67 protein-coding genes and 1 pseudogene (2 of these 68 cut by a window edge) are annotated in these 55,875 nt (G+C 51.7%); 63 read left to right on the top strand and 5 right to left on the bottom strand.

Going from position 1 to position 55,875, the window contains the following annotated elements; genetic code table 11:
* Positions 1–67: the 3' portion of an RNA polymerase sigma factor gene (locus VN12_RS25190; protein ID WP_146679655.1), read on the top strand. It extends 695 nt beyond the left edge of the window; only the last 67 of its 762 coding nucleotides appear in the window; the start codon falls outside the window, past its left edge; it ends in the stop codon at positions 65–67.
* A gap of 189 nt (positions 68–256) precedes the next feature.
* Here the strand turns inward: VN12_RS25190 and VN12_RS25185 are convergent, their stop codons facing one another.
* Positions 257–2,317, bottom strand: coding sequence for an ATP-binding protein (locus tag VN12_RS25185; RefSeq protein ID WP_146679654.1), 2,061 nt, complete (start codon positions 2,315–2,317; stop codon positions 257–259).
* Between the two features lie 290 nt (positions 2,318–2,607).
* Here VN12_RS25185 and VN12_RS25180 point away from each other — a divergent pair, with 290 nt between their 5' ends.
* The 35 genes from VN12_RS25180 to VN12_RS25010 all read left to right on the top strand — a co-directional run bounded on the left by VN12_RS25180 (position 2,608) and on the right by VN12_RS25010 (position 27,170).
* Entirely contained in the window at positions 2,608–3,120 is a 513-nt protein-coding gene (locus tag VN12_RS25180) for a hypothetical protein (RefSeq protein ID WP_146679653.1), read from the top strand.
* Between the two features lie 80 nt (positions 3,121–3,200).
* Complete coding sequence (locus VN12_RS25175) at positions 3,201–3,503, top strand: hypothetical protein (RefSeq protein ID WP_146679652.1); 303 nt, start codon at positions 3,201–3,203, stop codon at positions 3,501–3,503.
* Positions 3,504–3,516: 13 nt separating this feature from the next.
* Positions 3,517–3,723: a hypothetical protein gene (locus tag VN12_RS25170; protein WP_146679651.1), complete on the top strand. Its 207-nt coding sequence runs from the start codon at positions 3,517–3,519 to the stop codon at positions 3,721–3,723.
* Between the two features lie 44 nt (positions 3,724–3,767).
* Positions 3,768–4,253 carry a hypothetical protein gene (locus VN12_RS25165; protein WP_146679650.1) on the top strand — a complete coding sequence of 162 codons (486 nt, stop codon included), beginning with the start codon at positions 3,768–3,770 and terminating at the stop codon, positions 4,251–4,253.
* Complete coding sequence (locus VN12_RS25160; protein ID WP_146679649.1) at positions 4,243–4,512, top strand: hypothetical protein; 270 nt, start codon at positions 4,243–4,245, stop codon at positions 4,510–4,512. The genes VN12_RS25165 and VN12_RS25160 overlap by 11 nt, the downstream gene beginning before the upstream one ends.
* A gap of 22 nt (positions 4,513–4,534) precedes the next feature.
* Positions 4,535–5,215 carry a hypothetical protein gene (locus VN12_RS25155; protein ID WP_146679648.1) on the top strand — a complete coding sequence of 227 codons (681 nt, stop codon included), beginning with the start codon at positions 4,535–4,537 and terminating at the stop codon, positions 5,213–5,215.
* 121 nt (positions 5,216–5,336) lie between these two features.
* Positions 5,337–5,609 carry a hypothetical protein gene (locus VN12_RS25150; protein WP_146679647.1) on the top strand — a complete coding sequence of 91 codons (273 nt, stop codon included), beginning with the start codon at positions 5,337–5,339 and terminating at the stop codon, positions 5,607–5,609.
* Position 5,610: 1 nt separating this feature from the next.
* Positions 5,611–5,976 (top strand): hypothetical protein, encoded by a 366-nt coding sequence (locus VN12_RS25145; RefSeq protein ID WP_146679646.1) that lies wholly within the window; start codon positions 5,611–5,613, stop codon positions 5,974–5,976.
* A gap of 300 nt (positions 5,977–6,276) precedes the next feature.
* Positions 6,277–6,828 (top strand): hypothetical protein, encoded by a 552-nt coding sequence (locus VN12_RS25140; protein WP_146679645.1) that lies wholly within the window; start codon positions 6,277–6,279, stop codon positions 6,826–6,828.
* A 45-nt stretch (positions 6,829–6,873) separates the two neighbouring features.
* The gene (locus VN12_RS25135) at positions 6,874–7,260 is read left to right on the top strand and encodes a hypothetical protein (RefSeq protein WP_146679644.1); all 387 of its coding nucleotides are present in this window, start codon (positions 6,874–6,876) and stop codon (positions 7,258–7,260) included.
* Entirely contained in the window at positions 7,250–8,197 is a 948-nt protein-coding gene (locus VN12_RS25130) for a hypothetical protein (RefSeq protein ID WP_146679643.1), read from the top strand. The genes VN12_RS25135 and VN12_RS25130 overlap by 11 nt, the downstream gene beginning before the upstream one ends.
* 38 nt (positions 8,198–8,235) lie before the next feature.
* Positions 8,236–8,637, top strand: coding sequence for a hypothetical protein (locus VN12_RS25125; RefSeq protein WP_146679642.1), 402 nt, complete (start codon positions 8,236–8,238; stop codon positions 8,635–8,637).
* Between the two features lie 35 nt (positions 8,638–8,672).
* Complete coding sequence (locus tag VN12_RS25120) at positions 8,673–8,963, top strand: hypothetical protein (RefSeq protein ID WP_146679641.1); 291 nt, start codon at positions 8,673–8,675, stop codon at positions 8,961–8,963.
* Between the two features lie 167 nt (positions 8,964–9,130).
* Positions 9,131–9,424 carry a hypothetical protein gene (locus VN12_RS25115; protein WP_146679640.1) on the top strand — a complete coding sequence of 98 codons (294 nt, stop codon included), beginning with the start codon at positions 9,131–9,133 and terminating at the stop codon, positions 9,422–9,424.
* A gap of 170 nt (positions 9,425–9,594) precedes the next feature.
* Complete coding sequence (locus tag VN12_RS25105; protein ID WP_146679638.1) at positions 9,595–9,789, top strand: hypothetical protein; 195 nt, start codon at positions 9,595–9,597, stop codon at positions 9,787–9,789.
* Positions 9,790–9,791: 2 nt separating this feature from the next.
* On the top strand, positions 9,792–10,307 hold the full coding sequence (locus VN12_RS25100; RefSeq protein ID WP_146679637.1) for a hypothetical protein: 516 nt from the start codon (positions 9,792–9,794) through the stop codon (positions 10,305–10,307).
* 69 nt (positions 10,308–10,376) lie between these two features.
* Complete coding sequence (locus VN12_RS25095) at positions 10,377–10,700, top strand: hypothetical protein (protein WP_146679636.1); 324 nt, start codon at positions 10,377–10,379, stop codon at positions 10,698–10,700.
* A gap of 32 nt (positions 10,701–10,732) precedes the next feature.
* Positions 10,733–11,398, top strand: coding sequence for a hypothetical protein (locus VN12_RS25090; RefSeq protein ID WP_146679635.1), 666 nt, complete (start codon positions 10,733–10,735; stop codon positions 11,396–11,398).
* 37 nt (positions 11,399–11,435) lie between these two features.
* On the top strand, positions 11,436–11,981 hold the full coding sequence (locus tag VN12_RS25085) for a DUF7007 domain-containing protein (protein WP_146679634.1): 546 nt from the start codon (positions 11,436–11,438) through the stop codon (positions 11,979–11,981).
* A 35-nt stretch (positions 11,982–12,016) separates the two neighbouring features.
* Entirely contained in the window at positions 12,017–12,397 is a 381-nt protein-coding gene (locus VN12_RS25080; protein ID WP_146679633.1) for a hypothetical protein, read from the top strand.
* A gap of 37 nt (positions 12,398–12,434) precedes the next feature.
* Entirely contained in the window at positions 12,435–12,740 is a 306-nt protein-coding gene (locus VN12_RS25075; protein WP_146679632.1) for a hypothetical protein, read from the top strand.
* Between the two features lie 42 nt (positions 12,741–12,782).
* Positions 12,783–13,133: a hypothetical protein gene (locus VN12_RS25070; RefSeq protein ID WP_146679631.1), complete on the top strand. Its 351-nt coding sequence runs from the start codon at positions 12,783–12,785 to the stop codon at positions 13,131–13,133.
* A complete protein-coding gene (locus VN12_RS25065; RefSeq protein ID WP_146679630.1) occupies positions 13,130–13,474 on the top strand; it encodes a hypothetical protein in 345 nt (114 codons plus the stop codon). The genes VN12_RS25070 and VN12_RS25065 overlap by 4 nt, the downstream gene beginning before the upstream one ends.
* An 85-nt stretch (positions 13,475–13,559) precedes the next feature.
* The gene (locus tag VN12_RS25060; protein ID WP_146679629.1) at positions 13,560–13,847 is read left to right on the top strand and encodes a hypothetical protein; all 288 of its coding nucleotides are present in this window, start codon (positions 13,560–13,562) and stop codon (positions 13,845–13,847) included.
* A gap of 46 nt (positions 13,848–13,893) precedes the next feature.
* A complete protein-coding gene (locus VN12_RS25055; RefSeq protein WP_146679628.1) occupies positions 13,894–14,460 on the top strand; it encodes a hypothetical protein in 567 nt (188 codons plus the stop codon).
* Positions 14,461–14,753: 293 nt separating this feature from the next.
* Positions 14,754–14,948 carry a helix-turn-helix domain-containing protein gene (locus VN12_RS25050; RefSeq protein ID WP_146679627.1) on the top strand — a complete coding sequence of 65 codons (195 nt, stop codon included), beginning with the start codon at positions 14,754–14,756 and terminating at the stop codon, positions 14,946–14,948.
* A 43-nt stretch (positions 14,949–14,991) separates the two neighbouring features.
* Positions 14,992–20,352 (top strand): DEAD/DEAH box helicase, encoded by a 5,361-nt coding sequence (locus VN12_RS25045; RefSeq protein ID WP_146679626.1) that lies wholly within the window; start codon positions 14,992–14,994, stop codon positions 20,350–20,352.
* Positions 20,349–21,029 (top strand): hypothetical protein, encoded by a 681-nt coding sequence (locus tag VN12_RS25040; protein WP_146679625.1) that lies wholly within the window; start codon positions 20,349–20,351, stop codon positions 21,027–21,029. Before VN12_RS25045 ends, VN12_RS25040 begins: the two co-directional genes overlap by 4 nt.
* A gap of 400 nt (positions 21,030–21,429) precedes the next feature.
* Positions 21,430–21,894: a hypothetical protein gene (locus VN12_RS25035; protein WP_146679624.1), complete on the top strand. Its 465-nt coding sequence runs from the start codon at positions 21,430–21,432 to the stop codon at positions 21,892–21,894.
* Entirely contained in the window at positions 21,875–22,447 is a 573-nt protein-coding gene (locus tag VN12_RS25030) for a DUF1643 domain-containing protein (protein ID WP_146679623.1), read from the top strand. The genes VN12_RS25035 and VN12_RS25030 overlap by 20 nt, the downstream gene beginning before the upstream one ends.
* Before the next feature lie 42 nt (positions 22,448–22,489).
* Positions 22,490–24,676 (top strand): phage portal protein, encoded by a 2,187-nt coding sequence (locus tag VN12_RS25025; protein WP_146679622.1) that lies wholly within the window; start codon positions 22,490–22,492, stop codon positions 24,674–24,676.
* Between the two features lie 179 nt (positions 24,677–24,855).
* Positions 24,856–25,197, top strand: a complete 342-nt coding sequence (locus VN12_RS26140) for a hypothetical protein (RefSeq protein WP_168164640.1) — start codon at positions 24,856–24,858, stop codon at positions 25,195–25,197.
* The gene (locus tag VN12_RS26965; RefSeq protein WP_409994265.1) at positions 25,082–25,357 is read left to right on the top strand and encodes a carbon storage regulator; all 276 of its coding nucleotides are present in this window, start codon (positions 25,082–25,084) and stop codon (positions 25,355–25,357) included. Before VN12_RS26140 ends, VN12_RS26965 begins: the two co-directional genes overlap by 116 nt.
* On the top strand, positions 25,347–26,432 hold the full coding sequence (dnaN, locus tag VN12_RS25015; RefSeq protein WP_146679620.1) for a DNA polymerase III subunit beta: 1,086 nt from the start codon (positions 25,347–25,349) through the stop codon (positions 26,430–26,432). Before VN12_RS26965 ends, dnaN begins: the two co-directional genes overlap by 11 nt.
* A gap of 135 nt (positions 26,433–26,567) precedes the next feature.
* Positions 26,568–27,170: an RNA polymerase sigma factor gene (locus tag VN12_RS25010; RefSeq protein WP_146679619.1), complete on the top strand. Its 603-nt coding sequence runs from the start codon at positions 26,568–26,570 to the stop codon at positions 27,168–27,170.
* A 530-nt stretch (positions 27,171–27,700) separates the two neighbouring features.
* On the opposite strand, the gene istB is transcribed toward VN12_RS25010, so the two are convergent.
* Together istB and istA are read right to left on the bottom strand one after the other, a co-directional pair.
* The gene (istB, locus tag VN12_RS25005) at positions 27,701–28,513 is read right to left on the bottom strand and encodes an IS21-like element helper ATPase IstB (protein ID WP_146679618.1); all 813 of its coding nucleotides are present in this window, start codon (positions 28,511–28,513) and stop codon (positions 27,701–27,703) included.
* Positions 28,514–28,518: 5 nt separating this feature from the next.
* Complete coding sequence (gene istA / locus VN12_RS25000; protein ID WP_168164638.1) at positions 28,519–30,111, bottom strand: IS21 family transposase; 1,593 nt, start codon at positions 30,109–30,111, stop codon at positions 28,519–28,521.
* 414 nt (positions 30,112–30,525) lie between these two features.
* Between istA and VN12_RS26960 the strand changes: the two are divergent.
* The 3 genes and pseudogenes from VN12_RS26960 to VN12_RS24985 all read left to right on the top strand — a co-directional run.
* Positions 30,526–30,774 (top strand): annotated as a pseudogene (locus VN12_RS26960) (transposase); the annotation flags it as partial.
* Between the two features lie 416 nt (positions 30,775–31,190).
* Positions 31,191–31,694: a hypothetical protein gene (locus tag VN12_RS26130; protein WP_205855152.1), complete on the top strand. Its 504-nt coding sequence runs from the start codon at positions 31,191–31,193 to the stop codon at positions 31,692–31,694.
* A complete protein-coding gene (locus VN12_RS24985; RefSeq protein WP_146679614.1) occupies positions 31,691–32,497 on the top strand; it encodes a glycosyltransferase family 2 protein in 807 nt (268 codons plus the stop codon). The genes VN12_RS26130 and VN12_RS24985 overlap by 4 nt, the downstream gene beginning before the upstream one ends.
* Positions 32,498–33,022: 525 nt before the next feature.
* On the opposite strand, the gene VN12_RS26125 is transcribed toward VN12_RS24985, so the two are convergent.
* Positions 33,023–33,178 carry a hypothetical protein gene (locus tag VN12_RS26125; RefSeq protein ID WP_168164636.1) on the bottom strand — a complete coding sequence of 52 codons (156 nt, stop codon included), beginning with the start codon at positions 33,176–33,178 and terminating at the stop codon, positions 33,023–33,025.
* A gap of 283 nt (positions 33,179–33,461) precedes the next feature.
* Here VN12_RS26125 and VN12_RS24980 point away from each other — a divergent pair, with 283 nt between their 5' ends.
* From VN12_RS24980 to VN12_RS24955, 6 genes are all read left to right on the top strand, one after another.
* Positions 33,462–34,418, top strand: coding sequence for a hypothetical protein (locus VN12_RS24980; RefSeq protein ID WP_205855151.1), 957 nt, complete (start codon positions 33,462–33,464; stop codon positions 34,416–34,418).
* Positions 34,419–34,520: 102 nt separating this feature from the next.
* Entirely contained in the window at positions 34,521–35,420 is a 900-nt protein-coding gene (locus tag VN12_RS24975; RefSeq protein ID WP_240491459.1) for a DUF1559 domain-containing protein, read from the top strand.
* A 15-nt stretch (positions 35,421–35,435) separates the two neighbouring features.
* Positions 35,436–36,485, top strand: coding sequence for a WD40 repeat domain-containing protein (locus VN12_RS24970; RefSeq protein ID WP_146679611.1), 1,050 nt, complete (start codon positions 35,436–35,438; stop codon positions 36,483–36,485).
* 13 nt (positions 36,486–36,498) lie between these two features.
* Positions 36,499–37,419, top strand: coding sequence for a sulfotransferase (locus VN12_RS24965; RefSeq protein ID WP_146679610.1), 921 nt, complete (start codon positions 36,499–36,501; stop codon positions 37,417–37,419).
* Between the two features lie 337 nt (positions 37,420–37,756).
* A complete protein-coding gene (locus VN12_RS24960; RefSeq protein ID WP_146679609.1) occupies positions 37,757–39,448 on the top strand; it encodes a hypothetical protein in 1,692 nt (563 codons plus the stop codon).
* A 384-nt stretch (positions 39,449–39,832) separates the two neighbouring features.
* A complete protein-coding gene (locus VN12_RS24955) occupies positions 39,833–40,924 on the top strand; it encodes an IS110 family transposase (RefSeq protein WP_146676346.1) in 1,092 nt (363 codons plus the stop codon).
* 534 nt (positions 40,925–41,458) lie between these two features.
* Here the strand turns inward: VN12_RS24955 and VN12_RS26310 are convergent.
* Entirely contained in the window at positions 41,459–41,596 is a 138-nt protein-coding gene (locus VN12_RS26310; protein WP_205855150.1) for a hypothetical protein, read from the bottom strand.
* 5 nt (positions 41,597–41,601) lie between these two features.
* On the opposite strand from VN12_RS26310, the gene tnpA reads away from it, so the two are divergent.
* The 18 genes from tnpA to VN12_RS24875 all read left to right on the top strand — a co-directional run.
* Positions 41,602–41,943 (top strand): IS66 family insertion sequence element accessory protein TnpA, encoded by a 342-nt coding sequence (tnpA, locus tag VN12_RS26120; RefSeq protein ID WP_168164634.1) that lies wholly within the window; start codon positions 41,602–41,604, stop codon positions 41,941–41,943.
* A 7-nt stretch (positions 41,944–41,950) separates the two neighbouring features.
* Complete coding sequence (gene tnpB, locus VN12_RS26115; protein WP_168164633.1) at positions 41,951–42,328, top strand: IS66 family insertion sequence element accessory protein TnpB; 378 nt, start codon at positions 41,951–41,953, stop codon at positions 42,326–42,328.
* Between the two features lie 85 nt (positions 42,329–42,413).
* Positions 42,414–44,141: a transposase gene (locus VN12_RS24945; protein WP_168164632.1), complete on the top strand. Its 1,728-nt coding sequence runs from the start codon at positions 42,414–42,416 to the stop codon at positions 44,139–44,141.
* Between the two features lie 80 nt (positions 44,142–44,221).
* Complete coding sequence (locus VN12_RS26110; protein ID WP_168164631.1) at positions 44,222–44,362, top strand: hypothetical protein; 141 nt, start codon at positions 44,222–44,224, stop codon at positions 44,360–44,362.
* 156 nt (positions 44,363–44,518) lie between these two features.
* The gene (locus tag VN12_RS24940; RefSeq protein ID WP_146679606.1) at positions 44,519–45,949 is read left to right on the top strand and encodes a hypothetical protein; all 1,431 of its coding nucleotides are present in this window, start codon (positions 44,519–44,521) and stop codon (positions 45,947–45,949) included.
* Between the two features lie 116 nt (positions 45,950–46,065).
* Positions 46,066–46,710 carry a hypothetical protein gene (locus VN12_RS24935; RefSeq protein WP_146679605.1) on the top strand — a complete coding sequence of 215 codons (645 nt, stop codon included), beginning with the start codon at positions 46,066–46,068 and terminating at the stop codon, positions 46,708–46,710.
* A gap of 30 nt (positions 46,711–46,740) precedes the next feature.
* Positions 46,741–47,457, top strand: coding sequence for a hypothetical protein (locus VN12_RS24930; RefSeq protein WP_146679604.1), 717 nt, complete (start codon positions 46,741–46,743; stop codon positions 47,455–47,457).
* 81 nt (positions 47,458–47,538) lie between these two features.
* Entirely contained in the window at positions 47,539–47,727 is a 189-nt protein-coding gene (locus VN12_RS26955; protein WP_146679603.1) for a helix-turn-helix domain-containing protein, read from the top strand.
* A gap of 48 nt (positions 47,728–47,775) precedes the next feature.
* Entirely contained in the window at positions 47,776–49,299 is a 1,524-nt protein-coding gene (locus tag VN12_RS24920; RefSeq protein ID WP_146679602.1) for a hypothetical protein, read from the top strand.
* Between the two features lie 66 nt (positions 49,300–49,365).
* The gene (locus VN12_RS24915) at positions 49,366–50,625 is read left to right on the top strand and encodes a phage major capsid protein (RefSeq protein ID WP_146679601.1); all 1,260 of its coding nucleotides are present in this window, start codon (positions 49,366–49,368) and stop codon (positions 50,623–50,625) included.
* A 107-nt stretch (positions 50,626–50,732) separates the two neighbouring features.
* Positions 50,733–51,257, top strand: a complete 525-nt coding sequence (locus VN12_RS24910; protein ID WP_146679600.1) for a hypothetical protein — start codon at positions 50,733–50,735, stop codon at positions 51,255–51,257.
* Between the two features lie 81 nt (positions 51,258–51,338).
* A complete protein-coding gene (locus tag VN12_RS24905) occupies positions 51,339–51,968 on the top strand; it encodes a hypothetical protein (protein WP_146679599.1) in 630 nt (209 codons plus the stop codon).
* 45 nt (positions 51,969–52,013) lie between these two features.
* Entirely contained in the window at positions 52,014–52,904 is an 891-nt protein-coding gene (locus VN12_RS24900) for a hypothetical protein (protein WP_146679598.1), read from the top strand.
* A gap of 2 nt (positions 52,905–52,906) precedes the next feature.
* Entirely contained in the window at positions 52,907–53,290 is a 384-nt protein-coding gene (locus tag VN12_RS24895; protein ID WP_146679597.1) for a hypothetical protein, read from the top strand.
* The gene (locus VN12_RS24890) at positions 53,287–53,754 is read left to right on the top strand and encodes a hypothetical protein (protein ID WP_146679596.1); all 468 of its coding nucleotides are present in this window, start codon (positions 53,287–53,289) and stop codon (positions 53,752–53,754) included. The genes VN12_RS24895 and VN12_RS24890 overlap by 4 nt, the downstream gene beginning before the upstream one ends.
* Positions 53,742–54,473 carry a hypothetical protein gene (locus VN12_RS24885; RefSeq protein WP_146679595.1) on the top strand — a complete coding sequence of 244 codons (732 nt, stop codon included), beginning with the start codon at positions 53,742–53,744 and terminating at the stop codon, positions 54,471–54,473. Before VN12_RS24890 ends, VN12_RS24885 begins: the two co-directional genes overlap by 13 nt.
* Positions 54,474–54,543: 70 nt before the next feature.
* On the top strand, positions 54,544–54,954 hold the full coding sequence (locus tag VN12_RS24880) for a DUF6011 domain-containing protein (RefSeq protein WP_146679594.1): 411 nt from the start codon (positions 54,544–54,546) through the stop codon (positions 54,952–54,954).
* 90 nt (positions 54,955–55,044) lie between these two features.
* Positions 55,045–55,875, top strand: partial view of a phage tail tube protein gene (locus VN12_RS24875; RefSeq protein ID WP_146679593.1) — the 5' portion only. Its footprint extends 99 nt past the window's final position; 831 of the gene's 930 nt are visible here — the first part of the coding sequence; it begins with the start codon at positions 55,045–55,047; its stop codon lies off the right edge, out of view.

Raw genomic sequence — 55,875 nt, 5'->3', positions numbered from 1 at the left:
TCGCTTGAGCTATGCTGAGGGAACTGAGATGCTCGCCTTCATCCAAGGTGAATCAGTAACCGTCTAGCGGTTGCAGATTGATGATGGAACTAACGATTACACGCCAGTAGTGCACAAGGACGAACTCGGCGGGTTGCTGGTCAACTATCGGTTGAAGTGGGGCTCGGTCGGGACAAGCGGGTGTGGTTACCTTTGGCATTGCGGTACCGCAAATTTGCTACATCGCCAAATACCTCTGCCATACGCCGACGGTGGCTTACTCCAGTCCCAACTTATCGAAGAAGGCGCGATTTCGCTTCCTTGCGTCAGCGATCAACTTTTCAAATGTGGCAAAGTAGATAATTGCATTTAGCTTTGGTAGGTGAACTACAAACCCTTGTCCATCGGCCGACTCAGTAAAGTCGACTGCGTTTAAGTGTTCTAGAAGTTTCTCGACAAGATGACAGACGACGTAAGCGTGAATTGGCTGGCTCTTGTCCATTCGAAACGTGTGACCGTCTTTCGTAATGGATCCTGCCTTTCGGATTTGATTGATATACCTCACAACCTGCGCGTAGGGGTTTTCGAGCTCGGTGTAAGACTCTCGTTCTGGTCTCTTGAATTCAACGAGTGTTGCGGAGGAATAGGGCTGCGACCCTTCAGTGAAGGCAAATGTATCATCAAAGACTCGATCGTAACTACTACATACGTCTGGTCGGTCGTTCGAGTCGACTCCATCGAGTCCGACCTTTTTCCAGTTCAAGTCAGATGCAGTGTATTGTTGAAAAAGCAATCTCTCGTCAATTATCCATAGATTCGACTCGTCCCATGCGATGTCATTCGAATCAGTGTTTCTCGGAAAGAAGATGTCATGTATCGCTGCTTCATCACGAAATTTTCCGTCTTCGGTTGCCTTCAGACGATCCCAAAGAAAGTCAAGAACAGCCCGACGATCAGTTACATACACGGCTAGATCGTGCATCGCCATTTGGCTAAGTTCATGGAGTGTCGACCGATACCTATCGCGGTACTCCATCCATTTGTTGTTGTTGTCGCGAACAGACTTAGTCATCGAAGAAAATCGCGTTCGGATCTCGTATTTCCATTGTGAATAGATTCTCCAAACAGACTTCTCTAATTCGGAATCAGACAAATCGTATGGAAGCTCGAATAGTTCTTTTTGTTTCTGCTTCAAGAGTGGTTTGAAATTCATATTGCTTCGGCAGAGCTCCTCGATTCGACGTTGGTGAATTACCTCTAGCGGCGCAACCTCCTTGCGTAGGAATTTTTTGCAGAGCTTTCCCACTTCGGTGAGAATGGAGCTGATTGAAGGTGTCGATGACTCAAGAAGGCTCGGTGAATTGACGTCGTCGTCCTCCTCATCAAGAAGGAAACGCGTTCTGTCGTTGCTACAATTGCTGTCGAGCAACTGAGACTCCACAAGTGCCACGTAGAAGAACTGATCATTGCCATCATCAAGCTTTGCTTTTGACTGGATGAAGCCGGCAGGTACGGCGTGCGTGGAAACTACTCTTCCGTTTGCACACAACATTATTTGATGGCGGTTCGCCGCCTTTGTCTTGCATTTAGTTTGAGTGACAACGAATTCTTCGTTGCGAAGTGTGAAACGGCTTCTTTTGTCTGAAAGCAGCATTTCTTCTCGGAAAAACGTGTGAAGGTCAATAATTTGACCATCGAATGCGTCGTGCAGTTCGCATCTAATGCCTCCTGAAATGGAAAGACGTTTGAAGAAATGAAGAGCGATCTGATTTGCAACGGCAGAAATGTTTTTTGGGCACTTCTCGCGTAGCATTGGCCTCATCTGGTTCAGACTCACAATAGTAAATTCGTCTGTTGACTCCACTTCTTTCAGCAAACTCTCCGTCGGCCCACTGCGCGTAGGTTCGATACTGAATGACCTAGCGTACTTTTTGTCTCCTTCGGCGAAGTAACTTTCAACGCTCGCTTCTTGAAATGCTAGAAGATACGTGAGTCTGCCGACGCCCTTGCCGCCAAAAGAGAGCTTGTGTGTCGTGTAGACTTCTTTGAATGCTCGCCAGTTTGCTTCCCGGAAGCCAATTCCGTTGTCTTTTATCTGGAAACCTATTATCGGGGGCGGCGAGATTTTTGTTTCTTCAAGCTTGAGTACAGGCTGAACCGCCTCTCGAACTATTGTGATGGTTACAAGACCACCAGACTCTTTGCCCGTCAGTCGATACCTTTCTTCGATGGCATTGAACGCGTTCTCGATTGCCTCAAAAAGCGGTAAGAACCGGGAATTTGCTGAAAGTGGGTTCTGCTTGATGTAGTTTGCGTAATCGAAACTCTGAAAGGGCATGTTGATCTGTGCCTTTGGTTTGGACGGTAGGGGTATCGAAAGCGAAGTCGTTCGCCTCTGCGTTTCTCGGGCCGACGACCACATTTTAGCAACGTCTTTTAGGAGGCTGGACAACCTTTCACCAGATTGGCAGTACACAACCACGTTCTCCAAGCTGGCTGAACAATGGCTACGTTCGCAATTCATCGATTTCCTTAGAGCGGCGAATTGCAAAAACGCTGCAAATTTTTTGATTTTCCAGGCCTTTCTTGGTGTAGTCGGTATTGCCTCCACACACCAAAGTTCCAGCCATGATCGTTGATCAAACCAAAGTTCAGTGCGTCGTTGATCGTAAGTTGATCAGCCTGTTCAAGCAGGCCGATAGCATTTGCTTTCACTGGACCGGAAGTACCGACGGGAGCGTCAGCAAGGGGCGCATGACGCTTGGCAAGAAGCGCAGGGGCGATGGCCCCTGGGACAACGATGGTAGCGAGGCGACGATCGAGATCGAGCTTTACGGATCGTGCCGGTACTTCGGTGGTTACTCGGGTGGGCGGTACAAGCCTGGCAACGTGCGATGTGTCTCTTCGATCACGAGTGCTAAGTTCGATGAGGTGTGGCGCTCGGTGATTCAGATCTTGAAGTGCGGTGATGAGTTGCAAATGTGCTGGGTCGGGGCAAACAACAACCAGTACTGCGATCGAGCTGGACTGTTTCATGACTCGCTGCAACTGCGTATCAAGCGTGGGGCCGACTACTTGTTCTTCGTCGTCGGGAGCGGTGTCTGCGAGGACAACAGTGCTCGCATGATCAAAGCCAGTTAAAAAGTCACAAAAAGACGCACGACTTGACGCTCGTTCCGGCCTTTTCTTGTGTAGCAAACACAACACATCGGAGAAACAAAATGAGCGTAGTCCAAGAAAACAGTTCAGTGCACTTCGTTGACGGTTGCGAGTTCGAAGTCAAAGCCGGCATGTTCGTTCGGCTGGATTGCAATCGTTGCTCGAGGCGACTGTTGCCAGGTGATGGTTTCTCTCCTTTGCGGCTGGAGTGCGACTCCGCTGTGTTCCGATCGGTTGCCTGCCGTGTGAAAGTTGTTGGCCGGAAGGTTCAGTACAAGCTCGGTGGGAAGTCGGTTCGCGTCATTGTCACATTCGTGGGCGATGGCGAGCCAGATGTTGATGCAGTTGGGTGGCTCTATATCTAACCGGAGTTTTGCGATGAAGTTCGATGTTCAATTCGCCATGCCAAGCGGCTTTTTTTCTAGGTGCACGGTGGAGGCCAAGTCGGTGGAGGATGCCTGCAAGCGTGGATGGGAGATGGTCTTTTCGACCGTGTACCCGCCGCATCGTCGCGATGGTTCGGTTGTGTATTGCACCAAAGCACCCGATGTTCCGGCCTTACAAGTTGTAGTGATCGGATCCTAAGCCGAGAGCACGTTCCATTCACAAGATTCAATGAGGTTCGAGTCGTGGCAAGTCAAATGAAGTATGTCGCCAAGCTGGTTTGTTTCGGAGCAGGTGGCGATAGCGTCGAGTGGGGCGGCGGGTGCCGATCCACCGGGTACGGTTCGCCGGAACGACCGCACGCTGCCGAGCCAGAGGATGGCAAAGAGTATCCGGACGGAACTCCGGTAATTGATAAGCGTCCAGCCGTAAAGACGAAAGCCGGGTTCAGGCACGTATTTAACGGTCCGATCGTTCAAGTGGATCTCGAAGACGAAGAGACCGAGGATCTGCCCGAGGTGTCATCGGTGATGGCGGGAGCGCTCTCCGAAGGTGGGAACGAGTACGGTGCACTGTTGACGCTTCACAAATCCCAATCGCGGTCGAAGCCAGGTGCATTGGACTTCGTGTCCATCAAGAAATATGTCGACGGATGGCGAGAAGTGGGCGCTAGGATCGGCTTCTACAAGAGTGGCAAGATCGTCTGGGAGGATGAGTGCGATGCACGTTGATGTCGACATGATCGAAGCGAAGCTCAATCGTCACTGGTTCCGATTGCGAAGCGAACTTCCGGTGGCGTTGCATGCGTGGCCAGCTTGCAAGAAGCAAGGCTTCTGTGCCATCGGCCAAGTCGATTGGAGCGGGGATAACGATCCGGTTCCGATCGGAGACGTGTTCGTCGGCAAGAAAAGCGAGCACTACCTCAAGATCAACGAGATGGTGCGAGAAGCCTGTAAGAGGCTTGGGTTGAAGTTCATCAATATGGCGTAATGCCTTGAAAGGGCGGTGAAGAATGGTCGACAAGCAAAAGCTAGTCGAGGAGTACGTTGATGGGATCATGTTGCAAATTCGAAAGACGCGACCTGCTGGTCCCGTGACGCAAGAGGAGGAAATCGGGAATCACGAACGTCTGCGAAAGCTAGGGCTCCAGTTGATCGAGGAAATCGCTGACAAAGAGTCGCTTTACCTTCGCATGTGGAACGGAACATTCCGGCCGGACAATCGATGCTCTCGCGAGATGTTTCAGAAGCTGACAGGGCTCCAGTTGCCCCCAGGCGTCAAAGCGACCAGGGAGTTTCTCATAGCGTACATCGGTCCTGAATGGGTCAGTCAGCAACAGGAAAAAGAGCGGGCCGAACGTGAGGCGGAAGCTAAGCGGGATCGAGAGCAGCAAGAAGCCTACTATGCGGGGCTGATGGACGAGATCGCCACGCGGACCAAGAGCGGTCAGAACATCTCGGGTCGCGAGTTGGTCAATCTTGCAAGGCACATTGGTATCCAAGTGCACCCGAGGACGGCGGGGGCGGCGACGAATGTCGAGTGGATCACGGTCCATCGCGCTGGAGTCCGCAAGAACTGCAACGCACAAGGTTGCTTTCGGTTGCTGCGCGATGTGCTGGAGCTTCTCAACGAAGAAGCTCCAGAGGAAGAAGGCGCAACAGATCTGGCACGGGAGCTGTTTCACGCAAGCTGAGGGGAAGTGCAAAAAGGGTTTGAAAAAACCGCATGCCACTCGTTCAAACATCGCGTGTGTCGGGCTCATTTCTTTGTAAGACGGCAGACGTTCAAAGAATCCACTTCCCAAAGAGGCAATCATGACAGTCGATCAGTTGATAGAGAGGCTTACCGAGTATCGAGACGCAATGGGCGGAGAAGTCGAAGTGCGTCTCATGACCCAAGAGAAGTGGCCGTTCGAAAATCGCATCGTGGGGCTCGTCTCCGCTGAGGAAATGAACGAAGCATGCGATGAGGACGATGAAGACTATGAGGACGATGAATCGGATGATGAAGTCGAAAACATGGTTTACATCGTCGAAGGCGGTCAGATCTGTTACGGGAGCAAGAGAGCCTGGGAGGCAGCGCACTAACATGGGCGTCAATCGAGTTCCAAACATTTATCTCGTCGAAGAGCGGATATTCTGGGATGGCAACAAGCCTTTGAGCTACTGGGGCTGGCGTATTACGTCTGATGAAGAAGTTGCGACGAGTACGTTCTTTAGCACCCGTGCTTGCCTCGAAGAGTTCGAGCGGTTGGTGTCGGAGTGGATACAGGCTTGCGACAACCGGCTGCCGGCTTTGCTTCTCAACAAGTACTTGGACCGAGATGCGTCTTTTGGGGCTGTGTTCATCGATGACGGGACATTCGTCGTTCCGGACGATGTCTGGGAAAAAGTCGAGGCTTACCTGGAGCACTACCAACACGGGGAATATCGCAATGAGCTGGCCAATGGATAAGCGGAACAGCGAAGTGCGGCGGCCGATACGAAACCTTAGGTGTTGTTGCTGCGGTGGCAGCACGCTGGGTCGCCAGTGGTGGAACCGGGATGCTGGCTACGGGCTTTGCAATGACTGCATCCACGTGAATGGGGTGTCAGAAGTTGCCAACGGCGAGACCGTGTCGGGCTTTGGCATCCGCGGGGTGCACTGGGACTTGAAAACAAAAACCAAAAACGAATCGCCTTTGCTGCGATGAATTGGCCGAGTTTCCGGCCTTTCTTGATAGATCCAATTCAACACTCAAACGAAGGTGATTCCATGACGAACACAACCTGCAAGCTCACGATCGATGAAATCAAAACGGCAATCGCTTCTGCGATGGAAGTGATCAAGACGCTTGACGTTCATCCCGTGGCTACGATCGAGAATTATCCCATCGGCGGACGCAATCGGGGGCGGTGTGAACTGGCGGTCGAACGCCATGCCAAGCACGGGTGGCGAACCTGCAAGACGACAACCAACAAGAACGGGGTGTGGTGCGCTCCCAAGAAGTCGGTGTACCACAAAGAGGGCGGATGTTTCGTGGTCACCGGTGGTGCGGTGGAACGCGATGTCGAGTGGCTCGCAGTGACCAGTCGCGGGGTTTACTTCCAAGCGGCGAATGGCGAATCGCGTTGGTTGCTCGAGACTCCTTTCTCCGGCTATGTTCGCCGTGAGGCTTACCACTACACGATCGGCGCTGAGAAGAAGTGTTTCGAAGCCGATTCTCCAGAAGTGATCGCCGCGTGGGATGCCTACGTCGAAGGGATCGATGCGAACCTCGAGTGGCTGAAACAATCGCTCGACAAAACTGTCGAGTGTTCGGCCTAGTTGGGAGTCCTATTCAAACCAATCCATCCGCGAGGAGATTTCATTATGCGTCGACATTACGATCCTGCCGATGTCGATCCCAATCCTGGGTCGGCCGATCTTGACGAATACGTGTTCGTGGACTGGCTCAAGCGATTTGCGAATCGTCTCGGGCCATTCACCGATGTGTTCGAACTGAAATGCGACAAGCGGTTCTTCATCTACCGGCATAAGCCAGGGCAGATGTGGGGACTCGGTGTCTGCCATGACGACGGGGACGAAACAGTACTCGGGTACGCGATCCGTTGCAGCGAAATGCTCATTCTCGCGTCGGCCTTTGTGCCAGGCTTCCGAAACAAACTCGATAGCGAACTACTTGAGCAGCTCGAAGGGCTGTATCGCCCGGTCCCGTTTCTCGCGACGTGTCAAGAGATGGCAACAAATGCAGTTTGAGCTTGCGACGCTGACCTTGCTGATCACTTTGGTGATCCATCTGATTTGGGATTGGTTCAGCCATCAAAGGATCGAGCGGCGGCTTGAGGACCTGGAGTCGGTCCCGTTAGCGCAAATTTGCGCTCATGGGACGGGGGGTGCTCCAGAGCTTAGCAGCGGAAGAGATCTCTCGGGTGCGAAAGCAGTGCTGTATGTCGGTACTGCAGGGCTTGGCAGCGACGATCTGGAGAGCGCCAAGAAAACAGTAGCTTGGAATCGAAGGTGGTTCGCTGGGGACGTTGTGACGATTGGCGACGAGAATCCCGTGATGAAGATGATCTACGACGTGGCAGCCCCAAGACCGGCAACGCGGTGGTACGTGGGGACGTTGGCTATTTACGCCGCGCTGAAAGCGTTCATCCAGTCCGACTACGAATGGATGTACTACGCGAAATGGAATCTTCTCCGAGATCCAAGAGAATCCTTGGACCGACGTCGCGGGCTGTGTTATTGCTCGCTGAGCGTTGACGATTACAAGCCAACGGACTGGGAGAAGGAAAAAGAGCGAACGTGTACGGCGCTTTTGCAGGGCGTGGAATGCTTTGAGTGGGATCAAGTGATGGGGACGTACGCATCGCTGTCCAGGGAGATGGCTGCCGAGATTGTGGAGGTGCTCGAGCGAGGGAAGATCAACCCGCTCGATCAAGCCTTCTGGGGGCAGGTCGAGTCTATCTGCAGAGGACGGTTCTATTCGGACATGCTGCTTGAATGTTACACGATGCTTTCCAAGTCGTGTGAGACTGGAAACGTGTTCGATCGCATCGGCCTATATCGTCAGGGTGTTGCTCAGGGAAAGCCGTGGATCCACTTCGATGGGATGGATACGGCGGCGATGCACGCATGGATGTCTAAGGTGGACGCTCAGGTGAAGAGGGATCGTGTCGTAGCTGGTGTGTAGTTTCTGCTGACGGAAATCGCGAAGCGAAAGGAATGTCAATGCTCGGGATAAACGTGAAGGTGATCGGCGTCAGGTCCAATGGCTCCATCAGGGAACTGACTCGAGAGGTCCTAGAAAAAGACCTCTACCAATGGATCGTCCGCGACGGGTTGGTGTATGTCCTCAGGCGAGAGCGGTTCGTGCGGTACGAGGTGGCTGATCTGGACTGGCTTGTACCGCTGGGGGTGACTGTCGGATATTCGTCGATTGCGATGGTAGATGGAGAAGGAACGTTTTGGAGGCTCGACCCGTGGCGAGGGAATGAACATGCGAGATCGGCACTGGTGCAAGAAGCGACGGTTCAAAGACCACAAGAGCGCGGTTCGTGCAGTCCAGTGTTTACAGCAAAGTTCGACCCGGGACCGATGTCCGGTTCGTTCTTACCACTGCGATCGGTGTAACGGGTGGCATCTCACATCGAAAGGGCAGCCGTCCAATGGTCCCAAAAGAAATGATCGCTGTGAACAAGGCGATGTTGGCCCCGGAGTCTTTCGTAATTCGGATGAAGTATCGGGACAAGCAGGGGACTCTCACTGAGAGGGTGGTGAGTCCGATCAAGTGGCTCAAGGGGAATGCGATTCTCGCGTTGTGCTTATGCCGGGAGACTCCGCGGCGTTTCGAGATCGATCAGTGCTCCGGCGTGCGGCTGGTCGATGCAAGCGACGTGCTGATGCCAGTACAGATCGAAGTGATCGAGACGGCTGAGGGCGAGGCTGCTCCAAAATAGCGGACTTATGGCCCTCGCGGTGGTCGTTAGTCAACGGTCGCTGCCGTCGTCCGATGGCGTTCTTTGCTGATTCTCAGCAAATTTCTTTCCTGCGGCCGATTCCCGTGAAACAAATCGATCGCGTTTCCGGCCTTTTTGTGTGACAAGCCTCACATAAGGAGTTCGGCATGAATGTAATCGGGAAGGTCCCAAAAACGTATGGGAATGATGACTTGATCGTTCGGATGTCCCGCGAAGAGTGGGCCATGATAGTGACAGGAAACAAGTACGAAAAAGGACCTGTCCCGGTAGGGGTCCAGGCGGACGTTCATCTTCTGTTCATCAGGCAAGCAGAGCTCTCTAAGAACCGAGATCGAATAGACGAAGCCGTTGAGAAGCTCAAGCAAGTGATCGCGGCTGTGGAGCCCATCGCGGACGTGCTGTCTCTGCCTAAGGAAGAAACACAAAATGCTGCTAGTTGAAGGAAGGTTCTACGTGCGGCGCGACGGGAAAGCGGTTGGACCGGCCGAGATGCTGACCGGTACAAAGACCGCTCCGTTTCATTGGTCGGTTGGCGAGTGGACCTATCGCGACAACGGCCAGTTTTCTTTTAGCGAAAACGATCTCGATTTGGTCAGGGAGATTAGCAAGGATGAGTCTCGATTGGTTGGAAAAAGCCTCCGACGAGGAGCTGCGTGCGGTTCTTAAAGATGTCGATGAGCACGCTCAGTGCGTGACGCGATGGGAGGCTCAGTTTATTGAGTCGGTTCTTTTCAAAAACAAGGTGACGATGACCGAAAAGCAGCGGTCGGTCGCCAAGCAAATAGTTCGAAAGTATGGTGATTGAGGATGCGGTCGTATTTCTTTGTTGGTGGCGAGTTCGGCGGCAAACGCTATTGCGTCCGAGACGGCGTAGATCGAGTGCTCGTGCCGGTTAAGAAGCCGAGCCGCAAAAGCTGCGTGATCGAATATGCAAAAACCAAAGTCGAATGGACTGGGTTTGCGTGCGAAGTCTTTGCCCATGTCGAGATGGACGCGCTTTCGATGCTCGCTGAACTTGAACAGCATGCGAGATTGAAGCCGATCGCTCCTATGGAGTATCGGGATCTCGATGATAGCTGGCTGGAAATGAACTTCGAAGAGTTCGATGTCGACCTTGCCGCGGACGACGCCAACACAGTTGTGACGGCGAAATCCAAGCCGAATCCTATGGGGCTTCGGATCGCGTGTGTCGGGAGAAACTTCTCGTTACAAGCCGAGGACGGAACCAGCATTGCGTTGCCGGAATTTGAGTCGGCTGGGGAGCTTGATGCTTTGATGACCCTGCTGATGATCCCTAGGCGGTTCGAGCCCGTCGCGTCCTGATCGCCAGTTCGATTCAAATCCTGTCGAAACCCGGCCTAGTTAGGTGTCTCAATCAAGAGGGAGTTCGACATGGCTATCAAGTATTTCATTGAACGTCAGATCGGTTTGATGTCCGACACGCTGGCTTGTCTTTGGGAGGGCAATGACTTGCCCTCGTTTAGGAGGGATGGCAATCCCTATCTGTTCACCGATCGCGGTACAGCGGAGAGAGTGCTGTGGCGGCTTCAGGCCAGGTATCCCGTGACGATGGACACGCCGCGGATTCCCTCGCAACCGATCCAGTACGAGCTGATGACGGCTGGTCCCGATGAGGATTGGGAGTGCAAGAACTGCGAAAGCCGCGAGTGCTGCGGCTGTATTCCGAGGGGACAACACCTCGGATGCTTTGTGTGATCGGCATCCATCTACTTCAAGGGAACCAACCAGTGACAACCATTGAACGTTTAGACATTGACCGTCTGCATCGGGAAATCACCCAGAGCGTTAAAGTCGCTCATGGTGTTCGCTCTCCAAGCCAGAGCGATACACAGAAGACTATCGAATTGATTCAGAAATGCTGGGAGGGCTTTCACGGAATGCCGCCGATGCTGGGTGAATGGGTCAAAAAGGGTGATGAGTATGTAAGGATCGCCTTTGTTCGATCTCGAATCAATTTCAGAGACACTACGTTTCAACCTGCAAAGGCAGGGAGCTTCTACCTGCACGAGGGGTGCGGTGATTTCGCGGGTTCGCTTGACTCGCCAGTGACCTTGGATCTTAAGCACATCGGGTGGCGTCTTGCCGAATTCTGGATTTTCTACGCAGGAGAGACTGGGGCGCGTCGCGGGGTGTATTTCACTATCCCAACTCGCGTGTTCGCGGAAGAGCAAGTGGCGGCCGATCCCGCATCCTTTCGAGATGACATCGAAATGCTGCTTTCGTACATCCGCGAGTTCGAATCGGAAGATTACGAAAACCAAAAAGCGGATGGCCAATGTGTAACGAACCATCCATTCGAGATCGCGCAGAGGATTGACTCGCAGTTGCAGGTCCTCTTTGGAAGCGATGGAAAGCTGCGCACGGATCCGACCGTGCGTGGTGAGCGAGAGTAGACATTCACAAGGTTTTTAGTCAGAGGATTCATAGGCGATGAGGCAGCAAATCATTGAAACCCCGTGGGGGCCATCCCAGTCACAGCACGAGCATGCTCCAGGGATTGTGTTTCACTCGACCGCGGGGCACGGTGGGTATCACTTGAGCCAAGAGCGGTATTCCGAGTTCTGTTCGATCCCTCAGTTCGCCAAGTTTCCGCAATGGCTCGAAGAAGATTGCCATGCCGTGTTGGTCTACCTGCGATGGCCCGAGCTGGCGACCGATGAGCAGCTTAAAAGTGCTGTGAGCATGGCGCGAACTGGAGCCACATGGAAAAGCGACAAATGGAAGTCGATCGAGGCGTGGTTACGTGAGCCGAGCCAGTCTAAGATCCTTTCGCGGGTAATAGGGCATACAAAATCCGTTGCCGATCTCTGGCGCCGCGGAAGCATGTGGACAAGCAAGACACCGGGTTTGTGGGAAGTCTTGTTCCACCGGGGAGGCGATACCCAAACGGTCCTGATGCAGTACCCGACCCAGAAGTACTACACCCACGAAGAAATCGCGGCAGCTCGTCAAGAACCAGCGATGAATCCGGCCTAGTTGGTTGAGAGCAAGAACAATAAGGGGGGGCGATCGTGCGAACAATCACTGTCTACATGAGCGATGGAGATACCATCACAACTTCGATCAACGGGTCGGACGACGAGATTGCTCGGCATTACCTTGGGCAAACGTTTGAGGCCGGTAGCGATACGAAGCACCACGTTGCGCTCTGCGTCCACTTCCATGACACTAATCGTCGAATGGGGCTCGGTGTAAAGAATATCGAGAGCGGTTACGTGGCAACTGTTTCGGAAGTACACAAACTGTTCGTGGAGATCGATGGCGGTAAGGGCTTCTATGAAATCGTGCTGCAACTGCGGTGCGGCAATGTGTTCGTGCTGGACGACGTTTGGGTCTACGACCTGGATAGGAAGTGGATCCGAACCATTGGCTACAAGCAAGCAAAGGCGTGACCGGTTCGAGTGGATCATTACAAGGAGATTGCTGCGGATGAAGAAACACGTACGAGAAGCCAGCCAGCTTATCGGCAAGGCCATCCACCTGCTTTGCTCAGAAGGGTACTGCAACCTGACCGAGAGCGAGCGAGCTGCGTGCAACTGGATCAGCATGGCAAAAGAGGAATTGACTCGGAAGGACGTGAAGCCCACGGACATCTACGATCGGTATATCAAGGGCGAAGTGAAGCAAGACGGTATCACGGTGGGTGGGGCGAGTCACGCGCAGCAGGTCCGGATGGACAAAGCGACACGAAGGATGGCGAAGAAACTTCGCCGGAGCGGGGTTATTTACTTCTAGGGAAACAACACGCGGTTTCCCCGCACTCCATGAGATCAATCTATGAATAAACACACATCTGCACCGTGGGACATCAGCGGCCAGCTTATTGTCGGGCCACCTGAGCCATTCCCAAATCCGAAAGCACAGCACATGGGAAAAGTGGTTGCTGAGCTGCGATGGGACTTCGATGGGGATCACAACGCGACGGAATCGCGGATCGATTACCAAGAAATGACCAAGAACGCGCGCTTGATCGCCGCGTCTCCCGACTTGCTCAAAGAGCTCGACAACCTCGTTTTTGAAGCGAGGGGCTATCTTCGCGACTTAGATCGGCTTCAAGTAGACGCGACAACGCTTGTCGGAGCTATCAGTCGCGCTCAGGCCGTGATGCAGAAAGCAAGGGGACAATGAGTAAACACTCACAAGGGCCTTTCGGCCTTCAACGGCTGTCGGACAACTATCAAGGATGCGACGGCTGGAAAACCTTTTGCATCCGATCGGGAGGCAGCAGTCAGGGCGGGAATTGTCTTGCAGATGTAGGTGAGATCGATCGAGGCACATCGCAATGGAACGAGGGGAACGCATGTCTGTTCGCCGCGTCTCCCGACTTACTTCAATCGCTTCGCGAGTTGCTCGAGATCTGCCGGTGGAAATGCTCACCGAACGACGAAGTGCTTTTGCCTGGTGGCAAGACCAATCATCAAGCCATGATCGAGGCGATGGAAGCGATCGCCAAGGCAGAGGGGGCTTAAGTTAGTAGTCGGGTGGCTGGGATCAATATCGTTTTATTTGAATCGTCGATGGTTCGGGGGTAGGCTCGCGCAGAGGAGAATTGAGATGGAAAAAGAAAAACGGCCAATGCGCAAGGCCTCGGATCAATGCCTTGTCGCTGCACTTCGCGTGCTGGCGGCACAAATTCAGTGTGACGATGGAATCGCTAACTCAGCGTGCTCGGACGCGGCGGACAGACTAGAGGCTCTGTCAGCGTCGATCACGGACATTCGCGATGCAGTGCTTCATCAAAGGCATCAACTTTCGGAGGTGGTGGTCGACAACGACGTGATCAATGCGGTTTTGGGCATTATCGATGACCATGACCCGAGGGTTCTTGAGAGGAGCGGATGAATCGATTTACAGAATATGCGAAACCAGTTTTCCAAGGGCGCAACAAATGCAACTGAATGATCTGTCTCGGCCAGTTGCAGAAATTGAACTGCTGGAGCTTTCCAGAAACCTCAATGAACACGACTTCGAAATCTTGAGTCGGTTATCACAAGAGCGAGATCAGCTAAGGATGGTTTGCCAGCATCTTACGATGCGCGATAGAACCCCTCGCGAGGAAGATCGCCTTCTCGAATCATGGGCCAGCGGAGGTATCAGTGGGGGTGACTCCGAAAGGCTATTGATTGCGCTGGCGAACAGCTATTGTGGAGGGAAGTCGGAAGTGGAATCGTTCTTGAGCGAAGACGAGATTGCGGCATTGCAGGACTCGAAGCTGCATCGAAGGACGCCGTTCCTGATCCAAGGTGTGAGCAGCGGCTTTTTCAGTGTTGCGCGGCACACAGGAGCGATCCGCCTCAATGGCGACGAATACACTTACCAACCCGATACGGACGAGTTGGTACGGGACGACGTGCTTCGATTCGTTTCCCAGCGTCGAATCGATTTAAAGAAAGAGACTAAACCCGGTAACACCGAGTCGCAATGGCAGCGACTTGAGCTTGGTTTGGATGATTAGTTCCCACGATGATAGCTAGTTCATCGCCAATCTTCTCTCGGCACTCTCGCGATGCGATTCTCATGCCGTCCAGCCCCTAGCTGCTAAAAATGCTACAGTGCCGAGTGGAGAGCATTCAACTCGTTTTCTCCCGCATGATTTGATGTGCCTTGCGACTCTCCGACTCCATCTACTTTGGGTGTAAACTGGGCCGCCAAATGGTCTCGGAAACGGCAGTATCCCGACAGTGAAGGGTTTGCTAGACTGACGATCCTTGATTCTTTGCCTACCGCATGTCGGATCACCTAACTGAGATGCCGAAACTAACCGAACACCTACAAACCGCAGCGGCGGCCGAGTACATCGGTGTCGCTCAAAACACACTCCGTAAATGGGCGGCTCGCGGTGACATTCCGATGCACCGTAATCCAGTGAATGGTTATCGGCTGTTCAAACGGACAGACCTAGACCATTTCCTCGCGAGAGCGGAGATACGCGTCAACGGCTAGAAGTAGAAGCAAGTAATTTCTATCGAAAATCCGAGAAAATCGCATGACGCAAACGCCTTTCCAGCAGATCCTTTCTTCCTTTCGCACAGCTTCGAAATCGGAACGCGAAAAAGGAACCTACTTTGAAGAGTTGGTGCGGACCTATCTTCGCCACGAGCCCGTCTACGCTGACTTGTACAGTGACGTTTGGCTACTAGGCGATGTTCCGGATGGCGTTGGTATCAGTAAAAAAGACACTGGAATCGACTTGGTTGCAAAGACTCGTGGTACAGGAGAGTACCACGCGATCCAATGCAAGTTTTACGACCCAGGTTACCACGTGCAAAAAGGTGATATAGACAGTTTCTTTACCGCTTCCGGTCAAAAGCCTTTTACTCATCGAATCATCGTTTTAACCTCCGATAGCTGGTCAGAAAATGCGGAAGCTGCTCTATTCAACCAGCAGCCACCTGTTAGCACAATCGAGCTAAGCGATTTTGAAAGCAGTCAAATCGACTGGTCAAAGTTCCAATCGAAAAAAGAACCGACGCTAAAGCCTAAGTACGAACCAAGACCGCACCAAAAAGCTGCGATAGACAAAGTTCTCGCCGGACTAAAGAACGCGGATCGTGGCAAGCTGATTATGGCTTGCGGAACTGGAAAAACTTACACCTCGCTTAAGATCGCAGAGAAGATTGCCGGTCAAAATAAGCGAGTCTTGTTTCTTGTTCCGAGCTTAGCGCTCCTGTCACAAACATTAACGGAATGGACACAGCAGAGCCAGGTTCCGCTGCACTGTTTTGCCGTGTGCTCAGACAGTGAGGTTGGCAAAAAGCGAAAAAAGGACGACGACGTCATTCAAACATTTGTGCATGAGTTGCGATACCCAGCAACCACGGATGCAGCGCGATTGTCCGAAGAAATGAAAAAGCGACACGATGACCAGCACATGAGTGTTGTTTTCTCAACCTACCATTCGATCGAGGTCATCAACCAATCGCAATCAAAATTTAATCTGAATGAGTTCGACTTGATAATTTGCGACGAAGCCCACCGAACGACTGGAGCTACATTTGAATCGGAGATCGAATCAAACTTTGTACGTGTCCATGATTCTAATTTCCTTAGAGCAAAAAAACGGCTTTATATGACGGCAACGCCGCGAATCTATGCGAATGTAGCCAAAGCCAAAGCGATTCAAGAGAATATCGCATTATGCTCAATGGACGATGAAACCATCTACGGCAAGCAACTCCATGTCATTACATTCTCAGAGGCGGTCGAGCTGGGTTTGCTTACCGACTACAAAGTCATTGTACTGACAATCGACGAAGACCACGTATCAGCACGTCTGCAAGATCTCCTTAAAGATGAAAACAACCAGCTAAAGGTCGACGACGCAGCACGCATCATTGGTTGCTGGAAGGCCCTCAGTAAACAAGACTTGCGGGGTGAACTAGGTAATGACGCCACGCCGATGCAGCGAGCCGTCGCCTTTTGCCAAGTGATCGAACCCACAACTGGCAAATCGCACAAAGTATCGTCAAAACAGATCAGCGAAATGTTCCAGTCGGTGATCGATGCCTACCAAGCTAACAATAAAGAGACCTCTGTTGCCTTACGCTGCGAAGCAAAGCACGTCGATGGCAGCATGAATGCCATGGAGAAGGAGGCCAGAATCAGTTGGCTAAAGGAATCGCCACCTGAAAACACTTGCCGAATCCTAAGCAATGTTCGCTGTCTATCGGAAGGCGTCGACGTGCCAGCCCTAGATGCTGTGCTATTTCTTTCGCCGCGTAGCTCGCAAGTTGAAGTAGTCCAGTCGGTCGGTCGCGTTATGCGGATCTCCAAAGGCAAGAAACTAGGATATGTCATTCTGCCCGTGGTAATTCCGCATGGGATGCAAGCTCACGAGGCGCTCAACGACAATAAGGTCTACAAAGTAGTTTGGGAAGTATTACAGGCTCTTCGCTCACACGATGATCGCTTCGATGCTTTCATCAACAAAGTTGATTTGATGCAAAGTACAGCAGGTCGAATGGAAGTGATTTCCATCACAGATTCTCTCAGTCCAAAGCCAAAAGGTAAGACTGGTAAAAAGGGCAATGGCGAGTTTGATCTGGCAAGTAAGTCCATCGAGCCACAAGCGAAACAGCTGCGAATGCACTTTGAAGTCGGCGAATTAGAGAAGGCACTCTACGCCCGGCTCGTGCAGAAGTGTGGCAATCGAATGTACTGGGAAGAGTGGGCAAGCGACATAGCTAAGATCGCTCAAACTCACATAGGCCGTATCAAAGCTATTCTCAAGAACCCAGAGAATCCGAGAGAAGTCGAAGCATTTTCGCGGTTCGCTGACGAACTGCGTGATGACCTGAATGACAGCATCACCAATGAAGAGGTGATTGAAATGCTGGCTCAGCATCTAATAACAAAGCCGGTCTTCGACGCACTGTTTTCTGATTACTCGTTCGCCAGCAACAATCCTGTCTCCAAGGGTATGCAAAACATTCTCGATTTACTAAATGAGCATAGGCTGGACAAGGAGGCAGATACACTAGAACAGTTTTATGAATCCGTACGCAGGCGAGCTGCCGGAATCGACAAAGCTGAAGGCAAGCAGAAGATAGTTGTGGAACTCTACGACAAGTTCTTCCGCAATGCGTTCCCCAAAATGACCGAGCGACTGGGTATTGTCTACACGCCAGTGGAGGTTGTTGATTTCATCATCCACAGCGTCAACGACATCTTGCAAAGCGAATTCGGAGTCTCGCTTGGCAGCAAAGGCGTTCACATTCTCGATCCGTTTGTTGGTACTGGGACTTTCATAACGCGATTATTGCAGAGCGGTCTAATTACACCCGAAGAAATGCCTCACAAATACAAGCACGAGATTCACTGCAACGAGATCGTCCTGCTCGCCTACTATCTCGCTGCAATCAATATCGAAGCAGTCTATCACAGTATACTAGTCGAGAAATCCCATGAACTTGGCAAAAGGTCTTCATCTTATCAGCCCTTCGAAGGAATCCTGCTTGCTGACACCTTTGCAATGTACGAGGACGACGACAAGTTCGCTGACTTCTTCCCGGACAACAGCAATCGTCGAAAGCGACAGAAGAAGCTTGACATTAGGGTAATTTTTGGAAACCCGCCGTACTCAGTTGGCCAGGAAAGTGCTAACGATGGGAACCAGAACGTAAAATATAGAGCACTCGATGCTCGAATTTCAGAAACATATTCTGTAGGCACGGACGCAATATTGAAGAATTCACTATACGACTCCTACATCCGCGCTATCAGATGGGCAAGCGATAGAGTGGCCAGCGACGGAATAATTGGATTTGTAGTAAATGCGGGATTCACTGACTCGGCAAGCGGGAGCGGCTTGCGAAAATGCCTAAGCGAGGAGTTCAGCCGTATTTATGTTCTTCACCTAAGAGGAAACCAGAGAACCTCCGGAGAATTGTCGCGACGCGAAGGTGGCAAAATTTTTGGGAGCGGTAGTCGAGCGCCTATTGCCATCATTCTTCTGGTCAAACGCGGAAAAAATACTGGAGCTAGCGAGATTCTCTGGCATGACATTGGAGACTATTTATCTCGAGAAGAAAAGCTTTCGAAGCTTCGCGATTTTACGATATCAATCGGTTCAGAAAGTAGTATTCGAGATGCTATAGACTGGAAGACTATCACTCCTGATTCTCACGGCGATTGGATAAAACAACGCGATTCATCTTTTGGTACTTTCCTCGCTATCGCTGGGAGAGACCTTTCTGAATCAGCTCGAATATTCAATGAACATTCTGGAGGAATTAAATCTAACCGGGACGCATGGGCGTTTAACAGTTCAAAGCAAGTACTTCTTGCAAATGTAACCTCCTCTATCGATTTCTATTCTAAAGAGCTAGAAAGGCTCAAAAGAAGCAACAAACCAGCAGATCAGTTTGAAACGACAAACGATTCAACGCGAATTAGTTGGACACGAGGGCTGCGAGAACGTCTCCTTAAGCACAGGGAACTCAACTATTCACCGTCTGGGGCTAGAATCGCGACCTATCGACCATTTTTCAGGCAGTGGGTCTATCTTGATCCACCACTGATTGAAGTAATGTCTAAGATCCCTTCGTTCTTCCCCACCAGTGAACGCAATTTGGTTCTGTGGTTCACCGGGATCGGCGCGACGGTTCCATTTTCATGCTTTATTAGCAATGAGCTCGTGGCCCTTCAACACGGCCCGGCCGCGGTACAGCATCTTCCCCTTTACCTTTATGAATCGGCCCCGCACCTCGATCGTCCACTCTTCAAAGCTGAGGATAGTTCGGTACGCAGAGAATACGCGTTATCTGACGATAGTTTGCTACATTTCAATCGCGCTTATGCAACTTCATCCATTACCAAAGAAGACTTGTTCTACTATGTCTACGGTTTGCTACACTCACATGAGTACCGTGAGCGATATAAGGACAATCTTGCCAAAGAGTTTCCAAGAATTCCTGCAGTGAAGCAATTTGAGGATTTTGTTTCATTTTCCAAAGCTGGTCGCTATTTGGCACGTTGGCATCTAGAATACGAAAGCGTTGACTGCTATCCAGCGACAGTTCAACTCGCTGATAGCACTTGCGGAACGATCGACCACCGAGGGGCAAAGCACGACAAGCTTCTTAGAAAACTTAAAGACGAGCAATTTTATGTTCGCAAAATGAAATTCGCCAAGGTTAAAGACCCTGTGACAGGCAAGGTTATCACGGATCGCAGCACTGTCATATACAACGAATACATTACCATTACCAATATTCCTCTGGAAGCTTACGATTACACTGTCAACGGCAAGAGTGCGATTGAGTGGGTAATTGAACGTCAAGCCGTGGCCAGTGACAAAGACAGCGGCATTGTGAATGACGCCAACCTTTGGGCGATCGAGACAATGAACAACGCTGCCTACCCTCTCGAGCTTCTCCTTCGCGTCATTGCAGTCAGCCTCGAGACGAACCGCATTGTGGCGGGACTTCCACGTTTGGACGTGGGAACTGTTTCTCCAAAAGCGATCGATTCGCGTTTAGATTTTTTGGTAAGCCAAATCGGAGACAGCCCGAAACACATTCAAATCTATCGATCTATATGCAATAACCTAACTGATGGCCGCTTACGTTTATCGCAGATTGATGAGGTTGCTCGACAAGCGAATGTCTCCAACGAGGAAGTGCGTACTGTTCTCGGGATTCTAACTGGAAATGCTGCAGATTCTTCTCGCCTCGAGTTTCGGCGCTTAGTGAGAGGCCGTTTTGAGTCGGTCCCTGACAACGAGATCAGGAGAATGCTGGCTATGTGGGCCAGAAACGAACTAAAAGAGTCAACTTGGATTGAGTTTGCTCGAGAAATCGAGGTGAGCTGGCTTATCGGGTGTGATGATTCGGGAGTAACAGAATGAGTGAAATTCCTTCCGAAATTCGATACGAAGACTGCTTCCTGGTTTTCGCGGAAAAGCTTCCAGGTAAGCATAAACGTCTCGTAGCTGCAAGTAGCGATCTAGAGTTTAATGATGCTTTTGCTGCTTTAGTACTTGAAGCAGTTGACGATTTGGAACGCGATGCAAAGCTATTCTCTTCGTTGAGCGAGGATCAGTTAAGTGCAATTTTTGTGAAGTCAATTAATAAATCCAGTGCACTAATTGTTACTCGCGAAGAGTTCACAAACGGACATGTTGATTTGACGTTTAGAGCATGCCTTTTTCAATCAGAGAGGCGTGTGCTCGGCGAAGCTAAGAAATACAAATCATTTTCTTGGCATAGTGGTGGAGTTTCGCAATTGGTTTCGCGTTATTCTACAGGACGCGAGGGGCGAGGTTTGCTGCTGGTCTATTTCACGGAAGATAAGATCAAGCACAAAATGGAACGGTTGCGATCACAGATGGACGAGAAAAGGCCTTGCGACCAAGTGACTGATTGTTGTGATCATTCGGCAAAATGGTCTTTTATTAGCAAGCATGAGCATTCATCGGGCGAATGTTTAGAAGTTTGGCATTTAGGGTGTAATCTATACAACGCATCCTCCAAACCCCCAAAACCGTCTGGGGAAATGCCTGCAGAGAATCCTAGCGACGAATGAGGATCAATCTTCAATTGCTTCACCCTATCCGTGCTCAAGCGAGTGGTTGTTGAGTCGAGGTTTCGAACGGTTACATCCTCGGCTTCGATGCTAAGTAGTTGAAAGACATCTTATGGGCTTGATCGCTGGCAACGTGCAGTCTCCACAATTGTTCGTTGGCAGGGTTTGGGAGCCGCCGTGTGATGCTTTTCACAGCTAGAAGGTTCGCGAACGAAGCGTCGAAATACTTGACCCACTGGTTGTCAGTATCCCTTTTCGATCACGATCTATTTCTAAAACGCTAATGTTTGCTCGTGTTTTTCAGGGAATTTGGAAATAAGTGCTTACGAATCCGGCCTATTTATTGGGTAGTCTCGATTCTCGAATAAGCAGAGGTGTTTCCGGCACAAGCTGGGCAATCATGGGGGTTCCACGCGTTTGGTGGTCGTGCATAGCAGCTAGCGGGCGACCAGATCTGGTTGTGATCTCTGCCGAGACAGAGTTTACGTCTGCCGCGGTCGCTCTCCCGAAGGGTGCATTGGTCGATGACTGGGAGATTCTGACCGCTTGGAGGAAGATCGCGGTGGAGACTCTCTACTGCATTGCTGCTGTCCGTCCGGATTACCGACACCCGTTAAGCGACTTACTGAAGATCCAGCAAATGCTGGCTAGCCGGCAGGGAGTTGCCGTTCGTTATCTGGGAAACTATATCGAGAGGAAAATGCGGCGCGTAGGGCATCTTTTTGCCGTCGAGCATCGAAGTGGTTGGCATCGCATCATCGCTTGTCGGTTCGAAAAAAACGACTGCCATCTGGCGGTGTATCCCACCTCGAGAAGGCGGGATTTTGATTCCATTGAAATCATGTATGAGGGCCTGCAATGTTGAAAACGCAGTCCGATTTGCAACTCTCTTTTCACGAAATGGCGGTTACGGCGTGAAGCAACTCACATTGTTCGAGGTTCACATGGAGAAGGGGGCTCACTTTTCCCCCTGCCGAGTCTGGAGATACTCGCTTTGGAGGATATGGGATCCATCGAAACCGGCTATCGCGTTTTGTTGCTTGAACCCGAGTACCGCAGACGAGCTCATCGACGATCCAACAATCCGCCGATGTATTCAGTTCTCCAGGAATTGGGGCTTTGGCAGTTTCACTATGCTGAATGCTTACGCGTTTAGGTCGACCGACCCACGCGGGCTCAAAACAATCGACAATCCGGTCGGTGAAGAAAACGATGCCGTATTGGGAAGTGTCGCCGCGCGAGTTCAGGAAATCATCGTCGGATGGGGCGTGCATTGCGATCCTGAGAGAGCGAAAGCTGTTTTGAAGATTCTCGGTAAAGTCCACTGCTTGGGAGTAAACGAGAACGGAAGCCCAAAACACCCGCTTTACATTCGCGGCGACGTGGAGCGGCAAGTCTATGGGTATCCGACGGTTTAACTGCGATTGGCATTCGGCTAAGTTCCCCGCAGGAGAACAGGAATGCACGGGCCAGCAAATCTATACGAAATCCTTGACGAAGTTCTGTCGATGTATCGCCTCGGCGATGTCGCAAGCGACCATAGAGCGGAGCTCGAGGGTTTTCGTGGGTGGAACTACGTCGCGATCACTTCCGTTGCGAGACAGGCAACTCGTGCGCTGGTCTACGTCTACGATGACTCGAAGGATCCCTTAGCGCGGACGCAGCGAAAGGCGCTGCGGATGGAGTTTGGGGCTCGGTGGCGAGAAGAAAGCGTACGCAAGGGTCTTGTACGTGAACATCAGGGAACGGTCGCGGATTCAACACATCCGCTCATGCGACTATTGAATCGTCCTCACCCTCGCCAAAGCGGGGGCGCATTCCGGTGGGAGCAAATGGTTCAATTGCGCCTTCACGGGTGCTGCTTGGTGTTTAACCGTCCTAATGTGCTGAAAACGAGAACGGTTGAAAGATACGTGATTCCGATGGCGATGGTGACACCGATCCGGCCAGGTCGGTACCAGAGTATGCCGCGAGGTGGAGTCATCATTCGGCCTCAGTCATGGACAACCTATTCAGCGAGCTACGACGAAGAGTCGTTTTCAGCGATCCGCCAGTTTGTGGGTGTCGAGTTGCCAGCGGAAATGCTTACGGTGATCAAGTACCCGCATCCGTTCCTGAAAGGGGATGGAGCATCTCCTACCAATGCAGCCGCTCCTTGGATCGATGCGTCCAACGCCCTCGACGATTGTCGCGACAAGTTTTACAGAGAAGGACCAAACGGCAAGTTGTTGCTGACTTCCGACGAGGACGATCCCGAGAAGCTGAGCGAAGTGGAGGACAATCTTTCTCGCCGTCTTAGTGACGACGGGGCGGCAGTAACATTTGTCGGAAAAGCCACATCGGTGGTGCACAAGCGAACTGCGGACGAAATGCAGTTTGTGGAAGGGCATGACCAGTTGCGGGACTGCGTGCTTGCGGCGCATGGCGTGTCACGATCTTCGCTGGGCATTCAAGACGGTATGACCTATTCGAGCCTTGCAGCGTCGTTGCTGGGAACGTCCATGCTCAGTATCCAACCCGACATGGACCTTATCGCTGACGAGGACACAATAACCCTCGGTCGTGAATATGGCGAGCATGTCAGTATCGAACTCGAGGTCCCCGCGGTAAACGATCCGGAGCTCGAAGATCGGAGGCTCGAAGCGGATTCAAAGATCGGGGTGATGACGGTCGGAGAGTATCGCACGAAACGAGGGGAACCGACGTTCGGAAATGAACTCGACGGATTCATCCTGACCGCAAATGGCCCTGTCGATCCAAGAACACTCATCAAGGCGTCTGGCGCGGCGAGTGGATTTATACCACCGGTCGACAAAGCGATCCGAATTGGTCATCGCAAACTAAAGCACGTGATCGACGTGGACCCTACCTTGCTAGAAGAGATCTCTCCTCAGGTGACAGACATCTTCGAGTCGTCCGGGTTTCGGCTTCGTCCTCTGGATGACGATAACGAAGAAAGCGGCTCGAGCGGGCTTTGGGATTGGAGTTACGGTACCGACGCCGTTGCGTTCGTGAAGTCGATACCGTCGCTAAGTGGGCGCGATGAACTGGAGTCCAAGTTGCTCGAAGTCGGCAGAGCCCATAAGTACGCGTGCGTGATGCTTAAGTTGCCCGAGGCGATCGAGGATGCGGTGTTGAGAGAGGCTGCATGCCTGAATGACGCGGACCTCTCCGTGGGCGGGCGGGAAGATGAACCCCATGTCACTGCGTTGTACGGAATCACGGGCGCAAGCGTAGACGAAATCGCACGTGTTGTGTCGAGGCTCGAATCGCCTCTAGTCAGTTTCAGGGGCGTCACGAGCTTTCCTGGTGGCGATCGCGGGGTACCTCTGATCGTTGCTGTAGAGTCGCCCGCCCTGCATGCGATCAATCGTAAGTTGCGTGATAGCCTGCCGCATGTTTTGACGCACCCGAAGTACAACCCGCACGTGACGATCGCTTACGTCAACGACTCGAGTGCGATGGACGGAGCGTGTTCGTCCATCACAGGACGTTCCTGCTACCTGACCAAAGCAATTATCAGCATGGAGGATGGGACCAAGGCTGTCGTTCCATTACGTCGGCCAAGCATGCAAGAGGGTGCTCCAGCGGTCACAGATGAGTTGCGATCGGTGATCTCAGGTAACTCTCCGAGTTCGACCATTTGATTTGGTAGGCTCGATCCTGTTTTCTTTACAGCCTGCCGTTGGCAGTGGGTGTCAGCGGCAGATTGCGGAGCGGTGGGTTTGCTCGTCGCTCCGCAATTCTTTTCGAGCAAGTTGAAACAAATCGTGCCCATTTCCGGCCTAGTTGGTTGAGTCAATTCATTTACCGACGAGCAAGAAACATGTACGACCAAAACTGGCTTTCAGGCTTAACCGAAGACGAACTGAGTGGCATCCCGAATGTGGCACTTGCGTTTGTGGTTCGGCTCCTGAGGGGTGCGTGCCTCGAGTCTTTGGCGCATAGACTTGTTCGCGAATATGGGCAGTCTCATTGGGTTTGCGATCTCGGCTATTGGGCGGACCTCGCTCGAGATGATGAGATCCAAGAGGGGCTGCTGAATGGAGTCGATGGTGAATGGCGCAAAGAGCTTCAACGGCAAGCTCGGCTATTTGAAGAACAGCAAAAGGATTTCTGGCATGAAGAACGAAGCGAAAACGAACGGTATTACCAAAGCATCCGATAGGGGAACGTTGGTTCTGCAGATCGAAAAGGGTGAGCGTTTTTTCGTTGGAGACAGCGAAATTGAGATTTCAAGGTGTGGCGGGCGAAAAGTGACCGTGGTGGTACGTGCCCGCAAGGAAGTTCCTGTTCTGCGTGAAAAGGTGATGCGAAATGCGAGCTAGTACAGCCGAGTTCAAAAGGGTATTTGGGGTCGTTGCGCGTGTCGCCAACAATCGACACAAAGAGATCCTTACCAATGTCCATCTCTCAGCCGCTGGCGGGAAAGCGACTCTTACCGCGTCCGACGGGGAGGTCTACTTGCAAGCCAAGGTGGACGTTGAAGGCGATCTTCGAACTCTTCTCCCGGTAAGTAAAGTGCACTCGGTTCTCAACGAGTGTAAAGGTGACGAAATCGAGTTCAATATCGATGACGGCAAGCACGTGAAGGTACAGTGCGGCAGGGCTCGGTTTCAGTTTGGGGCCTCCAGTCCGGATGAATTCCCAGTGACCATGCCATGTCCCGATGCGGCGGTCCAAGTCAAAGCGGGGGCGCTGCTGTTCGCGATCCGCGCAACCGAGTTCGCTTGCGACGAGTCGAGTGCTCGTTACCAACTAGGAGGCGTGGCGTTCGATCTTGGGCGTGGGTCCCTGGAGTGTGTGGCAACGGATGGCCATAGATTGTCGGCCTTCGAGTTAGCGTGCGAAGGAAATGCTCAAATTGGCGTTTACATTGTCCCTGCGAGGGCACTGCGGGTTCTTGTTTCTATGCTCGGGCTTGCGGGAGAGTCGGATGACGTGACTTTAAGGTTCTCGGAAACCGAGCTGCGGGCCGACATGGGAGATTGCGCCTTCTCGACGCATCTCATTGAAGGCAAGTTTCCCAACTGGCGGCAGGTTCTTCCAAGTGTGACAGACGCAAAGGAAGTCATTCTGGATGTCGAGGAGATGTTCTCGGGGATTCGGCAAGCCGCGATCGCCGCCGATAAGGAAAGCCGGTCGGTTGAGTTCGCGTTTGATGCAGGAAAGGTGTCAGTAAGTTCGAAAACCGAATCGGGGGAGTCGAACGTCGAAGTTCCGATCCAGTACGACTACGAGCCCGTAGCGGTAAATGTGAATCACGTCTACTTGGCTGACTTTTTCAAGGCGTTGCCTGCTAAGTCCCAGTCGACCATGTACGTGAAAGACGGAAATGTCCCGGTGATGCTCGCGTTTAGCTCGCTCTACCGGTACGTCGTCATGCCGATGGCGCGGAGCTGAGCGACGGCATTTGGCCGGGAACGGCACGGCGCGTGAGGAGGAAAAATCTTGAATTCGTGTGTAAACAGCTGTGGAGATTTCCGTCCTTTCTAGGTATCACAGTAGGACCTGTTCCACCCACACCAGGATTTCAAGATGAACGACGAATTGCTTCGCGAGGCAAAAGCCGGATCGGCTGCAGCCTTGAATGACTTAATCGCAAGCTCACAGTGGTATGCTTTCGTAATCGTGAAGAGCTTTCTTGGCAGTCGATTTCAGTCGAAACTAGATATTGATGATGTTGTGCAGATAACGCTTGCCGAAGTCTCGATGACGCTATCGAGCAGGTGCAAGGCTGAGACCTACCACGCCTATTTACGATGGGTTTCTTGCATCGCTCGAAGTGCAACTTACAGGGAAATTGAGAAATTGACGACGCAAAAGCGATCTGGCGACCTAGCCGCGAAAACATTTCTCCCGGGCGATAACAGCAGTTCGTTTCGCGGGGTACTTCTGCCGTGCCTCACGCGGTATTCCCCAAGCGCGGAAGAGTCAGCGATGATGGCCGAAAAATTAGAGAACTATCTAGATTTGGCTTCCGCGGAAGGACGTAGAACTCGAGCAGTCGTAGACATGATGATGAACGGCGTTCGGAAGCCGCAAATCGCGGAAAGCCTTGGCGTCAGTGTCCAGGCCGTTTATAGGGAGGTCAGTCGATTCCGCAAGAAGGTTTTTTCGTCTATTCGTGTGGCAACGTAAATTTACATGCAGGCAGATGCGTACCTCAAAAGTGTGTTGGAGGATCGTGAAAGCTGGCGATTGGAACATCCACAGCGTTGCATGAGTTGCGGCGGTTCGTCCTCTTGGCCTCCACTCGCAGTCCATGAAATTGAGAGGCGGTCTCACGCGGTCAAATGCTGGGGGCACCGGTGTAACTACATGCTGGTTGATAGCTACTGTCACGAGCAGATACTCGCAGCAGCCCCCCACGCTATGCAATTGGCGATTAAAAAAATCTCGGACCCCTGGAACTACGACCTCAATGCTTGGTTGCGGTTGCGAGATAAATCCCTAATGGCTCCGCGAAGAGTTACTCAAGAGGAAGTAGATGAGTGGATTGAAAATTTGCAGCGTCGACGGGTGCAAGAGAGAAGCTACGAGGAAGCTCGCCGGATACTGCGAGATGCATTACTACAGAGTCAGGCGAAATGGAATGTCATTGAGCGCTTCAAAGGGGGCCACTGTTGGGCGCTTCTAAAGGGGCCACTTTGGGTTATTGATGTGGTCGATTACGAATTGGCCCCTTTTGAGGCCTTGCTTGATACTTGTTTATCGGCGTCCGACCCGGTGGGCGCTTTGGCCCCTTTTGAATTATTTTCGCTCGATCCCAGCCGGTAACTTCGACCCGTCATCTGGAACAGTTCAGAGCGGTGCAAGAACCGGTCCAAGATCGCGCCAGCACTGGGTACGTCGCCGATCAATTTACCCCAATCTTCAAGCGGACGATTACTTGTCATCATCGTCGATTTTACCTCGTGTCGACGCATGATGATCTCGAACAAGTACTCGCCTGAACGCTTGGGCAGTTGCTTCATTCCCATGTCGTCGATGATCAGCAAGTCAGGCTTCAGGTAGCGTTGCAGGATCCGATCATGGCCCTCCATAGCTTCATCGTGAAGGAAGTCCCGAACCGTATCAAAGATTGACCGGTAGTACACCGTCAGTCCGCAACGAATGGCGCAGAGTCCCAACGCTTGGCATAAGTGACTTTTACCGGTCCCAGGAGGTCCAACCCATAGAACGTCACGCCGCTCTCGAATGAAGCGACACGTGGCCAGATCAAAGACTTGGCTTTTTTTGATCGATGGGTTGTAGCTGAAGTCGAAATCCTCAAGCCTTTTCGTGTCGCGAAAGCCCGCCATTGCGATGCGACGATTGATCAACCGATCGTTGCGTAGGAGCAGCTCGTCTTGGAGAAGCAACTCCAGGAACTCGCGATGACTCAGGCCTGTGGTCGCCGCTTCGTGAAGGCGGATCTCAAGCGTATTGGCCAAGCCTGACATGCGTAGTTTCTTTAGCGTTGAAAGTAGATTGTTGTCCATTGTGATTAGCCTCGTGCTAGTGCCCGTTTAAAGAACTCGTCATACTCGAGAATCGATCGAATGACCGGATGCTCGTCCATGAACTCCATGGTCTCTTGCTTGGCTCCGCGGTGCTCTAAAAGCCGTCTAATCGTGCGGTAGGTGAAACTACCGCTGCGCCAAGCTGTGTCGGATGCGTCTTCGATGGCAGCGCTTTTGTACTTGCGAGTCAGACCCAAGACGCCTTGAATGGTTCGCATGGAGTGGACTCCACGCTCATTGATGGCCTCTTCGGCCCAACGCGTCGTGTTGGGGCCAATAAGCCTGACTTTTTGCATTAAATGCCGGGCTCCGCGTTCAATTCCATTGATCTTCGACGGGGCAATATGTTCCGACAAAGTGCTGAATTTCCCCTTCTCCATCCGCGGGTGTAAGGCGATTTGCTCTTGCCGATGATTAAGCATGCGAACGACTCGATCATTCCATCGCATCCAAACTTCACATCCTAAGTACTCCGGTGGAGCAGAATAGAACGAGCCTTTGACTTCAACGTGTCCATCGCGGCTGACTTTACGAATTCCCTCGTCATAGATGGGAAATGGTTCCGATGGTAATGGTCCTAAAGTTGCCTTCTCGACTTCGATGAATTGCTTACCAACATGCTTCTTGGTCGTGCCGTGAATACGAGTATCCGCCACGTTCTTCTCCCATTGAAGTAGATGCTGATTCTGGAGAGCTAGACTCTCGAAGGTCATCCCTTTGATCGCGTTCTCTTGAACATAATCAACTCCACGCTCGACCTTGCCCTTATGCTCTGGAGTACCCGGTCGAGTCGGTAGAAATGCAATGTTATAGTGCTTGCAGAAGGCGATGATTTTGGGGTTGAGTTCCGGGTCGTACCAATCAGCCTGCTTTACCGCCGAAGGCGCATTGTCAAACACTACAATCTTGGGAACGCCGCCCAAGGCACGAAATGCGTTCTCCAAAGAACGAATTAGCGATTCGGTTGTTAGCCTTGTAACGGCTTCGGTGTAACCTTTGCGAGAATGGCTCAAAACCAAACGAAAGACGTACGTCTTGCGAAGCTTACCGGTGTGGTCCAGGCAGCGTGCGCCCTGGCCGTAGTCGATCTGCATCTCATGCCCGGCATCGACTTCGATGCGACGGACAGGAAGTACCTTGGATTGGGTCAAAGATGCTACATACCGGCGAACCGAGTGGTACTTGGCGTTGAAACCATGGTCGGTCACTAGGTCTTGGTAGATCCGCTGAGCAGAGAGCCCACGCTCAATTTTGGCTACGATGAGGTCTCGAAATAAACGGCACTCGCTGCGGGATAGCGACGCGGAAGTGCTTTCTATTTTAGAGGCCGAATGACCCGATTCCAGGAATTTGGACCCGGTGGGCGCTTTGGCCCCTTTTGAATCATCGGGCCCGGTGAGCGCTTCGTCGATGGGCGCTTCGGCTGCACTGGCCCCTTTTGAGCTAAGAGCAGCCAAGTGGCGAGCAACGGACTTTCGGTTGATTCCGAGGGTGCGGGCGATCTGCCGCATGCTCATTCCTGAAGCAAAAAGCTGCTCAATTCCCTGTCTTTTATCCATATCCAGCCGACGTACCACGGCACACTCCATAGTCGGGTTCCAAAAGAAACCCGCTATCTGAGTCAACCATGCCTTTCTTGTCGAACTTGCCCCTTTTGAAGCGCCCCTAACTGGCCCCTTTTAGGCGCTCACTGACACTTGCATTCTATGCCAGCGAACGAAGTTGCTGTTTTCCAGGATGAAGTGGACATCAATCTCAACCCAAAGATTGGCAGTCAATGGATGGTTCGTGGTTTACAGGCAGAAGTTGAGACACCTGGGAACAATCGCAAACTTTACCTTTCGGGCTCGTTGGTTTGGAGAACGGGAACGCTACTGGTAGGCGAACCACAAGCCGGACGAAATTCGACCTTGTTCTTAACACACTTGGACGACCTACGTCGTCGACTGCGAAGTTACTCGCGCATCCATGCGATTTGAGACAACGCTTCGTTCCATAAATCGAAGAATGTACAGACATATTTGGCGGAGTGGGGACATCGAATCCGAATCCACTTCCTGCCAGCCTACTCACCGGAAACGAATCCGATTGAAAGAGTATGGTGGCATCTGCACGAAACGATCACAAGAAACCATCGATGCAAAACGATGGAAGAACTCGCCGCACTTGCATGTGACTGGCTGACATGCAACAACAATCATTATGCAGACATGCGAAACACATTTGCGCTTGCTGCATAGCGCACCTGGAATCGTGTGGACCTATTTAGAGCGTCGAAAATGATGGCTTTACAGAATTGGCTCGGTGGACTGCTCAAGAGCTATAGCCGCAGAGCGGCGTAGCTCAAATCATCGTTCCACTTTCTTCGATACATTCACTTCAGTTTTGAGCTTACTGCTGCGCGCAAAGCGAACATCCATCTGCACCGCAGCCATCTGCACCCAAAAATGATCAATGTGCTATCTCAAACCTGATTCCAACTGCTCTCGATCCCTCAGCTATTTCGTTCGGAAAATCACCTTGCTCGATGCAATCTAGCTTTTGCATAGGGCGGAGAAAAATCTTTCGAGAAAAAACTTGACACGGACTATCGGAATCGTTCCAATACTCCTATAGATTGATTCCAGCAACCCGATCCTTTTTTTCGGAATCCTTCATGCCCATTATGTCATCATCCCATCATGCCCTTCCGATTTTGCGGAGTTTTACGTTATCTCTATTGCCAGCGATTGCGACGATGACGATTGGGTGCAATCGGTCTGCGGTCGAAACTTCATCTCGTGCTGATTGTGCGTATGCGGGTACGATTCAATCAGCCAACACATTCGATAGCAAAATACTCTATGACCTTGGAGTTGTATTCGCAGGCGAGACCAGTTATGTCGCCATTCCGACTGAAAAGCTGAAAATAGCTGACTCGGCAATTGCCTCCGTGTGGTCATCATGTGAATGTGCTGTTCCTAGCGTTGTCAAGTACCAAGCATCGGCAAATCTACAAAAAGAAGCGATTCGTATCGATTTCGTGACAAAGCCGGCTTCTGCAGGTGAGCGTCGAATATCATCATTGGCTGTCGAGTTGTCCATCAGATTATCTGACTCAACTATTCGCATTGTCGAGATTCAGTTCTTGCTCTCGTTTCGTCCGGAGTTGAAGGCATGAATACCATATTACCTCATGTCGTCGCTGTAGATGCTAGTTCAAGATCGGAAAAATTCGATAATGACATTCTGATATCGGTCGTTATGCCCTGTTTAAACGAGTCGAGAACGATAGGTGGATGCATTAATCAAGCGCACGTAGGCTGCAGGTTCGCTTTGGCCAAACACGCAATCGGACCCGACGAATTGGCAGTCAATGCTTCGGTCGGTTATGAGATAATCATTGCTGACAACGGCAGTACGGATGGGTCGCAGGACATTGCAAGCTCCAACGGTGCATGCGTTGTGCATGTCGATTTGAAGGGGTATGGTGCGGCACTAATGGGAGGGATCGCCACCGCTCGTGGAAAGTATATTGTCATGGGTGATAGTGATTGTAGTTACGACTTCGGTGAAGTGCCTCGTTTTATCGACAAGCTTGAATGCGGTTATGAGCTTGTTCTTGGCAATCGATTCCTCGGCGGGATTGAGCATGGCGCAATGCCGTGGCATCATCGATACATTGGCAATCCCGTATTGAGTGGTATTGGTCGGCTTCTGTATCGTACACCTTGCCGCGATTGGCACTGTGGGCTTCGCGGATTCAATCGCGAGGCGATTTTGCAGCTGGGGCTGCGTAGCTCGGGTATGGAATTTGCGAGCGAGATGGTTTTGCGAGCGGGGCAAATGAAGCTTCGTATGGACGAGATTCCAGTGAAGCTGCATCGTGATGGGCGAGACAGGAGGCCGCATTTAAGAAGCTTTCGCGATGGCTGCAGACATTTACGTCTGCTGTTCCGCAGTTCGATAACAAACAAAGCTTAAACGTTTACGAAGGTAGTTGACTTCTGTTCTTTTGCTGCACTAAAGATTTTGACTGCAGAGAACACTCCGCACCGCATCAATGCGAAATCCAGAAACTAGGAATAAAGGACTGAATCGTTATGACCTGGGGTAAGAATATATGGGAGCACTGGTTAAAGCATGTAGTTACCGTCCTGTTTCTTACGTTGTGCATTTTTCTATTCGCTCTATGGCGGTGGGGATCCATTCATTCAATGCGTCTCAATCTTCGTGGAGTAGTTCTTGTTGCGGAAAAGGTTCGCTCGGCAGACCCGAATAACTCATCGAGCGATTTTGTTGATTGGACCGTTTCTATTCGCAATCTCTCTGGCAGCACGATTAATATAGAACGCACGATTTCCGCTTGTGAGTGCGCTCAATTAGCTCCTGAGTCGTTCCAATTGAAAGCTTTTGATTCAAAAGATCTAACACTACGCGAACGACGATCGACATCGCAATTGAATTACCGTTTTGTACTTGTTGACACAAAAAACGCAGATCATCCAATTACTGTGAAGCTTCAAGAGTGATTCGCAAGCAAAGCGGTTTTACGTAGCGTTCATGTCGGTTGAACGCTAAATTTCGTTTGGTAAGATAGAAGTGGGGTAGTTTCATGATGAGGCAAATGGTGGGGTACGCATCCATCTCGTTCGGTATCTTCATGGCATTTGTATCGATGTCGGAAATATCCGTCGGATCGGACGAGTCCTTTTTCTGTAATAATGCCTGCGGTTGCCAAGAGGTGCAAAACCCGTCAACAAACAGCAAGTTATGTCGTTGTCAAGCGACTGGATATTCGTGCTGGTGTAATGGATGTGGTGGATTGCCGCCATGCTCAATCTGCTATTAGGCGATAATTGTTTTTTCTTGGCGGCCTAGCCTTGTTAGGCCTAGGCCGCCACTTCAAGATTCTTGGACCGTTAGGACTCATGTGATGTGCATTTCCATGCTGTTGTTGCTTCATTCTGTGTTCGCTACTGGACTCGGAGGCTGGCAATCGACACAAGTTGATGAAACTACGCCGACGGCTCAAATTGTTATCCAGGGGTGGCGTTCTCTTGAGTCTCAATGTTCCGGTGCATATTCTGCGGAAATTGAAAAAACCCAATCTCTTTTTATGAATAACACTGGCAAAAGGATTGAGTTGAATTCAGTCACAAGATATTTCGTCAGGTCGGACGGCGTGTTTAGCTTGCTAGATACTGAACTAGTTAAAGATCGAGAAAATAAAAAAGACGGATTCAGATCGGTCGTGTGCAAGTCACCAAAAAGTTCATTCGTATTGAGCAGGCTAGGGCAAGCAAATGGCTTTCAGATCGATTTTGAAGAGTATGATGGATCGTACCCGCCAAATTCTGATGGGCTTTTAGAGATGAGAAGCGCTTTCCTCCGACCTGCGTCAATGAACCTTATTCATATTTTAGCTAGAGACGATTATGAAATTTCAGAACCTTCACGAGTTGATAGGACGAATAACTTGTTCAATTTGCGTTTTCGACATAGGTCTAGCACCACTTTATCGACGTCTGAGATGACACTTGAATCGGGAAGCCTCGTGGTTGACAGAGACATTAACTGGGCTATTCGTAATTATGAATTAAAGTTTTCAAACAAATCCCAGCACGTTGGGGAATTCAAGTACACGACACTTTCTCCATTAGCTCTTGATGAAGTAAATGACAAGTTGAGTGACATAAGTGGAGCGAATCGGTTCGGTGAAACAACGCACTTGAGGTATCGCGACATTTCATTCGATCCACCTCCGGCGAAGTCGTTCACAATGGAATACTACGGAGTCAATCCCAAGAAGAGGGGCATGACAAGAATTGCCTGGATTTTTCTGGCAACTGGCGCCTGTCTGATTGCTCTTGGGTACAAGTTATTAAGAAAGCGAGCCAAGTGAGTTGGATCCATTTAAAACATAACAGTTGAAAGTAAGAGGGTGCTCGTGTATTCGCGAATTAAGATTGCCTGTTCGAAACGGCGAGCGATAACGCTCGTAGAGATGCTGGTCGTTATTGCTATAATTGGAACTTTGGCTGGAATACTCGTACCGGCTGTGCAGGTCGCTCGTGAGTCGGCAAGGAAATCGCATTGCCAAAACAACTTGAAACAAATTGGTCTTGCGATTGTAAGTTATGAATCGGTGTATAAAAATTTGCCTGCTGCTGCAATCCGACCTGCGGGGTATCTCGACGAAGGCCGTCAGTTTCCGTTTACAACATGGTCGATCGCAATACTTCCTATGATCGAGGGGACTAGCATTGCTGAGCAGTTCGACAATAGACAGTCCATCGACAGCGAGCCATTTGCAAGGTTTAGAACGACGCGTATCCCCACATTACTTTGCCCATCCGACGCGTTCAATAGTGCCTCGGAGTTCGAGTCCATGACTGGTGTTCGTTTTGCACGTGCCAACTACGCGGCAAACTACGGAGCCGCTTCTTGGGGTGCGACCTTCTGGAAACAACACGAGTTTCGAGGAGTCATGGGACAGAACTCATTCCTTCGATTGGGCAGTATCATCGATGGTCTTTCCACGACAATTGCTGTCTCTGAATTACTCGCTCATCCAAATCGAGCTGACAACAGGGGCGTGTGGGCATTCCATGCGCCAGGTTCCTCGATGCTTGGACTGGATTGCGATATGCAGTGCCAAGGCATTAACGGGGATCCGGTGCGAGAATGGATTCCTTTTTGTGCGTTTGGCGACTCTATATTGCCATGCAACTTTCAGAACAACGCATTCTCCAATGCAGGGCCTCGAAGCCTTCACGCCGGTGGTGGAGCGCAGATGGTATCTTGTGACGGATCTGTCCGTTTCTGGAGTCAAAGAATCGACACTAATACGCTTGTCGCTATTTTCACCAGCAGTGCTGCTGAAACCGTTGCGATCCCCGATTAGGATAGGTTGACGACGATGAAGCTGCAAAAAGTAACCCGACAAATGCCGGTGAAGCGATTGTTAGCAACAGTTATCGTAATTTCGAGTTTTTCACTGCTCGGATGGGGATCGGTGTTGTTTGTCCGCTATTTGCAGACGCTGAATCCTCGAGAACTTGGGAATCACAGCAGTCCAATCATGGATTGTCGTTTACTACCTGGCACAAATCGTGTCGCTACAATGAGCTATACGCACATCTGCATTTGTGATTCAAATGGAAAGAACCCCCTCTTTTTAGCTGGCCATCGAGCACCGATCACAGCTATCGATCGAACGCCGGACGGCAAAACGCTGATATCATCATCTCTAGACGGAACGATTAAGTTTTGGGATATCGACAACGGAACGGAATCATCCAAACTGGAGATTGAAAAGGGAGGAGAAGTTCTAAATACGGTCTTAGACTCGAGTGGCAAACTTATGGCAACTCTCAGTAGTCTAAAAAATGTATGGTATGTTACCGTTTGGGACCTTGAAACGCGTAAAAACCTCAGGCGATCTAAGGTCGGTAACAACCAATTGCACCGCGTTTCCTTTGACGCTACAGGTAATCAACTTGCGTTTGGCAGTGCCACTGGAGATGTCTATTGTTGGAATTGGAAGTACGAGGAAGGCCCACAGATTATAGTCGGGGGCGAAGCTAGGAAAGGGCCAATATTTGCAACGGCATTTCGCCCCGGCCGTTCCGAACTCGCAATTGGGGGAAAGCAACGGGTAATTAAGATTATCGACCTAGTAACGAAGGCGAAGGTTAAAGAGTTGTACGGTCATTGGGGCGAGATAAATCGATTGCATTTTTCCCCGGATGGTACAACCTTGATATCGGCATCGTCTGACTTTTCTGTGGGGATTTGGGATTTGGCAGCCGGTTCTCTATCGGCGCAACACAGACATCACCCAAGTCAAGTAATGGCGCTCGACTGCGATTTCCTGACCGATCGCATGCTTACAGGGGGTTATGGCCCGAGTACAAAGCTTTGGCGTGGTTTTCTCTCACGATATAGGTATGGGTCTATAAACCGCTAATAATTGTTTTAAGATGGAAACTAGAAGGCTTATTTACATTGCAGGTACAGGGCGTAATGGCTCAACACTCCTAGGACAATGTCTTGCGTTAAATTCCAACATATCTTTTCCAGGAGAATTAACGCATGTTTGGAAACGAGGGTTTGTCGACGATGAATTGTGCGGGTGCGGCAGTCGGTTTTCAGAATGCAAGCATTGGTCACGCGTCCAATCCAATTTTCGTGGCGAGTACAAACGTTTCGACATTTCGAAGGTCCTTCTACACCGAAATCAGTCAAGTAGTTTTCGCCGAATGGTGAATCTCCAATTAAACCAACGACTCGGAGGGATGAACGATGTCGCATACGTTACCCATTACAGTGCGTTACTAAGTGCGATCGTAAATGCAACGCATTGCCCTGTTGTGGTCGATTCCTCCAAGTATCCAACTGATCTCGGCGTCTTATTGGAACAGCAACGCAAACTACCACCAGTATTTGTAGTTCATTTGGTCCGTGATTGTCGCGCCATCGTCAGCGCGTGGAAAAGGAAGAAGCAGCGATTAGAGATATACTGGGAGCACCGTTTGATGCCACGTTATCCGACCGTGGTCAGCGCAATAAGTTGGCGTATGTTTAATTCCCATATCCGTCGTCTTATCGAGCGATATCAGGTCCCAGCGCTTGTCGTCCGATATGAAGATTTTGCGACAGATCCTAGTGGAGTTTTGGAGACGGTGTTACAGACTGCTCAAGTTGAAGGCGGGATTCAGTCGAGCTGTGTAAACGGTTTTCGAGAACGTTGCCATCCAATCGGTGGAAACCCCGATAAATTAGACTTTGATTTTGCAAATATTCGCAGTGACTTGGGTTGGAAAGACCGTCTCGCGTTGAGTGATCGTATTCTTGTCAGATTGTTAGCAGGAAGAATGCAACGAGCCTATGGATATAATTGAATCTCTGACCACAGGGGACGCAGGTGTTGCGATTGTCTGGATAGCTATTAACTATCTAGTGTTCCAAGTGGTTCGTGGCGCTATGCTCGCTTTGTGTCCTCGTTGTTATGGAGCTGAACGACTTTTGCACATGTGCGTGCTCTACGTCGGTATATTGTTAGTTGCCGAGTTCATAGCCGGTGGATTCGTAATCTTTCATCGATTCGGAGTTCTTGCGTCCGTGGGCCTTACCGCGATCGTGCTCCGCATTCTCTTGTATCGATACAATGGGTTACATACGACCAAAACGAGATCGAAGACACGGAAAAGATGTCGATTCGTATACTTCATTTCATGGGTGGCGATTTCATTACTTGCTGGAAACATTCTTTTGAATGGGTTCCTGCGTTGGCCATCGGATTGGGACAATCTGATGTATCACCTGCCGTTTATCGATCACTGGATACAAGCAGAGAGTTTGTATTCGACGCATTCTGCACGGTGGTCAATGCCAGCAACGAGTGAATTATTGGGTGCGTGGTTTGCAGTTCCCTTCTCGGGGGATTATTTGATTGCATTGAACAACCTGCCTGCGGTTCTGATTCTCTTTTGTTCAATCGTAGTTTTATCTAAACGATTGGGGCTCAGGTGCAAATGGCAATACCTAGCTGCTTTTCTTTCCGTCGCAAGCTTGGTCACAATGCGTCAGACGATTGATGCTTCCAATGATTTGCCAGTGGCGTCCTTTTTCTTCGCTTCCCTTGCGTATTACGAACTCACTCGCTTTCGTGGTCAGATGGCTTTTCTTCTATTTGGCATTACGACGGGAGTTCTTGTCGGCATTAAATACTATGCGATTCCTTATGCGATCATTCTTCCTTCATTGCTCGTCGTTCGTTCATTGCGAGGAGTGGACCGCAATGCCGTCTCGGCAAGCAATTGGATCGGGTTTGTTGTCCCATTTATCTCAATCGGAGCTTTTTGGTTTGGACGCAATTTCGTGATGACAGGCAATCCGTTCTACCCAATTGGATCAAGTGATTTTACAGACCGAGTGCCATACCCCGGTATTCATCGAACAACTCTCTTGTATCACCTAAACTGGCAAACAATGGATCTTGTGCTCGCTGCAATTGCGAAGCACTTTGGTCTGGCAATGCTGTTCGCGTTTGGTGTGGCACCGAGTACCGTGCTTTTTGCCTTGTCGTCCCGGCGCACTCGTTCTTGGAATATTGTCGCTGAATGGACATTACCATATTTTTCCTGCGGAGTGGTATTGTTAATTACGCCAATGCTTGTCGAGGATCAGCCAGGAACATTAAATCATCTTCGTTGGGGTTATACTACAGCGAGATACGGTTTAACGTTTTGGGTTTTTTCATTGTTATTGGGGTTTTTTGGTATAGCAAAAGGATTGTCGATAGTAATTGCCAGATACCCCGTGCTGGAAAACGGCACCTTGCTCTTGATAGGCGGAGCTCCTACCGTGTACCTGATTACAAGTATTTCTCAATTCCGCATCGCACAATGGCTTGGGGTTAGTATCGCAATATTCTTGATTATTCCTGTTGTGCAACTCAGCTACATGGGTATTGTTTGTCGCCCCCCGTATCGTTATGCATTATTGAAGCGGGCTACTGTCGCTGTTGCATTGGCTGTGTCGGCTGCGATAGGGATCGCTTATTTAGAGCGTCGTTGGCATGAGGGGCTTGCTGAACATTTTTATCGCTATAGTCGTTCTGCAGTTTTTACGAGGTTCGATAAGAATCCGCATCGAGTATTAGTGTTTGATGAGAGGTCGTACCCGTTTTTCGGGTCGCGACGTCAATATTTTGTGACACAGCCCATGTTGTTCTACAATATAGACCATGCGATGAATATTGTCACGAGAGATAAAATAGACATCGTTGTGGCGCAAATGGAAACGAAACAGGAGATAGCCCGATATCGTAATGCTTACGAAGAGCTTGATGCTCATCCATCGTTCCGCAGAAACGAAGACTTTAGTTCTGGAAACTATGTACTTTACGACACGGGTGTTCGTGAGTGAGTAGCTCTTCGGCGCTGCAGAACATTCTGGAGAAAAGCGTTCGAGAACTCGGCGCTATTAGGCGAGTTGATGGTGCGGCGCGAGTTTCTCTGAGGCACAGCTCATGCAATCGATGTGCTTGGACTCACTTCGGTGCAAACTGGCGATCTCTTTGGGCGTTTCTGTAGTATTGTGAGTTGGTTCTACCTCGATTTTCTGGCTTGCGACGGTCTATCAGACATCCATCGAGCTTGTCGCTCGCTTGGTGATCCTCGTTTCTTGGTGCAAGACGTAGGTGCATAGTAAGAGAATCCATGTAAGTCATGAGTCGGGCAGCCGAACGCTGAGTTCGGTAGGCTATTGATATAACCGTTTCAATTCCCTTCTGCCCAGAGACTCACGACCATGCAAACAATTCTCGCTCTCGATCTCGGAAAATTCAAGACAGCATCCTGCCTGCTGACCGAGGATCACAGTTCGGTACCGGTTTTCAAAACCATCATGACTCATCCAAAAACGTTTGAACAATTTCTTGTTGACGTGAAACCGTCGCTACTCGTATTCGAATCTTGCGGGCTCTCCGGTTGGGTTGTGGATCTGGCTCGTAAACTTGGCATTGAAGTACTGGTCGCTCACCCCGGTGGCGAAGCTTGGCAATGGGGAAAGGTCAAACGCAAGACCGACAAAGACGATGCACTCAAGCTCGCTAAAATGGCCAGAAATAACGAAATCAACTCCGTCCATATACCTTCACCTGAGCATCGCCAATTTCAGCAATTAGTCCGTTATCGTAAGAAGCTTCAAGCGCAGGCTACAGCAACTCAGAACGCCATTCGATCGAATCTAATGGCCCAAGGTGAAGAGTGTGCTGCTGGCAAAACCGCATGGTCCAAGAGCTATATTGAAAACGATCTTGGCAAACTCCGAAAACCCTTCGAGAAATGCACCGCATCGGAGTATTGGCGAGGTACTCTCGATGTGCAGCTGACGCATTTGGTAGCAACGCTGAAACTCATGCGGCGTATTGAGAAGCAATTGGCAATAATCTCCAAGCCCGATCCACGTATCGAGATTGTCCAATCGATACCAGGTGTTGGCGTTGTCGGTTCTCAAGTGATTGTTGCGCATATCGACGATGCTAAACGTTTTGAGAGTGCACGTAAAGTTAGCTCTTACGCTGGGCTGGCTCCCAAAAAATGGCAAAGCGGCAAGATGGATCGCCAGAATCGTATCAGTCGTCGCGGACCGCGATTGCTTCGTTCGGTACTCACCGAAGTTGCTTGGTGTGCTATCCGCTTCAACCCACACTTCAAAGCCTTGTATGACCGTGTACGAGGCGGTTCCAAATCGCGTAAGAAGCAAGCAATCATTGCTGTCGCGCGCAAGATATTGGTGACAGCCTGGGCCATGCTTCGCGATGGAGCGATCTGGTCACCACCGCAAACCAAGACAATGGGCCAAGCTGCCCCGCAGTCAACCGCAACCAACACCGCGTGAGCCCACTCAAGAACATTTTCCCAGAGTTGAGAAAAACAGTTTAACAACCCTTTTGCAAAGCCCAGACGCAGAAACCATAAGGACCCGAAAGGCCAAAAACCTCGCGTAGAGCTTGCTGGCGTACTGATGTCGCCTCCGGCGAACACATCGTGTAAGCGAATAAGCCAACGTGAGGTATTGCATGGACTCATGAGATCGTAGTGAAACGCTGTCGCATCGCACGCATAATGCCCTGCGACCCTACGAACAACTCGAATAGTCGTTTAAATCCTATCGTGGTTTCAGCATGATCGAAGGCTTAGCAAGAACCTAAGAAGAGAACTGTTACTACCTCAAATCTCACCAACAAAGGCCCTGTGTGGTCCATCGCCTACGCTCGATTTTCAGTCGCCATTCGCTCCGTTCGAAGACTCACTTCGCCGGGGTGAGCGACCGAAAATCGGCTCCGACGAAGGCCCACACTTAGGAACTCATTTCGCAACGCGAAACCGATGGCTGCTGCGCCCAAACATACAACCGATCGAAAAAAATATCCTAAACCCCCTTGCCCGACACAAGACTACATAGTCGTACGCCAGCACCAGTCGTTTCGGTCCCGGCGCGGTCTTGATTTCGGTTGTAGTGTTCGGTAGCGGCGGCCATGGTGGCTGCCGCGTTCAACCGATGGAGCACCGAACATGCCGCGTGATACTTCTAAAGCCCAGCTATGGGCTTCTCGCCTCGATCGCTTTCGACGATCAGGTCTCAGCATCTCTCAGTTCTGCCGCAACGAGAAGATCAACCTACAAGTCTTCAGCTATTGGCGAAAGAAGCTTGATCAGAGCCTTGCCGCCACCACACCAAACGTCCCTTCGACTCCATTGCCTGATGTCGACGCTGGCGTCGTTCGCTTCCTCATTGAAGCGCGGGGAATCAAGATCGAAGTCCAGGCCAAGTCGCTCGAAGCGATCAACACCGTGCTGGCTTGGGCCACACAACATCAAGAGTCCGGCTTTAAACAACTCATCGTTTGTGAGTGAGATTGCGATGCTTGCTGTTGCTTCCACCGCGCGAGTTTATCTCTATATGCAGGCTGTCGATATGAGACGTTCCTACGACGGCTTGCATGCGATCGTCCAATCGGAGTTCGCTCGCGATATTCGCCTTGGTGATTACTTCATGTTCATCAATCGTCGTCGCGATCGATTGAAGATCATTTGGTGGGATCGCGATGGGCTCGCGATTTACATGAAACGTCTGGAGTCCGGAAGCATCCAGAAGCCGCTCGTAGATGGTAATTCCAAGAGCCTCATCATCGATCATGCGCAGCTCTCGATGCTGCTCACAGGGATCGATGTATCGAACATCAAACGGCGCAAACGCTTCGACGTTGCACCCAAGGTCTCGAAGAGTTCTGAGAGCTGATTTTTATCCAAAAATCGTTACACTTATTCCTCTGTTTTTCAATATTTTCATGAGCCATATCGGTGGTTCTTTCGTACTATCCATCATGCAAGACGCAACCTCGAACAACACCGATTCTCCCGTCGCTCCATCTGCGATCGAACTGCTGCAGAAAGAGAACGCGCAGCTCAAGACCAAGCTCGAGTGGTTCGAGACCGAGTACCACAAGCTCGCGAAGATGATCGCTTCTATGCACAAGAAGCGGGAGAAGCATATCTCGCCTGGCGGCAGCCCATGGCTCCCATTTGAATCGCAAGAAGAACTCGAACAAGCCAGATCGGAAGCCGAAGCAGAAGCGGAGAAGCTGCTCGAGGAAGCAGCCCCGAAATCCACTTCGAAACCCAAGAAAAAACGGAGCGAGGCGCTCCCCGCTCACCTCCCCGAAGTGAAGCAACTTTGTGACGTCCCCGAAAAGGACCGTGTCTGCCCTAAGCATGGCCCTATGGCCATGATCGACGTCGACAAGACCGAGACGCTTGTCTACGAACCAGCCAAGCTCTATCGTCGCGTGACGGAATATCCCAAGTACGCGTGCACTTGCTGCAAAGAACAGGGCGTCGTTTCCGCCGAGCGCCCCACAGGGCTGGTGGAAGGGAACAAGTATGACACCAGTGTCGCAGCCGCGGTTGTCGTTCATAAGTTCGATATGCATCTACCGCTGTATCGCCAAACCGATGTCTTCGGTAGCAGTGGCTGGACTCCCAATCGCTCCACCTTGCAGAATCTCGTCGAGCAAGTCGACTTCGCTCTGCTAGGCTTGGTTGCCTTTATGGCCAAGCGAGTTCAGAAGGATTCGGCAGTTGGACTCGATGAAAGCAGCTGCCGCATGCTGATGCCACGCGAGATGCCCGAGGAGAAACCCGGAGACTTGAAGCTCAAGCGGTTGATTGAAAAGATCCGCGAAGCGAAAGCCAAAGGGGAAGACAGCATCATCGGCAAGATGTGGGCTTACCGAGGATTGGATCAATCGCCCTACAACATCTTTGACTTCAGGATCTCTCGGCATCGCGATGGCCCTGATGAATTCTTCCGCGAGAGTAGATGCATCGTTCAAGGGGACTGTTTCTCTGGTAACACGTCGGTAGTGCTTCATAACAGCGATCGATTAACGTTCGCTGCCTGTTGGGCGCATGCGCGTCGCACCATCTACGATGTCGCAAAGGAGAATCCCCACCGCGAGAAGCTGCTTGAGATGATTCAAGGACTTTACGATGTGAATGCGCGTGAACAGGGCATGGACGTTGAAGCGCGCTTGGAGCATCGTCAGAAGCATGCGCTACCGATCTTGGAGGTGATCAAGAAGTACGTCGATAGCTTGACCGATGCGGAAGTCCTCCCGAAGTCGGACTTAGCGGGAGCCTTGGGCTATCTGCGCAACAACTGGGATGCGCTAACGACTTACGCAAGCCATGGGGTTCTACCGATCGACAATAACCGAGTGGAGCAGCTCATGAGGCAGGTCGCCCTGGGCAGGAAGAATTGGCTGTTCGTCGCGAACGTCCCATCGGGTGAGCGGGCGGCCAGGCTGATGACCATTGTGAGCAGCGCGAAGCGCCATAGCCTCGATGTGTGGAAGTACTTGAAGGACGTCTTGGATCGCTTGTTGGCGGGCGAGACCGATTACACGAAGCTGCTGCCTGATGTCTGGAAGCGCGAGCATCCCGAGGCAATTCGCACGTATCGTGAGGAAGAAAGTCGCTACAAATCCGATCGCAAGCAGCTAACGCGTGCGCGCCGAATCGTCGCCGCCAAGCTCAAGCGACAGAAAACCTAGAGCCAAGCCGCCCTGCCAAAGCTACCTCCCTGTCGTGTACGCTTACCGGCGTAGCGGACTATTCGTTTGGATCCGAGGAGATGATCATCGAAGAGTGGCTCAACTCCGAACAGATCGAGTTCGGGCAAATCGATACCAGCGTGACGCACATTCTCGGCATGGGCGATACCAAGTTCGTCCACTACTACGGCAACACCAAGAATCAGTACCCCGAGAACTGAAAAGTAGGCGAATGGCTTTCAATAGACGCCGCGGGAGGAAACTTTCTTCGAGTGATTAGCAATATCACGTAGAAAAACGCGATGAAAATCCTGCGTTTCCGGCCTTTCTTGGTGTCAGGCAGTTGTGTCCATCAAGTTCATTCGCAGGAGCGATTCATGAGTACAGTCGAGATGAAGTCCGTTGGCCCGATCACGAACATCGTGTTCGATCTCCCAGAGGGTGGCGGAGGGGTCAAGATTCTCAAAGGGACCTCGGGAACTGGAAAGACGACAGCGATCCGCGCGTTGTCCGGTTTGCTAGGGGATAAAGATTCTCTAGCTGGGCTTACACCGCACGATGGCGAGTCGGCCGGAGAAGTGACGGGTCTCGGCCGAAGCGTGAAGATCGGAAAGAGGTCCACTACGTCTGGATCCGTCGCGGTCCCAACGCTAGGCGGTCGTCTCGACATCGCGACGTTGGTTGAGCCCAAGGTTGCAGATTCGGCTGCGCGGCAGAAGGCTCGCGTTCGCTGCTTGATCTCCATCGGTGGGAACAAACTCACTCCAGCCGACTTGCTGGGTGATCGGTTCGATGAGTTCAAGACCGAGATCGATATCGATGATATTGCGTCGGCCGATGATCCAGTGACGATGGCCGATAAACTCAAGCGGGCGCTGGATTCGTTTGCATTGGAACAAGAACGGGCGGCCGAGAGGCTTGCTGGAATGGCAACAGCGAAGCGGCAAGAAGCAGGAGATGTCGATCAACTGCAAGGTGCGTTGGGCTATCAAAAGGCCCTCGAAAACAGCCGAAAGGCTTCGAGCGAGTTGCAAGCGGCTGAGCTGCAAGCGACTCGGTTTAGATCAGTATCGGAAGCTAACGCGAGAATCGAAGAACAGATACAAGAAGCCGAAGCAAGCGGAGTAGTTTATCAGGAAGACTTGGAATCCAACATCGCGAATGCGAGAACTACAGTCGAAGGCTTGCGTAGGAGGCTAGAAGCTGCAGAACGTCAACTTCAGTCTTTGCTACAGCAGCAAAAGCACGCGATCGAAAAGCAACAGATGTTGGACCGGTTGCGATCGCAGATCGCCGATCCGGGTGAAAGTCCATCAGAGGAACGATTGGCTGAACTGCGAGCCAACGAGCTCAAGGCGATCGAGCTGCTCAACGTGGCGGCCACCGTGGGACAACGGAAGGGGGCTCTCAAGGAGTCCATGTCGCTGCAAAACGAGTCGGTCGATGTCGCCAACAGGGCGATCGACATTCGCAAGTTTGCTCAAGAAGTGATCGGTCGCGCTCAGAAGGCTTTGCCTGAGGGTCCGATCCAGATCAAAGATGGCTTGCTTGTCGTGCGGCACGAGGGTCGCAAGAAGGAAGTTCCATTTGAGGAGTTGTCCACGGGTCAGAAGTGGCGAGTCGCGTTGCAGTACGCCGTTCGGTCGGTTGGCAAAGGTGGGGTGATCCCGTTGTGCCAAGAGGCGTGGCAGTCGCTCGGGCCGGAGTTGAAGCAGGAGATCGCCGAAATCTGTCGCGAGTCCGGCGTCTACCTCATCTCCGCATCGGTTGAAGACGGCGGGGAGCTTCGAGTAGAAGACTTTGAGTAGGTTGCGTGGCCTCGAAAGAGGCCTTTCCTTTGACACCAAATGTTCCCGGGTGGTGCCGTTGGGGCGACAAGTAGCGAGTGTGCTACAGAAAAACATATCAGCCTAGGCACCTTTATATGTTCAGCTCGGCACAGGGCGGAGCTGAGAAGTTTATGGCTCAGAGAGCCAAGATTTACGAGGAGGATGGCGAAGTGAAGCGATGGAGTTTCGTTGGAGTCTTGGCGATGTGTGTTGCCTTGCTCGTTGGAAGTGACTTGTTTGCACAATGCAGAAACGGAGTTTGCCCGACTGCGGGTTCCCGGGTTGTGGCGGGAGCAGTCAACGCAGTTGCGATTCCTGTTCAGGCCGTGCGAGAGATTCGAACCATTGGAGTCGCAAGCGAGGGTTGTTCGACCTGCGTGACCAGTGCGGTGACGAATACATCGGGGGATTTCGGTGCACTCGTGTTTGCGAGGAAACTGGATCGAAGTCGTTTCCTGTACCACGACCGCTATTTCAATGGTCCGGAGGTCGTATTCAAAAGTTCCGGGGTTGCTACGCGAGAAATGGCGATCGCTGCGTGGCTCAGGTCAATCAAGGGACATCGAGAGTTGATTCAAAGTGGTGCCATTACATCGATTCAGTGCTCGGGTAGAGCGTGTGTCGGTCGTGGTGCTCCGCTTGCGAGGGCTGCGGTAGCGAGCGCGGCGAGTGTTGCGACGGGGGCTGTCAGACGGGCTGTGCGTCCCCTGCGATTCTTGAAGACGCGGCTTTGTCGATAACCACTGGCTCTGCATGGTAGGTTCTGAGATATGGAAGTCCCAAACCGGGAGCTAAGAGAAAAAGAACTGGAAGCGGTACTCGCTTCGGTTTGGATGGAGTGGACGGATATTGAGGATCCGTCTTTCTTGAGCGAAGAGACGCTTGTCCGATCGCTCAGGGAGCGATGTCTCGACGCGGTTTGGGCTGTATGGATTCTGGCAAACCAAAACTTGCTGGAAGAGTTCGAGGAAGAGCAAAATGCGAAAGCGGCAGCCGCGGCGTTCATGCTCTTTTTCGGGAGATGGACCCGAGATATCGCCTCGCGGTGGAAGGCTCGAGTGATCAAGTTTAGGCAGGAGGAGGCCGAAAGGCGTAGGCAGTTTGAATCTGCACCTCGCACTATCTTCACCGTTCTGGGTGATCCGGCTGTTGTGTCGAGAAACCAAGCCCCTCTTCATACTGCAGTGGATCCGTACGCTCCCAGGGAGTGGCGAGATGCAAGAGGCGATGCGTTCACGCAGTCTGACGCAGAGATGACGGCAGTCACTGCTGTGACTGAAACGCAGTCCGATGCGGAAATCGCCGGGACCAATGTGTTGCGTGCCAAGGGCAAGACGATCGTAGAAGTCTGGCGGACGGAGCCAGGTGCGTGCGATATCTGCGAACCGCTCGAAGGCACGACGCGAGAAGTTTGGGGTGCTAAGTTTCCGCGAGGGACTCCGGCGCATAAACGATGCCGATGTTGGATTGAACACGTCGCGATTTAATCGCTTGCAGTCTGGTATCAACTTTAGCGATCCTAATGCGATCGGCTGGGTTGATGCTGTTCTTTGGGAGGCAGGAGGATTATGGCGAACGGTCATATGGGGAAGAAGATTTGCGAGAAGACCAAGCAAGACGCGTTCAGGCTCGTTAACAAAGGTAACACGATCCCTCAAGTCGCTCGTCGTTTGGGATTGTCGGAGTCCGTTATTCGCAACTGGGTGCGAGTTCAACAAAAGTCCTCGAAACCGCATTCTCCGCGGGAGCCCTCTTGATTTGCTCTGTGTTTTGAGTTTCGCGAGTTTCATCTTACGAGGTGAAACATGGAGAAGCGAAAAGTTCAGTTTGCGGAAGTAGGTCGATTGCTGTTGCCATCGCGGGAAGCGGGTAACACGGGACATCTGTACTTCTGCAAGTCCGGTCCTTACGGGGATCAAATAGCCGTCGACTCGGTCGCGGCTCCCGCGGTAGACGAAACCAATTTGACGGTTCGCATGCGCATCAGCACGTCGCAGATGGATCGCGTTAATCACGTCGTCAATCAAGATGGGATCAAGCTCGATATCTATCGCGATAACCCGGTCGTGCTCTATGGCCACGGTTTGGAGGGGATCACTCTTCCCGTTGCAGTGTCCGAAGACGGCGATGGGAATGTAACCGTCACGCAAGAAGAAGATGGGACCTACGCGGTCGCACATCACCAAGCCAAGAACAAGCTAAGTATGCAGTTCTTCGATCTCGTGGTGCAGAAGTTTCTTCGCACGAGTTCTATCGGAATCAGTGTCGAGGATTGCGCGATCGGTTTCGACTCCTTCGGTGACGAGATCTTGTTCATCGAGACAGCGTTTATGAACGAGTGGAGTTACTGTACTTTGCCGGTCAACCCCGGCGCTCGCATCGTCAAGAGCAATGAGTTCCTCAAGGAAATCGCCGATTTGCAGTGTGAGGCAGCAAATCGGATTCTCTCACTTAACACCTTGGATGGTCAGTCGATTCATCCGGTGATTCGAAAGAGTCTTCTGTCAACGTTGGAGACTCGGGCTTCAACGCCGGGAATCGATTCGAAGCAAAGCGAGAGGGTAGTCGAGATGAAAAAGCTCACTAGCGAGCAGATCAAAAAGATGGGGCCAAAGCAGTTGGCCAAGTCGATGGCGGAAATGGGCGAGTATGACGAGATGTCCCAAGGGATGTTACGGGCTGCTGCCGAATTACTTTCCGACGATGAAGCACCAGCACCCGGGCCTGCATCCGATGCCGTGGCTAGCCAAGAAGTGGTTGTCGACGAGCCGGAGATTGTTGGAGAAGAGCTCCCGCTCGGTGCGCAAGTGCTTCGCTCGATCCATGGCAACTTGTTGGGATTGATCGAAACCGCAACCAAGGCTCTGGGGCCTGTCGAAGCAGATGACGTCAAGTCGCAAGCGACCGAGGTCCTTCAGCAAGCTCGAGACTTGGCGACGAGCCTCGAGGGTCTTTATAGCTCGAAGTACTCGGCTCTCGAACCGTTGGTTCCACCAACGGAAGAGCCAACCGATGAAGTTGTGAAGAGCTTCCTCTGCTCGAGCAACCGAAGTCTCGATCAGCTTCAAGGGCTTGCAGCACGCGTCAACATGATTGCCAAGTCGGCGGCGAAGAATGGCGGCAAGCTCAGTGTTGCCAATATTCGCATCTTGAATCAGACGGTTTCGGACATCGATCGTCTCAATCAGCAAGCGAAGTCGTTCAAGCAGCCTCAAGCGGCAAGCGTGGACGAGTCCAAATACAAGCAGGCATTCGAAAGCCTGCAAAAACGATTCGAAGACTTGGTTGCAAATCTCGACGTTACGCCGATGCAGATGCGATCCGAGTAGGGAGTGCGGTTCTGGGGGTTTTTAGGTAAATACAGCGGCCGCGCGGCGGCGGGGGAAGTTTGAAAGATGAGTTCAGATATTTTGACGGGAATGACCAATCTCGAAAAGCGAATGGAAGAGATTGGCAACATGGTAAAGGGGAGTGTTGAAGGCTCTCACTTGAATCATGAAACCAACGCGCTCAGTTTCTTCGAGGAAGACAACTATGAGCCAACCCAAATTGTGAAGGGTAAGCTCAACGCAATGCGGAAGGGTCGCCGTTTTCGCGCCCCTGCTGGATATAAGCGGCAGTTCAAGTCGTTCTCCGAGTTCTTGCGGTTAGGGTACAAGAATCAGAACGAGTTCGAATCGCGGCACCACAAAGCGGTCGACATGCTCGTCAAGGCGAACGCCATGAACACGCTCGACAGCGAGTCGGCTGGTGCGCTAGTGTTGCCTGAGTTCGCTCCTGACATTGCGGCGATCTACTATGACAACGATGTTCTGAGCCGAACCAATCAGTTCACCGTCTCGGGCAATACGATGGCGTTCCCCAAGCTGCAAGAAAGCAGCCGCGCGGATGGTCAGCGATCGGGTGGATTGCTCGGCTATTGGCTTGAGGAAGGTGACTTGGCTTCGGCTGGTCGTCCTTCGATCGATGCGACCGAGCTCAAGCTCAAGAAGTTGTGTGTCGTGGTCTACCTGACCGATGAGTTGCTCGAGGATAACAGCTACGCCTTGGAGCAATGGGTTCGCCAAGCCGTTCAACGCGAAATCGCGTTCATGACCGGTGATGCGGTGTTCAATGGTCCTGGCGGAAAGCGAATGCTTGGCTTCTTGAAGAGCACAGCATGCGTCGATGTTGCGAAGGAGAACGCTCAAGCCGCGGACACGATCAACTCGCAAAACATCCTCAACATGTGGGCTCGTCGGCGAACCGGCCAGCCTGTGGATGCCTACGCTTGGTACATCAACCAGGAAATTGAACCTCAGCTTTATTCCATGACAATGGGAAGCGGCGGGCAAAACGGGGTTGTATACCTTCCTCCCGGAGGCCTTTCCGCGAGCCCGTATGCGACCTTGATGGGGCGTCCCGTGATTCCGACCGAGTTCAACCAAAAGCTCGGCGACAAAGGTGACATCGTTTTGGCGAATCTTGGTCAGTACCTGACGATCTCGAAGGGTGGCGTTCAGGAGCTCGTTTCTCCGCACGTCGAGTTCCTCCGTGGTCAAACGGCGATCAAGTTCACATTCCGAATTGACGGGCGACCACTGTTCGACAAGCCGACGACTCCGAAGTACGGAACGGTTTCGCAGGGCGACTTCATTGCCCTGGAAGCTCGGTAGCAATTAGCCGCTTCGGCGGTTGCCTATGTTGATTTTTGCCTCGGGGGGCTGCTCCCGAGGCTTATTACAAAGCCAGCGATTAAATCGAAAACGGAGTCATTCAAAACATGTTCAAGCAGTTTCCATTTGGCGACAGTGGTTCGCCAGCTCTTCTCGCAGATCTGACTGGTGGCGCGAAGTCCACTAACTGGGCTGGTGTTACCAACGTCAACAGTTTCCTCAACTTACTTCTATTCATTGGCGTGGGTACGGCGGGTCAAGACATTACGATCACGCTGAACCAAGCAAAGACCAATGCCGGTGGTAGCTCGAAGGTTCTGCAGATCAAGGAAGTCTTCTTCAAGGCAGGTTCTGCTGGGGCGATCGCGGCCGCGAAAGACTTCTGGACGAAGTCCGCGTTGGTCAATCGTGAGGCTCCAGCGAACTCTTATGCGTCTGCTACGGATCGCGGAGCCGCGACGAATCAGTTCATAGCGCTAATCCGCGTCTCTCCTGCTGATTTGGATGTTGGTGCCGATTACGCATATGTGGGTGCTTCGTTCAACTCTCCAGCGGCTAGTCAGCTTGTGTGCGGTCTGTGGGTCCCCGAGCACGTTGCCTATCATGGTTCAGATTGGTCGCCTCTCTCGTAGCGAACATTTGAATTCTGCCGCGGATAGTAAGAAGCTCTCGTCAAACGACGGGAGCTTCTTTGCTTTAATAGGAGACTGGTTATGGGTGAGTTGTTTGCAGTGCTCTTCTTTAGTCGAGCCGTGGCAGATATTCGGAGGCTCTATGAAGAGAGGTACTTGGTTCAGCGGTGCCTCGACGTTGCTCGGGAGTGTCTCAAATACGACGATCCTCTTTTGGTGCTTCTGCAGTTTTCTAACAGTGTTGCATCCGAGTTGCCACGGATGAGCGACGAGGGGATTGCCTATCACGTTAGACGATGTTCGGAAACATTGGATCGAACGGCCGTGGCTCGAATTGCTCAGACGGCTGCGGAACTGACGGAGATTTCCGGCAAACAGTTGAACGATCAAGCTGAGTCCGATTCGACTGTTGAGGACGACCAGATTCTCATTGAATTGGAAGGTGAGAAGAGTCCGGTGCAAGAGGTGGTGAAAAGTGCTCCTGCGGAATTGCCCACTCCAACGTCGGAAGAAGCGACGGCAAGGGTAGGTGCGGTTGCCGTTGCCGATCTCGAGATGGCAGCCGAACTCAAAAAGCAGCTTATCGGAGCTGGTCTCAATACTGTCTCTGACATCCAACGATTTCATGCTGAAAAAGGCGTGACGTCGCTGGAGAGGATCAGTGAACGTAAAGCCGAATTGATCTTCGCATCAATCAGAAAACTGGGGTAAGCAATGGCTGGAGTCCGACTAGATACTTTTCGGTTGATAACAGGCATGAGCGTCGACGTTCTGCCAGACGATAAGGCGATTCTGGCTCTTCGCAGCGCGACGGCAATCGTTAATCGGATTACCGGAAAGTACATCGGGCATGTCATTGAAGACATAACTACCTTTGACGAAGAGACGTCATTGGCCTCGCTGTCGGGGGATGCGCAGTCCCAGCTCGTTTTGGGTATTGACGGGGGTGACGCGTTTTCGACTTATGACATGGATCTCGGCGATGGGGTGGTGATCAAAGTATATGGGCATGGTCTGCCGGAATCAGGGACTGTGTTCATCCAGCGATCGGGTGTTGCAGGCCTCGACAACGAAGTGGATTTTGTTCGAGTCGACGACAACCGAATCGCAGTGTTTGGGACCTTCCCGGTGGTCACACCTGTCACGAAAGGGCTCCTCTTTGTCCAAAAAACCGCACAGACAAGCGTGGTCGGATGCGTAGCCCGGGTGGCTCCCGGGCCTGTAGCGAAGATTATCGACATACGGGAAAGAAGCGGGGAACGTGGGGGTGGGCAGTTTCCTGATGAGTCCATCTTGGACGAGTCTGCATACGCCTGCGACTTTGAGAACCAGAGCCTTACGACGCGCATCGAGGTCTACGAGCGAGTCGGTCGATTGCTTCGAATCCCTGGTCGGATCAGGCCGATCAAGGACCGGCGCCTAAGTGAGTTGCAAGTGAACTACTATGCCGGCTTTCCGGGTGGTGTCCCTGATGACATGCAAGTCGCGTTGGCAGCGTTTGCAAAAACGATCGCAGCGGATCCAACAGGCAGCATGCAATCAGAGAACTTCGAAGATTACAGCTATTCAACTGCGACGGCGGAGATTATTCGTCAACTGCCGACCTCCGCGATCTCGGTGATTATGCGGTATCGCACAGGGAGGTAGCTTTGATTGATCGAGAATGGCTCAAATCGCGTCATCGCATGATACCGGGCATGCGTGACGTGTCGGCGACGATCTACCGGGTGAATGCAGACGGTGGCGTTTCTGACAGCAAGGCCGTGCCGTGCGTGCGGTTCAAAGATGCGTCCTATGTCGAGCAGCGAAGCGAGATGGGGCCCCGGACGATCTACCTCTATAAGGTTCATCTCTACGAACTGGAGTTGGAGGAATGGCGTGTTGAGGAGAACGATGTGCTGCATATCGTCTCGGAAACGCATCGGCTCGATCTGTGGGTGCGATTGGATTCGGTGCTCAATAACTTGATGGGTACTCGGTTCGTATGCACGTGCACGCCAACGATTCAGCCTGAGGGGTTGGAGCAGCAATGAAAGCGCTCGAGTTTGCGAAGAAGCTGCGAAAGCTGGCGAAGTACGATTTCAGCAGGCAAGAAGAACCGCTCAAGCGGGCGGTCGAGTTGGTCAGGGAAAGTGTGGACGAAAACTTCGATCGACAAGAGGATTCCAAGGGTGCTGCTTGGCCGGTTCATTCGGATCTCACGATTTTGCGTCATGGGCCACACCCATTGTTGATACTGACCGGAAAAATGCGAGCGGCTGCGGCAGGCGGGGCTGGTTCCTATCAGAAGCGATTTCAGGCTCCCAAGAAAATGACTTACCACATTGGTATCAACAGCCGGTCGATTCCCTATTTCGGTAAGCACCAGTTCGGAACGAGGAAGATCCCGCGGCGTCAGTTCTTCTACCTGCATCGGAGTGATCGAGTCGCACTTGTTGCTGAGGTGAAAAGGAAGATTCGGGCGAAAGTCAGAAAGGACAATCGATGGCAAGCTTAGCATTTACGGACAACCAAGACGGAACTGGCGGGGTGTTCGTCGTCACAGGATCGGCTGTTGGTGATAACCATACCGTTTTTGTGAGTCGGTTCATGGGTAGCAATACCGATCGCTCGTTCGCACCAGTTGGAAGCCGGGCCGGCAACGGCAGTGTTGCGTTTGCGGGTGTCGTCGGTTGCTACATCGCACATCTAGCTACAATCAATGGTACGGACGTCGCGTTCACGACGCCGAGTGTATTCCGAATCACGAACGGGGCGGTGTCGCTCTATGAACGAGTGCTGGAGGCGGTTCGAGAGTTCGTGTTGTCGCTCGGGCTGCCAGGCGTACCGGCAGATCCATCGAGTCACCAGATCGCCAAGGTGGGCGCGAAGCTCAAGGATATGCTTCGTGGGTCAGATGAATGTGTTTTCTACATCCCGACGGCGGAAGAAATCAGCGGGGAAGATAATTCGTTCATCTCGGTGGAGTATACCGTGAACGTGATCTTCTATCTCAAGGGTAGTAATTCGCTGAGGGGTAAGCTCAGTGAGCTGCTTGTCGCCCGGGAGGATCTGTTCAACTCGATCGAGTCGGTTCCGCTACCGGATGTTCCAGAGATCCACACGGTCAAAGCGAAGCCTGGTGCTGTGACCGATCACAACGCCTGGGGGCAGGGAATGGATGTTTCGTTCATGACGTTCACTGCCGTTGGCGAGCAAAAAGACGGGATGCTCTAGCTCGGACGGAAACCAAATTGGATGCGTTTCCGGTCTTTATTGGTGAAGCGCTTACCAATGGAGAGTCAACATGTCTGTCGATACCGTTACCAAGCCGTTCGAGATCAAGACCCACAACGGCATCATTACGATGAAGTCGATGAAGACGGGGGAGCATCGAACGTTCCGGATACGGACGATGAAGCAAGATGCCAAGTTCGTGCCCGGAAAGAGGGTAGTAGAGCTGCTGCAAGGTCCCGACAACGAGAGCGACTATCGCAGCTTCGGCATGATCGGAGACGATGGTCGTGTCTATCTTTGGAAGAAGCACCAGGGGCAGACGTTCTATGTCTGGGTGGCGGCTGCCCTGCAAGATCCGCAAAAGTTCCTTGACCGTGTGGAGTTCTCGTTTGAAGGACGTTGCCGGCGTTGTAATCGATTACTCAGCGACCCCGATTCGGTGGCGAGCGGAATTGGACCGACATGTTCGGGGACCGAATAGCCCACAAGGGAGGATGGCAGGCAGTTTGAAGCGTGCGGAGCCTTATCGGAATTTGATCCAAACATCCATGCGATCAAAGGGACCGAAACAATGCCAGCAACGAACTGCACAGCCAATACCTCCAGGCGACACGCTTTTGCATTTTCCAACAGCGGATCGACGGGCTTGGTCAATCGGATCGCCGCGCTCAACTTTGGTTTGAAGGGCCAAACCAATGAAGCGAAGGATGAAGGTGTTTCCGGTTTACTTCACTATCGGGCCGAAGATTTCGTGGTCGATAAGACTCGTGTTAGCGGCTCGGTTTCCTTCAATGTCCGTCCAACGGACGCGCGTTGGTTCTTACCGATCATCCTCGGGACCGCATTCTCTGGGAACGTGATCAAAGCCGGGGCGGCTTGCCCGTTCTTCCGGGTGGGGCACGTCGATTATGTTGTGCAGCAGATGTACACCTACATTGACTGCATTGTGGCAAAGGCGACTTTCTCCTCCAGCGATGCGGCTGGCGGACTGCTTCAAGTAGCGATGGACATCGAAGCGACGCAAGAGACCAAGGCGGCTTCGACCGGCTGGCCAACTGGCTTGAATCTAGCTACATCGCAGCCTTTGGTTCATTCCTCGTCGACGTTGACGGTAAACGGTCAAGTGCGACGGATGAAAGACGCTCAGATTGTGATCGACAACATGGTGCTTGCCGACGAGTTCTACAACAGTCGGTACCGTGGGGACTTCCCGTCAGATGGGCAAATGATCCAGTTGATTCACACGACTCCCTTCGACGACACCAACGACGTGGCGCTCACGAACTTGACGGGGCCTATCGCCGCTGAGGTAGTCTACTCGTCTCCGACGATGAGTATCGCTTTCTCGTTTCCAGCGCTTAAAGCCATTCCTGCGGTACCCGAGGTTGGTGGTCGAAACACT

It is taken from the genome of Pirellula sp. SH-Sr6A (assembly GCF_001610875.1).
Taxonomy (GTDB): domain Bacteria; phylum Planctomycetota; class Planctomycetia; order Pirellulales; family Pirellulaceae; genus JBKCUI01.
Note: the sequence above shows the minus strand (reverse complement) of the source record. Positions and strands in the feature narration are given on the sequence as shown.

Bases quoted from the DNA above. Each gene is read 5' to 3' on its own strand.
- VN12_RS25185 (WP_146679654.1), bottom strand. From the start codon at position 2,317: ATGCCCTTTCAGAGTTTCGATTACGCAAACTACATCAAGCAGAACCCA.
- VN12_RS25180 (WP_146679653.1), top strand. From the start codon at position 2,608: ATGATCGTTGATCAAACCAAAGTTCAGTGCGTCGTTGATCGTAAGTTG.
- VN12_RS25175 (WP_146679652.1), top strand. From the start codon at position 3,201: ATGAGCGTAGTCCAAGAAAACAGTTCAGTGCACTTCGTTGACGGTTGC.
- VN12_RS25170 (WP_146679651.1), top strand. From the start codon at position 3,517: ATGAAGTTCGATGTTCAATTCGCCATGCCAAGCGGCTTTTTTTCTAGG.
- VN12_RS25160 (WP_146679649.1), top strand. From the start codon at position 4,243: ATGCACGTTGATGTCGACATGATCGAAGCGAAGCTCAATCGTCACTGG.
- VN12_RS25155 (WP_146679648.1), top strand. From the start codon at position 4,535: ATGGTCGACAAGCAAAAGCTAGTCGAGGAGTACGTTGATGGGATCATG.
- VN12_RS25150 (WP_146679647.1), top strand. From the start codon at position 5,337: ATGACAGTCGATCAGTTGATAGAGAGGCTTACCGAGTATCGAGACGCA.
- VN12_RS25145 (WP_146679646.1), top strand. From the start codon at position 5,611: ATGGGCGTCAATCGAGTTCCAAACATTTATCTCGTCGAAGAGCGGATA.
- VN12_RS25140 (WP_146679645.1), top strand. From the start codon at position 6,277: ATGACGAACACAACCTGCAAGCTCACGATCGATGAAATCAAAACGGCA.
- VN12_RS25135 (WP_146679644.1), top strand. From the start codon at position 6,874: ATGCGTCGACATTACGATCCTGCCGATGTCGATCCCAATCCTGGGTCG.
- VN12_RS25130 (WP_146679643.1), top strand. From the start codon at position 7,250: ATGCAGTTTGAGCTTGCGACGCTGACCTTGCTGATCACTTTGGTGATC.
- VN12_RS25125 (WP_146679642.1), top strand. From the start codon at position 8,236: ATGCTCGGGATAAACGTGAAGGTGATCGGCGTCAGGTCCAATGGCTCC.
- VN12_RS25120 (WP_146679641.1), top strand. From the start codon at position 8,673: ATGGTCCCAAAAGAAATGATCGCTGTGAACAAGGCGATGTTGGCCCCG.
- VN12_RS25115 (WP_146679640.1), top strand. From the start codon at position 9,131: ATGAATGTAATCGGGAAGGTCCCAAAAACGTATGGGAATGATGACTTG.
- VN12_RS25105 (WP_146679638.1), top strand. From the start codon at position 9,595: ATGAGTCTCGATTGGTTGGAAAAAGCCTCCGACGAGGAGCTGCGTGCG.
- VN12_RS25100 (WP_146679637.1), top strand. From the start codon at position 9,792: ATGCGGTCGTATTTCTTTGTTGGTGGCGAGTTCGGCGGCAAACGCTAT.
- VN12_RS25095 (WP_146679636.1), top strand. From the start codon at position 10,377: ATGGCTATCAAGTATTTCATTGAACGTCAGATCGGTTTGATGTCCGAC.
- VN12_RS25085 (WP_146679634.1), top strand. From the start codon at position 11,436: ATGAGGCAGCAAATCATTGAAACCCCGTGGGGGCCATCCCAGTCACAG.
- VN12_RS25075 (WP_146679632.1), top strand. From the start codon at position 12,435: ATGAAGAAACACGTACGAGAAGCCAGCCAGCTTATCGGCAAGGCCATC.
- VN12_RS25070 (WP_146679631.1), top strand. From the start codon at position 12,783: ATGAATAAACACACATCTGCACCGTGGGACATCAGCGGCCAGCTTATT.
- VN12_RS25065 (WP_146679630.1), top strand. From the start codon at position 13,130: ATGAGTAAACACTCACAAGGGCCTTTCGGCCTTCAACGGCTGTCGGAC.
- VN12_RS25060 (WP_146679629.1), top strand. From the start codon at position 13,560: ATGGAAAAAGAAAAACGGCCAATGCGCAAGGCCTCGGATCAATGCCTT.
- VN12_RS25055 (WP_146679628.1), top strand. From the start codon at position 13,894: ATGCAACTGAATGATCTGTCTCGGCCAGTTGCAGAAATTGAACTGCTG.
- VN12_RS25050 (WP_146679627.1), top strand. From the start codon at position 14,754: ATGCCGAAACTAACCGAACACCTACAAACCGCAGCGGCGGCCGAGTAC.
- VN12_RS25045 (WP_146679626.1), top strand. From the start codon at position 14,992: ATGACGCAAACGCCTTTCCAGCAGATCCTTTCTTCCTTTCGCACAGCT.
- VN12_RS25040 (WP_146679625.1), top strand. From the start codon at position 20,349: ATGAGTGAAATTCCTTCCGAAATTCGATACGAAGACTGCTTCCTGGTT.
- VN12_RS25035 (WP_146679624.1), top strand. From the start codon at position 21,430: ATGGGGGTTCCACGCGTTTGGTGGTCGTGCATAGCAGCTAGCGGGCGA.
- VN12_RS25030 (WP_146679623.1), top strand. From the start codon at position 21,875: ATGAGGGCCTGCAATGTTGAAAACGCAGTCCGATTTGCAACTCTCTTT.
- VN12_RS25025 (WP_146679622.1), top strand. From the start codon at position 22,490: ATGCACGGGCCAGCAAATCTATACGAAATCCTTGACGAAGTTCTGTCG.
- VN12_RS26140 (WP_168164640.1), top strand. From the start codon at position 24,856: ATGTACGACCAAAACTGGCTTTCAGGCTTAACCGAAGACGAACTGAGT.
- VN12_RS26965 (WP_409994265.1), top strand. From the start codon at position 25,082: ATGGTGAATGGCGCAAAGAGCTTCAACGGCAAGCTCGGCTATTTGAAG.
- dnaN (WP_146679620.1), top strand. From the start codon at position 25,347: ATGCGAGCTAGTACAGCCGAGTTCAAAAGGGTATTTGGGGTCGTTGCG.
- VN12_RS25010 (WP_146679619.1), top strand. From the start codon at position 26,568: ATGAACGACGAATTGCTTCGCGAGGCAAAAGCCGGATCGGCTGCAGCC.
- istB (WP_146679618.1), bottom strand. From the start codon at position 28,513: ATGGACAACAATCTACTTTCAACGCTAAAGAAACTACGCATGTCAGGC.
- VN12_RS26130 (WP_205855152.1), top strand. From the start codon at position 31,191: ATGCCCATTATGTCATCATCCCATCATGCCCTTCCGATTTTGCGGAGT.
- VN12_RS24985 (WP_146679614.1), top strand. From the start codon at position 31,691: ATGAATACCATATTACCTCATGTCGTCGCTGTAGATGCTAGTTCAAGA.
- VN12_RS26125 (WP_168164636.1), bottom strand. From the start codon at position 33,178: ATGAAGATACCGAACGAGATGGATGCGTACCCCACCATTTGCCTCATC.
- VN12_RS24980 (WP_205855151.1), top strand. From the start codon at position 33,462: ATGCTGTTGTTGCTTCATTCTGTGTTCGCTACTGGACTCGGAGGCTGG.
- VN12_RS24975 (WP_240491459.1), top strand. From the start codon at position 34,521: ATGCTGGTCGTTATTGCTATAATTGGAACTTTGGCTGGAATACTCGTA.
- VN12_RS24970 (WP_146679611.1), top strand. From the start codon at position 35,436: ATGAAGCTGCAAAAAGTAACCCGACAAATGCCGGTGAAGCGATTGTTA.
- VN12_RS24965 (WP_146679610.1), top strand. From the start codon at position 36,499: ATGGAAACTAGAAGGCTTATTTACATTGCAGGTACAGGGCGTAATGGC.
- VN12_RS24955 (WP_146676346.1), top strand. From the start codon at position 39,833: ATGCAAACAATTCTCGCTCTCGATCTCGGAAAATTCAAGACAGCATCC.
- tnpA (WP_168164634.1), top strand. From the start codon at position 41,602: ATGCCGCGTGATACTTCTAAAGCCCAGCTATGGGCTTCTCGCCTCGAT.
- tnpB (WP_168164633.1), top strand. From the start codon at position 41,951: ATGCTTGCTGTTGCTTCCACCGCGCGAGTTTATCTCTATATGCAGGCT.
- VN12_RS24945 (WP_168164632.1), top strand. From the start codon at position 42,414: ATGCAAGACGCAACCTCGAACAACACCGATTCTCCCGTCGCTCCATCT.
- VN12_RS26110 (WP_168164631.1), top strand. From the start codon at position 44,222: ATGATCATCGAAGAGTGGCTCAACTCCGAACAGATCGAGTTCGGGCAA.
- VN12_RS24940 (WP_146679606.1), top strand. From the start codon at position 44,519: ATGAGTACAGTCGAGATGAAGTCCGTTGGCCCGATCACGAACATCGTG.
- VN12_RS24935 (WP_146679605.1), top strand. From the start codon at position 46,066: ATGTTCAGCTCGGCACAGGGCGGAGCTGAGAAGTTTATGGCTCAGAGA.
- VN12_RS24930 (WP_146679604.1), top strand. From the start codon at position 46,741: ATGGAAGTCCCAAACCGGGAGCTAAGAGAAAAAGAACTGGAAGCGGTA.
- VN12_RS26955 (WP_146679603.1), top strand. From the start codon at position 47,539: ATGGCGAACGGTCATATGGGGAAGAAGATTTGCGAGAAGACCAAGCAA.
- VN12_RS24920 (WP_146679602.1), top strand. From the start codon at position 47,776: ATGGAGAAGCGAAAAGTTCAGTTTGCGGAAGTAGGTCGATTGCTGTTG.
- VN12_RS24915 (WP_146679601.1), top strand. From the start codon at position 49,366: ATGAGTTCAGATATTTTGACGGGAATGACCAATCTCGAAAAGCGAATG.
- VN12_RS24910 (WP_146679600.1), top strand. From the start codon at position 50,733: ATGTTCAAGCAGTTTCCATTTGGCGACAGTGGTTCGCCAGCTCTTCTC.
- VN12_RS24905 (WP_146679599.1), top strand. From the start codon at position 51,339: ATGGGTGAGTTGTTTGCAGTGCTCTTCTTTAGTCGAGCCGTGGCAGAT.
- VN12_RS24900 (WP_146679598.1), top strand. From the start codon at position 52,014: ATGAGCGTCGACGTTCTGCCAGACGATAAGGCGATTCTGGCTCTTCGC.
- VN12_RS24890 (WP_146679596.1), top strand. From the start codon at position 53,287: ATGAAAGCGCTCGAGTTTGCGAAGAAGCTGCGAAAGCTGGCGAAGTAC.
- VN12_RS24885 (WP_146679595.1), top strand. From the start codon at position 53,742: ATGGCAAGCTTAGCATTTACGGACAACCAAGACGGAACTGGCGGGGTG.
- VN12_RS24880 (WP_146679594.1), top strand. From the start codon at position 54,544: ATGTCTGTCGATACCGTTACCAAGCCGTTCGAGATCAAGACCCACAAC.